The sequence below is a fragment of the Puia sp. P3 genome (assembly GCF_050632245.1).
Lineage (GTDB): Bacteria > Bacteroidota > Bacteroidia > Chitinophagales > Chitinophagaceae > Puia.
Genome location: NZ_CP192583.1, coordinates 113,799 through 171,146 on the forward strand (window position 1 = coordinate 113,799; position 57,348 = coordinate 171,146).

The 57,348-nt window shown below is 57.2% G+C and carries 56 protein-coding genes and 5 pseudogenes (2 of these 61 running past the window's edge); 29 read left to right on the forward strand and 32 right to left on the reverse strand.

The window, feature by feature from the left end; genetic code table 11:
• From ACQ86N_RS00675 to ACQ86N_RS00730, 12 genes and pseudogenes are all read left to right on the forward strand, one after another.
• Positions 1-474, forward strand: the 3' portion of a protein-coding gene (locus tag ACQ86N_RS00675; RefSeq protein WP_431213483.1) for an RNA polymerase sigma factor. It extends 198 nt beyond the left edge of the window; the window shows 474 of its 672 coding nt (coding positions 199-672); the start codon falls outside the window, past its left edge; it ends in the stop codon at positions 472-474.
• 2 nt (positions 475-476) lie between these two features.
• Positions 477-815 (forward strand): hypothetical protein, encoded by a 339-nt coding sequence (locus ACQ86N_RS00680; protein WP_431213484.1) that lies wholly within the window; start codon positions 477-479, stop codon positions 813-815.
• Between the two features lie 147 nt (positions 816-962).
• A pseudogene (locus tag ACQ86N_RS00685) lies at positions 963-1,193 on the forward strand (hypothetical protein); the annotation flags it as partial.
• Between the two features lie 73 nt (positions 1,194-1,266).
• Positions 1,267-1,989 carry a lipid A-modifier LpxR family protein gene (locus ACQ86N_RS00690; RefSeq protein WP_431217925.1) on the forward strand — a complete coding sequence of 241 codons (723 nt, stop codon included), beginning with the start codon at positions 1,267-1,269 and terminating at the stop codon, positions 1,987-1,989.
• 155 nt (positions 1,990-2,144) lie between these two features.
• Complete coding sequence (locus ACQ86N_RS00695; RefSeq protein WP_431213485.1) at positions 2,145-3,323, forward strand: TonB-dependent receptor plug domain-containing protein; 1,179 nt, start codon at positions 2,145-2,147, stop codon at positions 3,321-3,323.
• A 555-nt stretch (positions 3,324-3,878) separates the two neighbouring features.
• Positions 3,879-5,180: pseudogene (locus ACQ86N_RS00700) on the forward strand (SusC/RagA family TonB-linked outer membrane protein); the annotation flags it as partial.
• Between the two features lie 24 nt (positions 5,181-5,204).
• The gene (locus tag ACQ86N_RS00705; RefSeq protein ID WP_431213486.1) at positions 5,205-6,584 is read left to right on the forward strand and encodes a RagB/SusD family nutrient uptake outer membrane protein; all 1,380 of its coding nucleotides are present in this window, start codon (positions 5,205-5,207) and stop codon (positions 6,582-6,584) included.
• A complete protein-coding gene (locus ACQ86N_RS00710; RefSeq protein ID WP_431213487.1) occupies positions 6,581-8,263 on the forward strand; it encodes a hypothetical protein in 1,683 nt (560 codons plus the stop codon). Before ACQ86N_RS00705 ends, ACQ86N_RS00710 begins: the two co-directional genes overlap by 4 nt.
• 125 nt (positions 8,264-8,388) lie before the next feature.
• On the forward strand, positions 8,389-9,408 hold the full coding sequence (locus ACQ86N_RS00715) for a formylglycine-generating enzyme family protein (protein WP_431213488.1): 1,020 nt from the start codon (positions 8,389-8,391) through the stop codon (positions 9,406-9,408).
• A gap of 70 nt (positions 9,409-9,478) precedes the next feature.
• The gene (locus ACQ86N_RS00720; protein ID WP_431213489.1) at positions 9,479-12,772 is read left to right on the forward strand and encodes an amylo-alpha-1,6-glucosidase; all 3,294 of its coding nucleotides are present in this window, start codon (positions 9,479-9,481) and stop codon (positions 12,770-12,772) included.
• A 9-nt stretch (positions 12,773-12,781) separates the two neighbouring features.
• Complete coding sequence (locus tag ACQ86N_RS00725) at positions 12,782-14,479, forward strand: glycoside hydrolase family 127 protein (RefSeq protein ID WP_431213490.1); 1,698 nt, start codon at positions 12,782-12,784, stop codon at positions 14,477-14,479.
• Positions 14,434-14,772 carry a hypothetical protein gene (locus ACQ86N_RS00730; protein WP_431213491.1) on the forward strand — a complete coding sequence of 113 codons (339 nt, stop codon included), beginning with the start codon at positions 14,434-14,436 and terminating at the stop codon, positions 14,770-14,772. The genes ACQ86N_RS00725 and ACQ86N_RS00730 overlap by 46 nt, the downstream gene beginning before the upstream one ends.
• A gap of 100 nt (positions 14,773-14,872) precedes the next feature.
• Here ACQ86N_RS00730 and ACQ86N_RS00735 read toward each other — a convergent pair whose 3' ends face one another.
• Positions 14,873-16,849 carry a beta-L-arabinofuranosidase domain-containing protein gene (locus ACQ86N_RS00735; protein WP_431213492.1) on the reverse strand — a complete coding sequence of 659 codons (1,977 nt, stop codon included), beginning with the start codon at positions 16,847-16,849 and terminating at the stop codon, positions 14,873-14,875.
• 157 nt (positions 16,850-17,006) lie between these two features.
• Between ACQ86N_RS00735 and ACQ86N_RS00740 the strand changes: the two genes are divergently transcribed.
• The 6 genes from ACQ86N_RS00740 (at position 17,007) to ACQ86N_RS00765 (ending at position 20,445) form a co-directional block, all read left to right on the forward strand.
• Complete coding sequence (locus ACQ86N_RS00740; RefSeq protein ID WP_431213493.1) at positions 17,007-17,663, forward strand: LacI family DNA-binding transcriptional regulator; 657 nt, start codon at positions 17,007-17,009, stop codon at positions 17,661-17,663.
• A gap of 7 nt (positions 17,664-17,670) precedes the next feature.
• Positions 17,671-18,015 (forward strand): substrate-binding domain-containing protein, encoded by a 345-nt coding sequence (locus ACQ86N_RS00745; RefSeq protein ID WP_431217926.1) that lies wholly within the window; start codon positions 17,671-17,673, stop codon positions 18,013-18,015.
• A gap of 303 nt (positions 18,016-18,318) precedes the next feature.
• A complete protein-coding gene (locus tag ACQ86N_RS00750; protein WP_431213494.1) occupies positions 18,319-18,879 on the forward strand; it encodes a dihydrofolate reductase family protein in 561 nt (186 codons plus the stop codon).
• 3 nt (positions 18,880-18,882) lie between these two features.
• The gene (locus ACQ86N_RS00755; protein WP_431213495.1) at positions 18,883-19,230 is read left to right on the forward strand and encodes a YciI family protein; all 348 of its coding nucleotides are present in this window, start codon (positions 18,883-18,885) and stop codon (positions 19,228-19,230) included.
• Positions 19,217-19,558, forward strand: a complete 342-nt coding sequence (locus tag ACQ86N_RS00760; RefSeq protein ID WP_431213496.1) for a sigma factor — start codon at positions 19,217-19,219, stop codon at positions 19,556-19,558. The genes ACQ86N_RS00755 and ACQ86N_RS00760 overlap by 14 nt, the downstream gene beginning before the upstream one ends.
• Complete coding sequence (locus tag ACQ86N_RS00765; RefSeq protein WP_431213497.1) at positions 19,555-20,445, forward strand: RNA polymerase sigma factor; 891 nt, start codon at positions 19,555-19,557, stop codon at positions 20,443-20,445. Before ACQ86N_RS00760 ends, ACQ86N_RS00765 begins: the two co-directional genes overlap by 4 nt.
• Here ACQ86N_RS00765 and ACQ86N_RS00770 read toward each other — a convergent pair.
• From ACQ86N_RS00770 to ACQ86N_RS00885, 24 genes and pseudogenes are all read right to left on the reverse strand, one after another.
• Positions 20,442-21,923 (reverse strand): FG-GAP repeat domain-containing protein, encoded by a 1,482-nt coding sequence (locus ACQ86N_RS00770; RefSeq protein WP_431213498.1) that lies wholly within the window; start codon positions 21,921-21,923, stop codon positions 20,442-20,444. The two genes, ACQ86N_RS00765 and ACQ86N_RS00770, sit on opposite strands and share 4 nt — an antisense overlap.
• Complete coding sequence (locus tag ACQ86N_RS00775) at positions 21,874-22,575, reverse strand: ASPIC/UnbV domain-containing protein (protein ID WP_431213499.1); 702 nt, start codon at positions 22,573-22,575, stop codon at positions 21,874-21,876. Before ACQ86N_RS00775 ends, ACQ86N_RS00770 begins: the two co-directional genes overlap by 50 nt.
• Positions 22,484-23,653 carry an FG-GAP repeat domain-containing protein gene (locus ACQ86N_RS00780; protein WP_431217927.1) on the reverse strand — a complete coding sequence of 390 codons (1,170 nt, stop codon included), beginning with the start codon at positions 23,651-23,653 and terminating at the stop codon, positions 22,484-22,486. The genes ACQ86N_RS00775 and ACQ86N_RS00780 overlap by 92 nt, the downstream gene beginning before the upstream one ends.
• On the reverse strand, positions 23,542-24,354 hold the full coding sequence (locus tag ACQ86N_RS00785) for a GMC family oxidoreductase (RefSeq protein WP_431213500.1): 813 nt from the start codon (positions 24,352-24,354) through the stop codon (positions 23,542-23,544). Before ACQ86N_RS00785 ends, ACQ86N_RS00780 begins: the two co-directional genes overlap by 112 nt.
• 197 nt (positions 24,355-24,551) lie before the next feature.
• A complete protein-coding gene (locus ACQ86N_RS00790) occupies positions 24,552-25,385 on the reverse strand; it encodes a GMC family oxidoreductase N-terminal domain-containing protein (RefSeq protein WP_431213501.1) in 834 nt (277 codons plus the stop codon).
• 268 nt (positions 25,386-25,653) lie between these two features.
• Entirely contained in the window at positions 25,654-25,839 is a 186-nt protein-coding gene (locus tag ACQ86N_RS00795; protein ID WP_431213502.1) for a hypothetical protein, read from the reverse strand.
• The gene (locus ACQ86N_RS00800; protein ID WP_431213503.1) at positions 25,814-26,803 is read right to left on the reverse strand and encodes an FG-GAP repeat domain-containing protein; all 990 of its coding nucleotides are present in this window, start codon (positions 26,801-26,803) and stop codon (positions 25,814-25,816) included. Before ACQ86N_RS00800 ends, ACQ86N_RS00795 begins: the two co-directional genes overlap by 26 nt.
• Before the next feature lie 98 nt (positions 26,804-26,901).
• Positions 26,902-27,183, reverse strand: coding sequence for an ASPIC/UnbV domain-containing protein (locus ACQ86N_RS00805; protein ID WP_431217928.1), 282 nt, complete (start codon positions 27,181-27,183; stop codon positions 26,902-26,904).
• Between the two features lie 32 nt (positions 27,184-27,215).
• Positions 27,216-27,605: a hypothetical protein gene (locus tag ACQ86N_RS00810; RefSeq protein WP_431213504.1), complete on the reverse strand. Its 390-nt coding sequence runs from the start codon at positions 27,603-27,605 to the stop codon at positions 27,216-27,218.
• Between the two features lie 46 nt (positions 27,606-27,651).
• Positions 27,652-28,845 (reverse strand): FG-GAP repeat domain-containing protein, encoded by a 1,194-nt coding sequence (locus ACQ86N_RS00815; protein WP_431213505.1) that lies wholly within the window; start codon positions 28,843-28,845, stop codon positions 27,652-27,654.
• Positions 28,842-29,399, reverse strand: coding sequence for a hypothetical protein (locus ACQ86N_RS00820; protein ID WP_431213506.1), 558 nt, complete (start codon positions 29,397-29,399; stop codon positions 28,842-28,844). Before ACQ86N_RS00820 ends, ACQ86N_RS00815 begins: the two co-directional genes overlap by 4 nt.
• Before the next feature lie 153 nt (positions 29,400-29,552).
• Entirely contained in the window at positions 29,553-30,452 is a 900-nt protein-coding gene (locus ACQ86N_RS00825) for an FG-GAP repeat domain-containing protein (protein ID WP_431217929.1), read from the reverse strand.
• Positions 30,430-30,648, reverse strand: a complete 219-nt coding sequence (locus ACQ86N_RS00830; protein ID WP_431213507.1) for a hypothetical protein — start codon at positions 30,646-30,648, stop codon at positions 30,430-30,432. Before ACQ86N_RS00830 ends, ACQ86N_RS00825 begins: the two co-directional genes overlap by 23 nt.
• Entirely contained in the window at positions 30,645-31,520 is an 876-nt protein-coding gene (locus ACQ86N_RS00835) for an ASPIC/UnbV domain-containing protein (protein WP_431213508.1), read from the reverse strand. Before ACQ86N_RS00835 ends, ACQ86N_RS00830 begins: the two co-directional genes overlap by 4 nt.
• Positions 31,521-31,558: 38 nt before the next feature.
• On the reverse strand, positions 31,559-32,722 hold the full coding sequence (locus ACQ86N_RS00840; protein ID WP_431213509.1) for an FG-GAP repeat domain-containing protein: 1,164 nt from the start codon (positions 32,720-32,722) through the stop codon (positions 31,559-31,561).
• Positions 32,723-32,827: 105 nt separating this feature from the next.
• Positions 32,828-34,474: a RagB/SusD family nutrient uptake outer membrane protein gene (locus ACQ86N_RS00845; protein ID WP_431213510.1), complete on the reverse strand. Its 1,647-nt coding sequence runs from the start codon at positions 34,472-34,474 to the stop codon at positions 32,828-32,830.
• A 21-nt stretch (positions 34,475-34,495) separates the two neighbouring features.
• Entirely contained in the window at positions 34,496-35,254 is a 759-nt protein-coding gene (locus tag ACQ86N_RS00850) for a hypothetical protein (protein ID WP_431213511.1), read from the reverse strand.
• 29 nt (positions 35,255-35,283) lie between these two features.
• A pseudogene (locus ACQ86N_RS00855) lies at positions 35,284-35,712 on the reverse strand (TonB-dependent receptor domain-containing protein); the annotation flags it as partial.
• Between the two features lie 1,091 nt (positions 35,713-36,803).
• A pseudogene (locus ACQ86N_RS00860) lies at positions 36,804-37,052 on the reverse strand (TonB-dependent receptor plug domain-containing protein); the annotation flags it as partial.
• Positions 37,053-37,212: 160 nt separating this feature from the next.
• A pseudogene (locus ACQ86N_RS00865) lies at positions 37,213-37,485 on the reverse strand (carboxypeptidase-like regulatory domain-containing protein); the annotation flags it as partial.
• Between the two features lie 448 nt (positions 37,486-37,933).
• Complete coding sequence (locus ACQ86N_RS00870) at positions 37,934-38,785, reverse strand: OmpA family protein (RefSeq protein WP_431213512.1); 852 nt, start codon at positions 38,783-38,785, stop codon at positions 37,934-37,936.
• A 104-nt stretch (positions 38,786-38,889) separates the two neighbouring features.
• Entirely contained in the window at positions 38,890-39,060 is a 171-nt protein-coding gene (locus ACQ86N_RS00875) for a hypothetical protein (RefSeq protein WP_431213513.1), read from the reverse strand.
• A gap of 84 nt (positions 39,061-39,144) precedes the next feature.
• Entirely contained in the window at positions 39,145-39,405 is a 261-nt protein-coding gene (locus ACQ86N_RS00880; protein ID WP_431213514.1) for a hypothetical protein, read from the reverse strand.
• Positions 39,375-40,424 (reverse strand): hypothetical protein, encoded by a 1,050-nt coding sequence (locus ACQ86N_RS00885; RefSeq protein WP_431213515.1) that lies wholly within the window; start codon positions 40,422-40,424, stop codon positions 39,375-39,377. The genes ACQ86N_RS00880 and ACQ86N_RS00885 overlap by 31 nt, the downstream gene beginning before the upstream one ends.
• 154 nt (positions 40,425-40,578) lie before the next feature.
• Between ACQ86N_RS00885 and ACQ86N_RS00890 the strand changes: the two genes are divergently transcribed.
• The 3 genes from ACQ86N_RS00890 (at position 40,579) to ACQ86N_RS00900 (ending at position 44,310) form a co-directional block, all read left to right on the forward strand.
• Positions 40,579-41,559: a DUF5117 domain-containing protein gene (locus tag ACQ86N_RS00890; protein ID WP_431213516.1), complete on the forward strand. Its 981-nt coding sequence runs from the start codon at positions 40,579-40,581 to the stop codon at positions 41,557-41,559.
• 108 nt (positions 41,560-41,667) lie between these two features.
• Entirely contained in the window at positions 41,668-43,137 is a 1,470-nt protein-coding gene (locus tag ACQ86N_RS00895; protein ID WP_431213517.1) for a zinc-dependent metalloprotease, read from the forward strand.
• A 21-nt stretch (positions 43,138-43,158) separates the two neighbouring features.
• The gene (locus ACQ86N_RS00900) at positions 43,159-44,310 is read left to right on the forward strand and encodes a lactonase family protein (protein WP_431213518.1); all 1,152 of its coding nucleotides are present in this window, start codon (positions 43,159-43,161) and stop codon (positions 44,308-44,310) included.
• 4 nt (positions 44,311-44,314) lie between these two features.
• Here the strand turns inward: ACQ86N_RS00900 and ACQ86N_RS00905 are convergent, their stop codons facing one another.
• Complete coding sequence (locus ACQ86N_RS00905; RefSeq protein WP_431213519.1) at positions 44,315-44,458, reverse strand: hypothetical protein; 144 nt, start codon at positions 44,456-44,458, stop codon at positions 44,315-44,317.
• Positions 44,445-44,657: a hypothetical protein gene (locus tag ACQ86N_RS00910; protein WP_431213520.1), complete on the reverse strand. Its 213-nt coding sequence runs from the start codon at positions 44,655-44,657 to the stop codon at positions 44,445-44,447. The genes ACQ86N_RS00905 and ACQ86N_RS00910 overlap by 14 nt, the downstream gene beginning before the upstream one ends.
• On the opposite strand from ACQ86N_RS00910, the gene ACQ86N_RS00915 reads away from it, so the two are divergent.
• From ACQ86N_RS00915 to ACQ86N_RS00930, 4 genes are all read left to right on the forward strand, one after another.
• The gene (locus ACQ86N_RS00915) at positions 44,563-45,531 is read left to right on the forward strand and encodes a potassium/proton antiporter (protein ID WP_431217930.1); all 969 of its coding nucleotides are present in this window, start codon (positions 44,563-44,565) and stop codon (positions 45,529-45,531) included. The genes ACQ86N_RS00910 and ACQ86N_RS00915 overlap by 95 nt on opposite strands.
• 74 nt (positions 45,532-45,605) lie before the next feature.
• The gene (locus tag ACQ86N_RS00920) at positions 45,606-47,411 is read left to right on the forward strand and encodes an ATP-binding protein (protein WP_431213521.1); all 1,806 of its coding nucleotides are present in this window, start codon (positions 45,606-45,608) and stop codon (positions 47,409-47,411) included.
• Positions 47,412-47,423: 12 nt separating this feature from the next.
• Positions 47,424-47,858, forward strand: a complete 435-nt coding sequence (locus tag ACQ86N_RS00925) for a response regulator (protein ID WP_431213522.1) — start codon at positions 47,424-47,426, stop codon at positions 47,856-47,858.
• Positions 47,859-47,860: 2 nt separating this feature from the next.
• Positions 47,861-49,321 (forward strand): response regulator, encoded by a 1,461-nt coding sequence (locus ACQ86N_RS00930; RefSeq protein ID WP_431213523.1) that lies wholly within the window; start codon positions 47,861-47,863, stop codon positions 49,319-49,321.
• A gap of 24 nt (positions 49,322-49,345) precedes the next feature.
• Here ACQ86N_RS00930 and ACQ86N_RS00935 read toward each other — a convergent pair whose 3' ends face one another.
• Both ACQ86N_RS00935 and ACQ86N_RS00940 read right to left on the reverse strand, forming a co-directional pair.
• A complete protein-coding gene (locus ACQ86N_RS00935) occupies positions 49,346-49,993 on the reverse strand; it encodes an SGNH/GDSL hydrolase family protein (protein ID WP_431217931.1) in 648 nt (215 codons plus the stop codon).
• Positions 49,947-50,168: a hypothetical protein gene (locus ACQ86N_RS00940; RefSeq protein WP_431213524.1), complete on the reverse strand. Its 222-nt coding sequence runs from the start codon at positions 50,166-50,168 to the stop codon at positions 49,947-49,949. Before ACQ86N_RS00940 ends, ACQ86N_RS00935 begins: the two co-directional genes overlap by 47 nt.
• A gap of 9 nt (positions 50,169-50,177) precedes the next feature.
• Between ACQ86N_RS00940 and ACQ86N_RS00945 the strand changes: the two genes are divergently transcribed.
• From ACQ86N_RS00945 to ACQ86N_RS00960, 4 genes are all read left to right on the forward strand, one after another.
• Complete coding sequence (locus ACQ86N_RS00945; RefSeq protein WP_431213525.1) at positions 50,178-52,037, forward strand: DUF4153 domain-containing protein; 1,860 nt, start codon at positions 50,178-50,180, stop codon at positions 52,035-52,037.
• 326 nt (positions 52,038-52,363) lie between these two features.
• Entirely contained in the window at positions 52,364-54,070 is a 1,707-nt protein-coding gene (gene ppsA / locus ACQ86N_RS00950) for a phosphoenolpyruvate synthase (RefSeq protein WP_431213526.1), read from the forward strand.
• Complete coding sequence (locus ACQ86N_RS00955) at positions 53,967-54,467, forward strand: putative PEP-binding protein (RefSeq protein ID WP_431213527.1); 501 nt, start codon at positions 53,967-53,969, stop codon at positions 54,465-54,467. The genes ppsA and ACQ86N_RS00955 overlap by 104 nt, the downstream gene beginning before the upstream one ends.
• Positions 54,437-54,835: a putative PEP-binding protein gene (locus ACQ86N_RS00960; RefSeq protein WP_431213528.1), complete on the forward strand. Its 399-nt coding sequence runs from the start codon at positions 54,437-54,439 to the stop codon at positions 54,833-54,835. Before ACQ86N_RS00955 ends, ACQ86N_RS00960 begins: the two co-directional genes overlap by 31 nt.
• Here the strand turns inward: ACQ86N_RS00960 and ACQ86N_RS00965 are convergent.
• From ACQ86N_RS00965 to ACQ86N_RS00975, 3 genes are all read right to left on the reverse strand, one after another.
• Entirely contained in the window at positions 54,792-56,129 is a 1,338-nt protein-coding gene (locus tag ACQ86N_RS00965) for a UDP-N-acetylmuramoyl-tripeptide--D-alanyl-D-alanine ligase (RefSeq protein ID WP_431213529.1), read from the reverse strand. The genes ACQ86N_RS00960 and ACQ86N_RS00965 overlap by 44 nt on opposite strands.
• 78 nt (positions 56,130-56,207) lie before the next feature.
• Positions 56,208-57,041 (reverse strand): SUMF1/EgtB/PvdO family nonheme iron enzyme, encoded by an 834-nt coding sequence (locus tag ACQ86N_RS00970; protein ID WP_431213530.1) that lies wholly within the window; start codon positions 57,039-57,041, stop codon positions 56,208-56,210.
• Positions 57,038-57,348: the 3' portion of a formylglycine-generating enzyme family protein gene (locus ACQ86N_RS00975; protein WP_431213531.1), read on the reverse strand. It continues 406 nt past the right edge of the window; the window shows 311 of its 717 coding nt (coding positions 407-717); the start codon falls outside the window, past its right edge; the stop codon is at positions 57,038-57,040. The genes ACQ86N_RS00970 and ACQ86N_RS00975 overlap by 4 nt, the downstream gene beginning before the upstream one ends.

Genomic DNA, 57,348 nt, shown 5'->3' on the forward strand with positions numbered 1-57,348 from the left:
AAGTTCTCGACCTGGTTGTGCAGGATTACGATCAATTGCGCGTTGTCGCGTGTTGGTTCACGCGGCGGGGGTGGCGGCGGTGGTTCACGCGGTTCACGCGGCGGGGGTGGCGGCGGTACACTTGGTTCACGCGACAGCGGCGGTGGTTCACGCAGTTCACTCTTCTCCCTCTTCCGCGGTTCACGCGCAACCTTCGTCGAGCTCGAACTCGCCGAGGAACAACTCGCCGACGTCGACTCCTCCTACCGCGGGCTCAACGACCAGGACCAGGCCCGCTGCATCCGCGAAGCCCTCGACCGGATGGACGTGGAAGACCGGCTCGTCCTGACCCTTTACTACCTCAACGAACAGAGCATAGAAGAGATCTCGGCCGCCACCGTCTGGAGCCGCGACGTCATAAAAATGCGTCTCCACCGCGCCCGCAAAAGAATGTACGCCATCCTTAGTAAAATGCCCGAACTAAAAAATAGTTGAATATGGAAGAAGATATCCGTCATATGCTAATGAAAAGCGGCCTCGGAGTCCCCCCACCTCCAAGCCTCGATATCGTCATCATGCAAAAGATAAAGGCCGAACAGGACCGCCGCATCTACAGAAAGGTCGTGGTTCACACCGTCCTCAAGGTCCTGGCCCTATTCGCCTTGCTGGTCATCACCGGGGTCGTACTCTGGTGGCAGGCCGGCCGCCTTGACTGGGCCGGCGCCGGCGATCGTATCACCTCAGCCGGGCTATGGATCAAAGAAAACGTCTATTTCGTCCTGGGCGGAATGATTGCTGTGATCTTTGCAGGCGTCTTTAGGTTGGGAAGAGCTTAGCCGAACCTTTTCACGGGCGTTTTGTTAAATAATCCATAAGACAGGAATCAAAAGAACCGAAAGGAATCATTTAGAAACGTTAAACAGGAATTAGCCGTGAGACAGGGCTTTGTGTTATTGCTGCTGGCAGTGTTGCTGGCGGCGGGGGTGGAGGCGCTTGGCCAAACCCAGCGGGGGGACCGACCGTCAGGCCAAGCCCAACCCACCAGACTGCTGCGTCTTTACGAAGACGACGACTACATCAACATCAAAGGAAAAGGCACCGACGAAGCCTACACCAACGGTTCGCGCGTCGACCTCTTCTACACACCTCCCAATCCTGCCCATTCATTTCCCGACAGGATACTCCCACGGGCCGGAGACAGCACAATCGACGTGTACGGCTGGGGCATCATGCAGGTCATGTATACTCCAAAGCGAATCAACGACTCCGCCTTCCAGCCCGACGACTATCCCCTGGTCAGGCGGACTGTTCCTCACCCACTCCCTCTATTCCTACAACCCCAGATCCAGATACGATATCCAGACAGAAATAGTCGCGGGAATAATGGGCCCCGCCTCCCTCGCAGGAGCCCTGCAAAAAGGCTTTCACCGCCTCATTCACTATACACTACCCACGGGATGGGGACACCAGTTCAGAAACGACCTCCTTTTAAATATCAACCTCACCCTCGAAAAACAACTCCTCGAACTGCGCCCAGGCGCCGATCCCCTCCTCGAACTCATCGGCGGCGGAGCCATCCACGCCGGTACCATGGAGAACAGACTCTCCTTCTATTCCCTCCTCCGCCTTGGTCTGATGCACCCTTACTTCAACGGCCTCCTGTCACAGTACACCAGCGGCGGATCAAAAGAAAAAAAGGACCATATTCAATTGTATTTCTTCGCCCGGCCCCAGGCGGACCTGGTCTGCTCCAACGCGATACTCGAAGGAGGAATGTTCACGCACCCGCCGCACGCTGCGCCGGCAAAAACCTCGCCCCAGTCATCACTCCCTCCCAAAGTCCTCAGCACCTATCAGCCGCTGAGGACCTTCACCTACAGCATGGACTACGGCGCGGTCCTCGCCCTCCGCACATGGAGCCTCTCCTTCACCCAGAGCTGGTCCTCGGCGCTTATGCGCGGCCTTTACAACCACGAAGTGGGAAATCTCACGCTCTATTTTGCGCTTTAGTCGTGCTCCGCACGCCATATCCTTCAATCGTCTTTCGCTGGCAACGTTTCCGGTAACGTTATCAGTGCCAATCACTCAATTTCATGCCGTTTTAGACTTGCCGGTTGTGAAGGCCCTCTACCTTCGGGGTCACAATTCACCAAAATCTGACAAGTATGAGAAGACTACCGATTGTACTATCCCAAGTTCTGCTGATGCTGCTGCTCGCAGTCCCGGCCACGCTAATGGCCCAGCAGACAGCCCTGAAGGGCAGGATAGTGAATGCCAGGACGGGAGAACCCGTCAGCGAAGCGTCGATCATGATCAAAGGAACGCATACGGGCGTGTCCACCGACGCAAACGGAAATTTTACCATTGACGGCGGCAGCGGCCGCTTCACCATCACCATCTCGCACATCGGGTTCGCCAACCGGGAGATGGTCGTCAATCCAGGCCAGACCCAGCTGACCATATCCATGGAGCAGTCATCGGCACAGGGAGACGAAGTAGTGGTGACGGGATATACAAGCAAAGCGAAAAAAGAGCTGACCGGGTCCATAGTAAAGGTCAGCGCCGACGAATTCAAAAATATGCCGATGGCCAGCCCCGACCAATTACTCCAGGGTAAGGCGGCCGGCGTCCAGATATCCAGTATGTCCGGAACGCCCGGTGGCGGCGTCACCGTAAAAGTGAGAGGAACATCGTCTTTCTCCCCTAATTCGGCGGCCAGCCAGCCCCTGTATATCATCGACGGCGTATTCGCGAACAATACTCCCCTGGGCTCCGCGGGCTACGGCACTGAACAACAGTATGGCAACCCTCTGGCAGACCTGAATCCCTCCGACATCGCGTCGATAGAGATACTGAAGGACGCCAACGCAACGGCTATCTATGGCAGCCGCGGCGCCAACGGCGTCGTCATCATCACGACAAAAAGAGGTAAGCTCAATACGAAGTCCCGCATCAATTTCAACACATACTATGGCACTTCAAAAGCCCGCCGCCTTCCGCAGGTGACCAACGGACCCGAGACCGCAACCCTCCTCAACGAAGTGTGGGTGAACAACGGCAACAGCGCAGCAACCAAGCCCTACGCCAACCCGTCCGCCGTGCCCACCTACGACAAACTGCCCTATATATTCAACAACAGCGCGCCCACCTGGAACGCCGACCTCAACCTGTCCGGCGGAGACGCGAAAACGTCCTTCTACATCGGCGGGTCCCTCTTCAGCCAGGACGGCATCGTAAGACCGCTCAGCTTTCGACCGGCGCTCGGTACGGCTCAACCTCGACCACCAGGTGAACGACAAACTCAAGATCAGTACAAGCAGCACCGTAGTCAGCACCAAACGTAAGATCGTAGCCAACGACAATTCAGTAGGCGTCCTGCTATCCGGCATCGGGCTTGCCAACCTGTATCCGATATATAACACCGACGGGACCTACAACTATAATACGCCCCTTCCCAACGCGGTAGTGCTTATCAAAGAAAGCGACGAGACCTCCTCCGGAACCCGGATCATCAGCAATCTTTTTGCGGAATACCAGATCATCCCCCGGCTGTACTTCAAGACGAGCTGGAGCATCGACTACAACGACGCCATGAACAGGGCATTCAACAGCACAACCCTCAATGGCCCCGGCCAGGTAGCCAGCGGATACAACAGCAATAACAGACAGGTGACCTGGATCAACGAACAGACGCTCAGATACGGAATGGATCTCGGAGATAAACACCGGTTCAATTTTCTCGCCGGCAACACGGTGCAAAAGACCAGCTTCAGCGGCTTCGGTGTAGGCGCCTCCAACTATCCCAACGATGACCTCAGGTATCTCAGCGCGGCCTCCAGGCCGACTGGTGGAGCGGCGGAGCATCGGAAAGTTCGCTCGCCTCGTTCTTCGGAAGGGCCGACTACACCTTCGACAATAAATATATCGTCGACGTCAGCCTCCGGGGAGACGCATCCTCGAAATTTGGATCCAACCATCGCTGGGGCACCTTCCCTTCCGCGGGTGTCGCCTGGAGGGTGATCAACGAATCGTTCATGTCATCGCAGCATGTCTTCTCCGACCTCAAGCTCAAGGCCAGTTACGGCGTCACAGGCAGCCAGGAGACGATCTCCGAATACGCATCCCAGGGTCTGTGGACCGGCAATGACAATTATCTCGGACAGCCCGGCACGCGGCCTTCCCAGCTGGCCAATCCCGACCTCAAATGGGAGCAGACGACACAACTGAACGCCGGTCTGGAATTCGGGCTTTTCAAGGGCGCAGTCGACGGGGAGTTCAACTACTACGACAAGCTGACCAAAGGCGTACTGATCAACAAGCCGGTACCCATGAGCACCGGTTTCTCGACGATCGCCTACAACGGAGGCGATATCTCCAACCGCGGCGTCGAACTGTCGCTGAATGCGCACCTGCTCAGGCAAAAAGACCTCAGCTGGGACCTCGGTTTCAATGTCTCGCACAACCGCAACCTGATCAGGAAACTCGACGTCCCCTATCTGGAACCGTTCTCGAGGAAGTTCATAGTCTTCCAGCAGGGATATGCGGTCAATAGTTTTTGGCTTTGGAAGCAACAGCAGGTCGATCCTCAGACAGGCGACGCCGTGTGCCAGGACGTGGACAAGAACGGCGTCATCGACGACCGCGACCGCCTGATCCTCGGCAACAGCAACCCCAAATGGGTCGGGGGACTCAACTCCACGCTTCGCTATAAAGGACTCGATTTCGCCTTTTCCTTCACCTTCGAGACCGGACAGAGCGTCGTCAACTGGTCGACCTTCTTCATGGTCCATGGCGGGAACCGATCGAATGCCGCCACCGGTCAGGCGACCTATGGCTTCTATAAGAAGCAGCTCGAAAGATGGCAAAACCCCGGCGACGTCACTTCCATCCCCCGCGTCGGCGGTCCCAAAAGACAACAGAACTACGGCCTTTATACCAGCCGCGCACTCGAGGACGGCAGCTATGGACGCCTCAGGAACGTCACACTCGGCTATACACTGCCGCAGACCGTCACTTCCCGGCTGCATATCGGTGCGACCCGCGTCTATGCGATGGGGACCAATCTGCTGACGATCACCCGCTACAGCGGCCTCGACCCCGAGATCAACGCGGGCGGAGGCAAGGGTACGGTCAACGGGGTGGAAATGTTCACCGTACCGCAACCCGTATCCTGGCAGGCCGGCATCAGCGTCACATTTTAACAGCAACAACGAAAATCGAAACTTATGTCAAAAAAGATCATATTCACACTGGTTGCGTTGGCCGCCATCGCCTTCCCATCCTGCAAGAAATTTTTGGACCTGTCGCCAAAGAACGATATCGGCGAGTCGGAAGCGCTTAACAACAAAGACAGGATAGAAAGGGCCCTCACCGGAGCCTATAGCCGGCTGCAGGACCAGTCCTATTACGGCTTCGAGTGGATGAACGCCGTCTGGCTCTCGGATGACAACACTACGGCCGTCGGCGCAGGTACGACGGACCTCCAGTTCGACAACCACGAAGTCCTGGCGTCCTCCAACACGATGGAGATCGCATGGGCGGCGATGTATCAGGCCGTCAACGCAGCCAACAACGTCATCGACGCCGTCGCCACGGTGAAGGACCCCGAATTCACGGATGCGGAGAAACAGGACGTTTCCGGCCAGGCCTACTTCATCCGTGCACTCGTCTATTTTGATATGGCCAGGACATGGGGCGGAGTTCCGCTGGTGCTTACCCCGACAAGGGGCTACGACAGCTCGTCCAACGTCGCCAAAAGCCCCGTCGCCGACGTGTATGCGCAGGTACTCAAAGACCTCAACGAGGCCGAGAACAGGCTGCCCGCGACGCTCAACAGGAATATCGCCACGAAAAAAGCCGCCCAGGCGCTGAAGGCCAGGCTGTATCTTTACCTGAAAGACTGGACCAACGCCTCGCAGTTCGCGGGTACTCTCATCGCGGATGCGTCGGAGTATTCGCTCGTCGATCCCTACGAGAACCTGATCACGGTGAAGAACAATACGGAGAATATCTTCGAACTGAATTTTACGCCTACCGACGGCAATCCGCTGGCGGGGATATTCTACCCCAACGGACTCGGCGGCTCCTACCGCATCGGCCCGACGCAGGCGATCGTGGCGCTGCTGACCGACCCCGCAAAAGCGGGAGGACGCGGCACCCTCGCCGGCAATTACAATGGAACACCCTATGCCAACAGATACAGGAGGGTGTCCGGTGACCAGCAGGACGACGACGTATCCATCCTCCGTCTTAGCGAGATGTATCTCATCAGGGCCGAAGCAAAAGCCCACCTTAACGACGTGACGGGCGGCCTGCAGGACCTCAATGCTATCCGCAACCGGGCACACGTGCTGCCGGCGGTCGCGGCGGACAGCGCCGCGCTGCTGCAGTCGATCGAAGACGAAAGAAGGCTCGAATTCGCCTTCGAACCCTTCCGCTGGTTCGACCTCGTACGTACGGGCAGGGCCGCCGCGGTACTCGGCGTCACCGACCCGAAAAATATGTTTTCCCCATCCCCACTTCGGAGATCGTCGCCAACAGGCTGCTGGTCCAGAATGACGGATACTGATCACCACGCGTACTCATCGTCTATCTTGTCGAAATGAAACTATATAAACCGTTCGTTTATTTTCTGTCGATCCTGTTCCCGGCGCTGACCGCCCGGGGACAGGATCATTTTCCGGCGCCTGGCCCGCAGCTGCTGTTCTCTTCAGACTCCACTCAGGTGAACGGTCTGCGGACAGGCGCATACTCCTTTACGTTCCGGCATCCATTGCCGCTGGTCAGCTTTGTACTTAACGGCCAACGCTGCTCGACGGCGGAGAAGAGCGCCCCGTGGTCCCATAGCCTCGCCGTTCACGCCGGCAACGGAACGCTATCTTTTACCAATATCTCTTCCGACACGCTGGAGCTCACCAATCCCGTCCCATTCGGCGAAGACAGCGATCATGTATACATCACCGGACTCGGCGACCATCCCCTGTCGAGAACTCACCTCTTCCTGCCCGGCCGCACGCCCGTCAACGTGATCGTGCCCGACAATGCATGGGATATGGGCTATTGCTCCTTCGGAGTCTCCGTCCCTTCCCAGCCGGATTCGCAAGAGCTGAGCGCCCTGCTCCGCCGCGACCGGAAAGGCGTGGTCAACGGCAAAGCAAGCCGCTTCGGGACGACACTCTATCCTGGCGGCGTGGTCCGGTACAAATGGTATTCCTCTCTCACTGCGGGAGGATGGAGAGAGGCACTGACGGAGAACTTCCAGCACAGGATGCTCTACGATACCACGCGGTTCGACGATTCGCTGTTCCAAAGACAGGACCTCCGCTGGATGAGAAATACCTATGTCGTGCAGATCATGATGACCTGGGACAAGGACTATTACGACTACAATGACCGGTCGTTCCATATCGACCGTCTGCTCGCCGATGCAAAACGGCACTATGGCGGCGACGACGTGCTGGCCATCTGGCCGACATGGCCTTCCCTCGGCCTCGACCAGCGCAACCAGTTCGACCTTTTCCGGGACCTCCCCGGCGGCCTCCGTCAGGTGCGCGCACTCTCCGAATATTGCCACCGGCAGGGCACGAAATTCTTCATCTGCTACAACCCATGGGACGAAGGCACCCACCACGAAGACCATTTCGAAGGACTATCCCGGCTGATCGGCGCCACCGCCGCGGACGGCGTCGTACTCGATACCAAAGGCAGCTCCAGTAAAGAATTGCAGGCGGCCGCCGACCGCGTCCGCAAGGGGGTCGTCATGTATAGCGAAGGCATGGCCGTACCGAAGGACATGAGCGGTATCGTCGCGGGCCGCGTACACAACGCGCTCTACTATCCGCCGATGCTCAACCTGAACAAGCTGATCAAACCGGAATTTACCATCTATCGCGTGACCGAGTTGTACAAGGAAAAGGTCAGACGCGAATTCGCGCTCGCTTTCTTCAACGGCTACGGCACAGAGCTCAATATCATGCCCCCCGGTAAACCCGACTGGGTGGAAGAACAATACAGCTACCTCGGACGCACGACAAGGATACTCCGTGAGAACACGACCAATTTCGTGTCCCGCGGATATACGCCGCTCATCGCCACCACGGCCGACAGCATCTGGGTCAACCGCTGGCAGACACCCGGCAAAACGATCTATACGGTCTACAGCCTCCGCCCGTCGGGATACAAAGGTCTGCTGTTCCGCGAACAGCCGTCCGAAGGTTTTCACTTTGTGGACCTCTGGCGCCACGAACCGGTCGTCCCGCAGCAACAAGGGGGCAGTGGTGGCTGACCGCCACTACAGACGCCTTCAACGCGACCGATCTGGGCACCAATAATGAGGGAGAGGTCGACTGCATCGCCAGGCTGCCCCGCCTCCTCGACGTTTCGCTGGATGGCGACCGCCTTCATATCGGGATGGCACAGCCGCCCTCCACCCGCCGCACGCTGCGGGTATGGGCCGGCGCTCCCGACTATCAGAAAAAGCCGCTGGAATTGCCGGCCGTTTCCCAGGACGTATGGCTCCACAAGCAACTGGGCGGCTATGAAGGCAGGCTTGTGATACAGCTACTGGACAGCGGTCAGCTCGCGGACGAATCGATCGTCGAACTCAAACCCGGCGAACCCCGGCGCATTTCGCAGACGGCCCGCAACCCCAGCCCCGCTGCCGCCGCGCCTTCTCCAGGCATGGTGCTCATCCCCGCCGGGCCCTTCCGGTTCAAAGAGACGCACGGCGACGAATTCATTCCCTATCCCAGGCAGGACGTGGACAGCAGCTTCTCCATGCCCTCTTTCCTCATGGACCGCTTCCCCGTGACCAACGCCGAATTCGGACGGTTCCTCGACGCCACGCACTACCGGCCTTCGGATACGGCCAATTTCCTCCGGCACTGGAAAAAAGGAAGGCTACCGGCGGGCCAGGAGAATTTTCCCGTCGTCAACGTCAGCTATGAGGACGCGCAGGCGTATGCGAAATGGGCGGGCAAACGTCTTCCGACCGAGATCGAATGGCAGTATGCGGCCCAGACCTCCGCGCTCAATCCATGGCCCCGGCGTCAGACCACGCCGGTCTCATGGAAAGAGGAAGTGGTGACCGAATCGCTCACCGTAAAAGAGATCCGGGGCATCGACGCGGCACGCTGTAACCTCGGCAACGACACGCTGTACGCCGTCGGCAAATACCCCGCGGGCGCCAACCCCTACGGACTTCAGGACCTCGTCGGCTGCGTATGGCAGTTGACCGGCGACCTCTATATGACGGGAAATTACCGGTACATAATCATGAAAGGCGGCAGCTATTTCCGGCCATCGGGCAGCTGGTGGTACGTGCAGGGCGGACCGCGTGAACTGACCTACCGGCAATTCCTGCTGCGCGTAAGCCAGGGATTCGAACGCAACGCAACCGTCGGGTTCCGTTGTGTCAGGGACATCAAATAAAACGTACCACGCATGAAAGACATCGGATCCCGTTGCCTACTGCTGGCAGCCTTTTTTTCTCTCCGTCCGGATGTACGCAGGTTCGTCTCCGCTGATCGGTGTATTCGGCGATCATATAAACGCCGCCGAACTGGCCGCCCTTCGTGGGGTCCTTACCGAAAGGGGCTGGCAGTCCGAGGTCCTGCACTGGAACAGCCTGCCTTCCCCGGCCGCGCTGCGCCGATATAGCGCGCTCTGGTACCACCGGACGGACACCGCCGCCGCGGACGCTGCGGAGACCGGCGCGACCCGGCAGATAACCGCCTATGTCCGGGACGGCGGCCATCTCCTGCTGACAATGGAGGCAGTGCCCCTGCTCAACGCCTGGCATATGGAGTCCGGCCGGTACAGTCTGCGCGAAGACACGATACGGGACGAAGGCTTTGGCCGGCCCCTCGGTTTCCACGGATACCGGTCACACCCCGTATTCGACTCGCTGCAGGGAGGCGGAGTCTATTGCAGCAAACAACCCGTCGACCATATTGCCCGCAAATGGGGACTGTTCGGCGCGGACACACCACGCGAAGGCCGCGTCATAGGCATCCAGTGGACCTATATCACTTTCGGCGAACACAGCCGGCTGCTGCTGGAATACCATCCCGGAAAAGGCACGGTCATCGCAGCCGGCGCATATATGTATTATTCGGCGCCCAACTACAATCGTGTCCATCTCGCCAGGCTCACGCAGAATATATTCATGTACATGGACGGCCGCCTTACGGGCCCCCGCAAGTACTGGTCCACGGCTCCCCGGACGGTCGCACCCGCCGGATTTGCCGCGCCGGCCCAGCCGCTGACGGCGGCGAAAAAATGGACCCTGCCCAAACCCTCCCTGCAGCTGCCGGCGAAGACAGGCAGCAGGGCTTTCTATGACCTGACGGGAAGGCGCATCGCCTGGATGGGCAGACTGGACGGCGGGGCGGAAGAAATATGGACGCACCCGCTGATGGCCCTCCGCGACCTCGCCGTCGGCGTCCGGCTCAAGGACCGCGATTCGGTGTCGTGGCTGAAGAACCTGCAGCCCGAAGTACTCGTGACGCCTGAATACCTCATAAGGACCTACCACATAGGGACCTCGTCGATCCGCGAAATATATACCGTGTCTTTCGACCGGCCCTGCGGCGTGGCCCATATCGAACCGGAAGGCGCCGGCATAACGGGGCTGGTTGTCCGCTATGGCTGCAACCTGCGCCTGATGTGGCCGTATTCGGCGGAGGCCGCCGGGAGCATCCGGTACGGCTTCTGCCCGGCTGCCAACGCGCACATCATCAGCGGTGGCAACGACGCCGCCAGCACGGTGGTAGCCTATAGCGCCAGACCGCTGCGCCAGGAAATGAGGACGGTCAATGACTCCGGCCAGGTAGACGTCAGCGCTGAGTTCGCCCTGTCCGGGACTCCCGCCATCGATATCCGCATTCTCGGAGGAGAGACGGGATGGAAAGAGAACCTCCGGCTCTACCGCAGCCTCTGCGGCGAAATGAGCCGTCTGTTCGATGAGTCGGGGCGATATTACAGAAAGCTGCTCGAAGACCACCTGACATTCACGACACCCGACACGGCATTCAACGAAGGCTACAGGTGGGCGCTTGCCCGTACCGACCAGTTCCTCCAGACGACACCGGGTGTCGGGACGGCGCTGATGGCCGGATTCGGCACGACGTCGCGCGGATGGGACGGAGGACAGAAACCCAGCGGCAGGCCGGGATACGCGTGGTACTTCGGCCGGGACGGCGAATGGAGCGCAATGGCCGTCGACGCATACGGAGACCCCGGAATGGTCCGCAAGATGCTGGAGACCCTCATCCGCTATCAGGACGTCAGCGGCAAGATATACCACGAACTCAGCTCCAGCGGGGCCGTGCACTATGACGCCTCGGACGCCACCCCGCTGTTCGTAGTCCTGGCCGCGCACTATCTCCGGTACAGCGGAGACACCCTCTTCATCCGGCGTAACTGGCCGGCGATCCGCAAGGCGATGGATTTCTGTTACAGCACGGACACCGACGGCGACGGACTGATCGAAAATACCAACGTCGGGCACGGCTGGATCGAAGGGGGCGTTCTGTATGGCACCCATACCGAATTCTACCTCGCCGCCTCCTGGGCAGCGGCGCTCGAAGGCGCCGCCCGGATGGCGCAGTGCACCGGATACGCCGGCGATGCCCGCCGATACGCAGGCGACGCCCGCCGCGTCAGGGAGACGATCGACCGCGAATTCTGGAATCCCAACGAACAGTTCTTCTACAACGGGAAAATGAAAGACGGCTCCTACATGCAGGACCCGACCGTCCTGGCGGCTGTTGCCGTATACCTGCGGACGGTACAGGACAGCGCAAAAGCAGCCGCCGTCAGCGACCGCATGGCCGGCAGCGCCTTCTCGACCGACTGGGGTATCCGGATGATTGAATCGACCAACCCCCACTACAGGGCCGGCAGCTATCACGCCGGCATGGTCTGGCCGCTATATGCGGGATGGGCTTCGCTCGCGGATTTCCGCACGGGAAGATACGCTAACGGATATACCCACCTGATGAACAACCTTCTTCACTACCGCAACTGGAGTCCGGGAAGCATCGAAGAGACTTTCAACGGGGATAAATATGTTCCCAACGGCGTATGCAGCCACCAGTGCTGGAGCGAGGCGATGGTGCCCCTGCCGGCCATCGAAGGGATGCTGGGGCTGGACGTCGACGTACCGCCTAACCGCTACCGGCTGGCGCCCTGGTTCCCCCGGGACTGGAAATTCGCGCGCGTCACGCAGATCCCGCTGAACCGCAGCCATGCAGCCCTCGATATGCAAAGAACGCCCGGCAGGACCGTCTATACGATCACGTGCCCCGCCGCCCGAACGATCCTTTTCGAACCGGCCTTCCCCCTGGGCACCCAAATGTCGGCCGTCCGCCTTGATGGCGCGCCGATACCGGCCGAAACCCTTCAGGGCGCGGAAGGCATCACGCTGAAATGCCGGCTCAGGCTCTCCGCCGGGCGGCACCGCCTCGAGGTCCGCCATTCCGGGGGCATCGGAGCGCTGCCCATCGTCGCCCTCCCGCAACCAGGAGACTCTTCCACCGGGCTCCGCATCCTCACGCAACGGCTGGACGGCGATCAATATACCGTTACGCTGGAAGGGCGCGGCGGCTCCAGCGGTCTCCTGAAGATATACACCGCCCAGGCAGCCGGCCATATCGAAAACGCCGCACCCGTCTCCGGAAACGCCGCACCCGTCTCCGGAAAGGATGGAGTGCTTACCTTGCAGGTGAATATCCCCGCAGACCGGAACAGGCCCTATTCAAGACTGGAGGTCCGCCTCCGCATCACACGATAACTATACTTTATGATACTTGCACAACGATCCATACTACTGCCGGCTGCGCTGTCTCTCGCCCTGCTGGCAGGCTATCCCGCCGGCGCGCAGCCCGTGGCAACGGAAAGGTCCGCCCCGGGGCAGCGAATACGACCGGTCAGCTTTGCCGACGTGGTCATCACCGATGCTTTCTGGACACCCCGTATCGACAGCGTAGCCACGGCCACCCTGCGCGCCTGTATCGACTACACGGAGAACAGGACAGGCCGCATCCGCAATTTCGAAAAGGCCGCCCGCAGAAAGGGCGAAAAGCACGAAGGCATCTACTACGACGATTCCGACGTGTATAAGGCGATCGAGGCCATCGCCTACTGCCTGCGCAGCCATCCCGACGCCGCCCTCCGCCGGAAGGGCGACGAATGGATCGCCAAAATAGCCGCCGCCCAGTTGCCGGACGGCTATCTTAATACCTATTATACCCTCACGGGGCTGCAGAACAGGTGGACCGATATGGAAAAACACGAGGACTATTGCGCCGGCCATCTCATCGAAGCCGCCATAGCCTGGCATGACGGCACGGGCGACCGCAAGCTGCTCGACGTTGCGATTCGCTTCGCCGACCATATCGATTCGGTATTCCGCGGCCGCAACCGCCACTGGGTCCCGGGCCATGAAGAGATCGAGCTGGCCCTGATGAAGCTATACCGCCATACCGGCAACGAAAGATACCTCCTCCTCGCCCAGTGGTTCCTCGACCAGCGCGGCCACGGTTACGGCAAAGGCGTTATATGGGACCAGTGGAAAGACCCCGACTACTGTCAGGACAAACTACCCGTAGAGGACCAGGACCACATCACGGGACATGCCGTCAGGGCCATGTATCTGTACTCGGGTATGTCCGACGTAGCGGCCGTTACGGACAACGCAAAATATCTGTCGGCGATGGACAAGGTCTGGAACGACGTCGTCGGAAGGAATATGTATATCACCGGCGGCATCGGAGCGGAAGCCCGCAACGAAGGATTCGGCGCACCCTACGACCTGCCTAACGAAACGGCCTATTGCGAAACCTGCGCCTCCGTAGGCATGGTGCTCTGGAACTCGCGGATGAACCTGCTGACCGGCGACGCCAAATATGCCGACGTCCTCGAACGCAGCCTTTACAACGGCGCACTGGACGGCCTTTCCCTATCCGGCGACCATTTCTTCTACGGCAACCCGCTGGCTTCGAAAGGAGGAAAAGGAAGAAGAGAATGGTTTGGCACGGCCTGCTGTCCTTCCAATATAGCAAGGCTCGTATCGTCCCTCGGCAACTATATCTACGGAACCACCGGCAAGGGGATCCTGGTGAATCTTTATATCGGAAGCCGCACGACATTCCAGGTCAACCGGAAAAACGTTGCCGTCGGCATGCAAACCGGCTATCCGTGGAACGGACAGGTCAGCCTCCACATAGATCCTGCCACGGCGCAAAGCTTCGAGCTGTCCCTCCGGCTGCCCGGCTGGCTGAACACGCCGGCGCCCGGCGGTCTTTACTGCTATACCGATTCGGCGGGATCCGCGCCGCAACTGCTGGTCAACGGCAAACCGGCGGCGTATACCCTGCGCAACGGCTACGCCGTCATCAGCCGGACCTGGAAAAAGGCGACGTGGTCACGCTCGACCTCCCCATGTCCGTCCGAATGGTCGCCGCGCGCCCGGAAGTACGGCAGGACAGCGACCGCGTAGCTCTGCAATATGGACCCATACTCTATTGCGTTGAATCCGCGGACAACGGCGGCGTCTGGGATTTCGTTCTGCCCCGCAACGCCCGCTTCACGACCGACTTCGACGCCAGCCTTCTGGGAGGCGTGAACAAGATCGGATTCGACGCGGTCGGGGCACAGGTGTCGGCGGACGGCCAGTCGCTGTCTTCGGTCGAAAGAAGGATGACGGCGATACCCTATTGCACCTGGGGCAACCGGGGAGCCGACGCCATGCAGGTATGGCTGCCGCGTTCGTTCCGCCAGCTGCTGCCCTGAGAACACAGGTCCCGCTAAACTCCCGCACTCCCACTGAACAGTTCCCCTCAAAGCATAAAAAAAGCCGGCTTCATGCCGGCTTTTTCGCGGGTGGTCATCGCTATAACACCACCGGAAATTCGCTGATCCGGAGTGTCGTGCATCCATAGGGTATGAGTGTGATGTTCACAGGCAGGCTCTCCTTCAAATACTCGATAGTGCTGTATGGCAAAGGACCGGCGCTGCCGTTGTAGAGCTTCCATTCGGGTATCTGTTTGCCCTTCGCCCTGATCTCGACGGGGGCATTTTGCGGATTCCAGGGGTAGGCTTCACTATTTGGTTTTTCAATGACCCTGAATGTTGTCTCAGGATGCTTTATGCATTCCTGCCAAAGACCGAAATTCCAGGGAGATCCTGGGTAGACCTCCTGATAGTCGCCATAGCGGTCCGTGTTGGCTACGTCTTTCCAGTTCTCCTCGACCTTCAGCGCATAGACGAGAGGCCCCCGCTCGACTCCCACAGAGTTGTTGAACCACCGGCTAGTCGTAACCGACATCGGCAGTTGCAACTCGACGACGTCTCCTTTTTTCCATTTGCGGACGACCCTTTCTATCTGCCCGCCTTTTGGCTGCATGTATATTTTTCCGTTGACCCTTATGGTGGCTCCCGCGCACCAGCCCGGCACACGAAGATGCAAGGGGAAGCTGGCTTCGGCCTCGCTGTTGTAAATGAACCGCACCTGTTCGTTGAAAGGGTAGGACGTCTCCTCCGTAAACTCGACCTCGGTGCCGTCGGCTATCCGGGCCTTCACCGAAGAAGGACCATAGACCAGGGCCGCAAGACCGCCATCCGCGCTGGCATGCCAGAGATTCTGCACGAACTTGGGCCATCCCTGGTGCATATTCGTCGTGCAGCAGGGGAAGCCCGTCAGCACGCCAAAACAAAGGTCTGTGCCGTCGTATGCCGTGACAAAATTCCTGTTCTGCCGGCTGACCTCTACCTGGTTGGCCTGCTGGTAATACTGCCGGCCGTTGTAGTCATCTGTGATCTGCGCCGGAAGGGCATTGTAGGCGATGCGTTCCAGATGGTCCATCATCCCAACGTCGCCGGTGATCGTCATCATGCTCTCCAGCGAGAACATCAGCTCGACCGCGGAGCAAAGCTCAGATCCCTGCACGGGGTCATTTCCGCGCGTAAGCTCGTCCGCTCCATACATCCCCTGCACCTGCCCCTGATACAGCCGGATGTCCTTCAATGCCTTGCTGACAGCCTCCAGATACTGACGCTCCGGACGCTGCTGATAATATATCACGGGCGACTTGATGCCCTGGGCCAGATTGACCCCATGAAATTTATAGGTAGCGGCAAGATCGTTCGAATGAAGGAAATTGTCGGTCCAGTCGAAAGTTTGCCTGTGGATGATCTCAGCCAGATCGAGCAGATAAGCTTCGCCCGTGACATTGTACAGCCAATAGACTATCTGCAGATTGTCCGCCCCGCGCTGCGATCCCCACCAGGAATAAAACCCCAGCGGCGTCCTGGGCAGCATCTGCAGCTGATACCGGGTGTAACGCAGCAACAACTCGATGACCCTCTTGTCGCCGGTTGCCGTATAGTACTGCTGCAGCACCTTCATCATCACCATTTTCGGCCACCAGTCACGAGCCCTGTCCCTTTGCAGACCGGCCTCGGGCGCGGGTTCGCTGACCGGCGGGATCGGACCGAAATAGCCGTCCTTCATCTGGTTGGCGATCGACCATTCGACCCACGGCCGGACCTTGGCCTTCAATTCGTCGTCGTCGAGGATATAGGCGAGGGGAACAAGGCCATCCAGCCAATACGGCCCGCGCTCCCACACATCGCCGTCGCCGCCCAGCCAGCCGTTGCGGCTGCCGAGAACGGACGGATACAGCTGGTCCAGCCGGCCGGCCATTCCATTCTTCATATCGACCAGCTGCTGTCTCAGCCAGCCGGCCGGCCTGATCGCGCCGAATGGAAGATCCAGAAATGGTTTCTGTTGCAGCGGCGCTCTGTTCTGCAAATAAGGAGGGTTTCCCTTAGACTCGTCGTGGTTGGCTTGCGCCTGATAGGTTAGCATAGAAATGGTTAAAAACAGAAAAATGTTCCGTGTCTTCATGACCTTAAATATTAACAGCACCAAATATGGTCCATCTATTCATATTTTTGTAGCGCAGGCCCCGGATTTGTAATAGAACGTTTCCGGTAACGTTGCCGGAAACAAAAAATAGCTCTCTATGGAAAAACACCCCGTTACAATAAAAGACATCGCCAGACAACTCAATATTTCTGTTTCTACCGTATCCAGAGCTCTCCGGAATGTGTCGGACATCAATCCGGAAACGAAAAAGGCCGTCCTTGAACTCGCCACACGGCTCAATTACGAGCCGAACATCATGGCTCAAAGCCTTGTCAAACGGAGTACGAGGATCATCGGCGTCATCGTGCCGGCTATACACTCCCACTATTTCTCACAGGCCCTCAGTGGCATGACCGACGTCGCCAACGAGAATAATTACTATCTCATGTTCTGTCAGAGCAATGAGACCTATGTTCAGGAACTGGCCAGTATGAAAAAGCTGCTGGCCTGTAATGTCGACGGCCTGTTGGTCTCGATCTCCAAGGAAACCAAAGACCCCTCCGAATTTTGCAAAGTGAAGGAAAAAGGCGTGCCCATCGTCATGTTCGACCGCATCCTGCCCGATTTCTCCTGCAACAGGGTCATCGTCGATGAATACGAAGGAGCCTATAAGGCAGTCGAGCACCTTATAAAAGGGGCTGCAGACGGATCGTCCATATTGCCGGCCCGGAAGGCCTCTCCATCTCCGAGAACCGGCTGCACGGATACCTCGACGCGCTCGGCAAACACCGGCTGCCGGTCGACGAAAGGCTGATCCTGCGCTGCAAGGCGTTCGAGGAAGACGCCCTCCCCTGATCAAAAAGATCGCGAAACTCCGGCCACTGCCGGACGGGATATTTGCCATCAACGACCGGACAGCCGTCCTGGCAATAAAATACTTCCGCGCACACGGCATCGCCATCCCCGCGGACCTCCGCATCGCCGGGTTCAATGACGACCCCATCAGCGAAGTCGTCGAACCGTCCCTGACAACGGTCATGCAGCCAGGATATGAGGTCGGGAAACTCGCGATGGGCATTCTGATAGACGAGATCTGTAAAAAGTCAACGATCGAACAGACTTTCCGCCTGAAGACCCGGCTTATGATCCGGAATTCGACCAGGTAGGTTGCCCGTCATTTATTCACCGGCTCCTTCCCCAGCAGGTCCGGCTCGTCCCGTGACCTTCGCTTTGCTCCGTCATCCCATAATCACGAACCTTTATATCCTCCCGATTCCTCAAAAACGTCGCCTCATGGATCAGAGCTGGCGCAATTGGAGAATAGTGCGGTTGAATATCCGGAGATGGTCGGTTACATAAGGGTATAAAATTAGTAATTTGTAAGCGCCGGCGCCGCGGGGTGTCCAATTTCGATAAACCCGGTTGTTATAAGGGTGTAAAAACAATCTATAACAACTAAATTATTGACAATGAGAACGCTAAATGTTTTTAACTTTATCACGCTGAACGGCTTCTTTCAGGCGCCCGGCGGCGATATCAGCTGGCATCGCCATGACGGAGAGGTCAGCAAATTTTCGGACGAGAACTCCCAGCGCGGCAGCACGCTGCTGTTCGGACGCGTCACATATCAGATGATGGCTGCCTTCTGGCCGACCGAAATGGGCAAACAACGCGCACCCGTGACCGCCGACGGGATGAACAAATCCGAGAAGATCGTCTTTTCAAAGACACTGAAAAAAGCCGACTGGCAGAACACCACGCTCATCAAGGACGACCTCGTCACCACAGTGCGCCGGCTCAAAACCCAGGAAGGCAGCCCGATGACGATCCTTGGCAGCGGTAGCATCGTCTCCCAGCTGACCGAAGCCGGACTCATCGACACCTACAGCTTCCTGATCGACCCGGTAGCACTCGGCGACGGCACACCCGTCTTCAAAGGAATAACGAACAAACTGGACCTCGAACTGACCTCTTCGCACGTATTCAAAAGCGGGATCATCCATGTCACGTACACACCGTTAAAAAGCTAATATATGGAAGAATATATCGTACTCATGCGGCTGGACCTGATCACAAAGGAAAAGCAGCCCACACCCGACCAGCTGAAAGGCTATATGGAACAGTATCAGCAATGGGTCGACACCATCGTTGCTCAGGACAAATTTGTCGGCGGTACCGGTCTCGATCCCAAAGGCAAGGTGATCAGGCCTGGCGGCGTCATCACGGACGGACCATTCGCGGAGATAAAGGAGAGCCTCGCGGGCTTCATGGTCATCAGAGCGGCCAGCCTCGACGAAGCGGTACAACTGGCGAAAGGCAATCCGATACTCAATGGCGAAGGCAACAGCGTAGAGGTGCGAAAGATCAATGGACATCGCTGAGATCATACCACAACTATTCAGGACGGAATACAGGAAGATCGTCGCCGTCCTCTGCAAACATTTTGGCTTTGACCAGATAGAGATTGCCGAGGATATCGCCAGCGACACCTTCCTGACGGCGGCAGAGACCTGGGGACAGAAAGGTCTCCCGCCGAATCCGGCCGCCTGGCTGTATACGGTCGCGGGCAACCGCGCGAAGAACTGGCTCAAGCGCGGCCAGCTGTTCAACACCAAACTAGCCCCGCGACGCGCCGCCGCCCCGAGGCAACAGACGATCCCGAACCCGAGTTCTCTCCGCAGAATATCAACGACAGCCAGCTGCGGATGATGTTTGCGATCAGCCATCCCGCCATCCCACCCGAGGCGCAGATCGGCCTGTCGCTGCGCGTGCTCTGCGGCTTTGGCATCGACGAGATCGCCGAGGCCTTTCTGACCAACAAGGAAGTCATCAACAAACGCCTGTTCCGCGCGAAGGAGAAGATCAGAGTGGCCGGTGTCAGCCTCGACCTGCCCGGACCCGCGGACATCGAAACAAGGCTGTCGTCCGTACTGACGACGATATACCTGCTGTTCAACGAAGGGTATTATTCCGCCAGCGACAACCGTTCACTAAGAAAAGACCTTTGCTTCGAAGCCATCCGCCTCGGCCAGATGCTCATTGAAAACGAACCAACCAACGGCCCCGAAGCCAATGCGTTACTGGCACTGATGTGTTTTCACGCCTCGCGCCTTGACGCACGCCTCGACGCCAACGGCGAGCTGGTCCTCTACGAAGAACAGGACACCAGACTCTGGAACTCGGACCTCGTCAGCAAGGGCGGCTATTTCCTCAACTGTGCCGCCAGCGGCGCCCGTCTCTCGAAATATCACCTCGAGGCGGGCATCGCCTATTGGAATACACAGAAAGAAGACACGGAACAAAAATGGCAGAACATCCTGCAGCTGTACAACCTCCTCCTCCAGGTGGACTATTCGCCGATGGCGGCGCTCAACCGCATTTATGCGCTGTCGAAAATAAAAGGCAAACCCGAAGCCATCCGCGAAGCCGAACGACTCGACCTGCGGAAAAACCGATTCTATTATACATTATTGGGAGACCTGTATTCCGAAGTAGACAATGAGAAAGCCCGGCAGCACCTGACCGAAGCCCTGGCCCTCGCGCGTACACCCGCCGAGCGGACGGCATTGCAGAAAAAGATCGACGAACTCCCTTAATTCCGCCGGTAAAATACGGGCGACCCGTCGACCCGCGAGAAAAGGAACAACGGCCCGTGCTTTGTACGCACGATCTTACTATCCCGGATCTCTCCTTCGAGTAACAATCCCGATCGGGACATCGAAATCGCGGACAGTGGAGGGACCCCGGAACCACCGGCTCCGCGCCGCGAGGCTAGCACCGCCCCATAGCTCGCGTCATACCTCCCCTCGTACGGCATCACCCCGTCAAAATTCCCCGCGGCGATAATATCTTTACGGCCATCCCCATCCACATCCTGCACCAGCCAGCAAAACACCGGAGACCACTGTGCCTCTTTCGGAAGCCGCGACAGCGAGTAGCCGCCCCGCCCAGTATTCATCAACACCGAAGAAGACAGGTCCTCCGCCTGGAGAGTGAGCGAACGGCCCAGAGCGTCGCCCAGGATCTGCTCTACCGTCTGCCCGGCAAACGTCGAATAGTTATTGTATCGTTTACGGATGACCGATGGCATATGCCGCTCCAGCTCGTCCTTACCCAGAAAAGGATAGTACTTTCCGTCCTCGGCAACTGCCAGCAACTGGTCGGACTGGCCGTTGTTGTCAAAATCGCCGCAGTATAGTCTTATCGGCGAGGCGGCACTCGCCTTCAGCTTCGAGTTCCTCCCCCAGTTGCCCGCGAGCAGGTCTTCGCGGCCGTCGCCGTCAAGGTCCACGGCCTGCAGGCAGGTCCACAGGCCGGTACTATGGCCCAAACCCAGTTCGGTCGTAACATTCTTTAAATGCCCGTGCTGGTTGCGGAACACCGTGATCGGCATCCACTCGCCCGCCACGACAAGATCGGGCCAGCCGTCCTTGTCCATATCCGTGAATACCGCGGAGCTGACCATGCCGATACGGGAAAGCTCCGGTGCGGCGGCATCCGCCGCCCGACTGAAATGCCCCTTGCCGTCGTTGATCAATAAATAAGACTCGGGTGCGGCGCCGTAGTTGCCCGATACGGCACAGCCGCCGATGAACAGATCGGGGTGGCCGTCGCCATTGACGTCGCCCGCGACAACCACCGACTTGTTCTCCGGCAAAAAAGGAAAATCCGCTGCGCGCGAAAAATGGCCCTTCCCGTCGTTGAGATAGAGCCGGTCCTGAAGGGCAGGGGATCCATCCATATATTTATTGCCGCCGCTGACCACCAGCAGGTCGGGGTGACCGTCGCCGTTTGCGTCGAAGAAGATGGCGTCTGCGTCTTCGCAGATCGCGTCCGCGCGGAAGAGTTCCTCGTTGCTGGGCTCGAACTTCCCCGAGGCCAGCTGCCGGAAAAGACTCCCGGGCTGCCGGTCATTGCCGCAGATAAAAATATCGTCGAGCCCGTCCCCGTCAATATCGCCAATCGCCACCTTCGGCCCCCGCGTAGACAATTGATGAGGGATCAGCGGCTGGGCGTCGAAATCGTTAAATGCAGAGGGAACCCGCCGCCAGGGGAAAGCCACCGAATCGGTCACGTCCCTGAGTAGCGGTTCCTGTGAACCGCGTGAACCATGTGAACCATGTGAACCGTCCGACACCCGTGAACCGTCCGACCCCCGTGAACCGTCCGATCTCCGTGAACCGTCCGATCTCCGTGAACCGTCCGAAGGCAGCAACGCCGCCCCAACTCCCGCATTCGCATGCTCCACCACCACCCGCCGGTCGGCCCCGAACATTCGTCAGCAACTGCGTCAACCCATCCGGCCAGATCACCTGCACCGTATCCACCACCGTATCCGCCCCCAGTCCAAAATGTACATACTGCAAACTACTGCTCTCAAACCCGTGCGTCGGCGTCAGATAGTTGAACTGCATCACCCCCTTGTCAAATACCACCACCTTCGCCCCAAGCCCCAGCGGGTTCGCTGCCGAACCAACCAGCTGAATATCGAGATAGTGCCCCACGGATCCCCCATTCTTATACAGCAGCGCGGGGCCATTCACCGTATTGACCACAATATCCAGCGCCCCGTCATTATTCAGGTCAACGGAGAGCGCGCCATTGGAAAAAGCCGGCTGGACAATCCCCCAGTCCTTACTCCTGTCGGTAAAGACGAGACTGTCCGATCCCCTGGAAGATATAGTTACCCGCCTTCCCGTCCGGGCTCCTCGCCACCACCCCCACATCAACCCGCCCGCCCGAAGAAAAGAACTTTATAAAGTCCAGATCATTCGGCCGGTGCTGGATGCCATTGGAAATAAAAATATCCTTGTGGCCGTCATTGTCGAAGTCCGCGACCAGCGGAGACCAGCTCCAGTCCGTGGCCGCTACGCCCGCATAGAGCGCGATATCGCTGAACCGCATGCCTCCACCGGTATTCAGCTGGAGGCAGTTGCGCGAATACTGATAGTTGTAGCCGTATTTGTGTTTCAACTGGAAGATGCTCAGCGGATCGTCCCCCGAGGATGTCTTCTGCAGCCGCTGCTGCGGTGGCAGCATGTCGAGGGTGATCAGGTCGAGCCAGCCGTCATTGTTGATATCCGCGATATCGCTGCCCATCGAGAACCGGCTCTGGTGCGCGAAGGCCTGCTGGTCTATCTCGGAAAAGCGCCCGTTGCCCAGATTGAGGTAGTAGTAGTCGTTCTCGTGAAAATCATTGCTGACATAGATATCGTCCCAGCCGTCGTTGTTCAGGTCGCCCACCATCACATTCAGCCCATAGCCGATGATGCTTTGGTAGATACCCGCCGAACCCGTAACCTCGACGTAGCGCCGAACGCCCGGAGCAATACTGTCATTGCGCAGCAGATGGTCTCCGCTGACGGGGCTGGTCACGCGCCGAAGGGAGGTGTCGCCATAGCTTTCGTTCGAATGGACAGAATGGTTGACGATAAAAAGATCGGGGTCTCCGTCGTGGTCATAGTCGAAGAAGACGGCCTGGGTGTTGAACCCCTCTATGTCCAGTCCATACTCATGGGCCCGCTCGGAAAAACTACCATCGCGGTTATTCACAAACAGCTCGTTCCTCCCACGAAACCCCTTATACCCGCCCACTTCGGAAAGATAGATATCGGGCCAGCCGTCGTTATTCACGTCCGCTATCGTGACACCCGTCTTCCAGTTACCCCTACCCGCGACGCCGGCAGCGGCGGTCACGTCATCAAATTTAAAATTGCCCTTATTGAGATACAATCTGCACCCGCCCTGATTGGAGACAAAGAAAAGATCAGGCAGTCCGTCCCTATTGAAATCCGCGGCCGCCACCCCTCCGCCATTATAATAATACAAATAGTCGAGTATGCTGAGGCTATCGGTGTCCACCACCCGATTGGTAAAGGCGATACCCGTTCGTTCGGCCGGTAACAGTTGGAATAAGGGCGCGGCCTTCCCCCGCGCGCAGCTTCTCTCCCGCATGCGGCCAGCAGCGGAAGCAAAACAATATAGAGGAGGAATTTCTTCAATCCGTCAAATATCACCTTTTTTAGCTGACCGACGGCATAATCCGCGGCTCTTGCCGTCAGCGCCATATAGGTCAGCGACGGGTTTTGACAGGCCGCTGACGTCATGCAGGCCCCGTCCGTGACAAAAACGTTCGGCGCATCCCACACCTGATTGTGTCCGTTCAGCACCGAGGTCTTCGGATCCCGGCCCATCCTCGCCGTACCCATTTCGTGTATGCCCTGACCGATAGCATATTTGTCGCTGTCCCAGGTCGTGATATTTTTGACCCCGGCGGCCTCGAACATGGCCACCAGCTCTTTTACGATATCCTTACGCATCTTCAGTTCGTTCTCCTTCAGCTCGGCATCCATCGAGAGGACGGGGAGACCCCATTTGTCCTTTACATTCTTGTCCAGGCTGATCTTGTTCTCGTGATAGGGCAGGATCTCGCCAAATCCGGTTGCGCCGATCTGCCAGTCCCCCGGCTCGGTCAGCGCCTCCTTGAGACCGGCGCCGATGCTCATCTCCGCGACGTCGCGGCTCCAACCCTCTCGCTGGCGCTGCCCTGATAGCCAAAGCCCCGCAGGAAGTCGCGCTTGTCCCCGCCGATGTTGGCAAAACGCGGGATATAAAACCATTGGCCCTCCGGCCATAGTAGTATTTGTCCAGATAGCCGTCCACCATGCCCTGCGCGCCCAGCATATAGTGGTGGTCCATGACGTTATGCCCGAGCTCGCCGCTGCTGCTGCCCAGCCCGCCGGGCCATACATCCGTGGCGGAATTCATCAGCACCCAGTGCGCTGTTGAGGGCCGAGGCGTTCAGGAAGACGATCTTCGAATTAAAGGTATAGGTCTTGTTGTTCTCCGCGTCGAGGATCTCGACACCCGTCGCACGGCGCTTGTCCTTGTCGTAAAGGATCCGCGTCACGATGGACCAGGGCCTCACCGTCAGCCTGCCCGTAGCCATCGCAGCCGGCAGGGTAGAGGACTGGGTACTGAAATAGCCGCCGAAGGGACAGCCTTCCCAGCAGCGGTTGCGGAACTGACACTGCGTACGGCCGGGGATAACCGCAGTCAGATTGGCCACACGACCGATGAACATATGGCGCTGCCCCTCCCACTTCGCCCTGATTCTCGCGGCCACGTCCTTCTCCACGCAGTTGAGGTCCATCGGCGGCAGAAAATGCCCGTCCGGCAAATGCGCCAGCCCTTCTTTCGAACCGCTGATGCCCGCAAACTTCTCCACATAGGTATACCAGGACTCGAGGTCCTTATACCGGATGGGCCAGTCGACCGCAATACCGTCCTTTAGATTGGCTTCGAAATCGAGATCGCTCCATCGATAGCTCTGTCTCCCCCAGAGGATCGACCGGCCACCGACCTGATAACTCCTCCACCATGTAAAGGGTTTTTCCTCGACGTAGGGACAGTCCTTCTCATTGGCCCAATAGTCCATGATGGGTTCGTGCGCCGCCGTGCCGTACATCGCCCAGTACCGCGATATGACCGGTCTGTCCTTTTTCTGCTGCTCGGTGGCCCGGTCCCGGTGCGGCATCTCCCAGGATTCTTGTCCGCGCTCTTATAGTCTTTGATATGCTCGAAGGCGGCCCCGCTCGAGCATCAGTACGCTGAGCCCTTTTCTCCGTAAGCTCTTTCGCTGCCCAGCCGCCGCTGATGCCGGAGCCGATAACTAGTGGCGTCATAAGTATTGTTCATATCGCTAGTGTTTTAGGTTGATGAATAGTTGGGTCGTGTCGTTGTTCCTGGCTACTATAAATATAGGTTGATGTTTTGTTTTGACGGTCTGAATATCCCGGATGGCGCTACTGGACAAAAAAGCCCGACTCGCGGCCGGCAGCGGCGTAAAATCCCCTTTCCCATTTCCCCTTTAAAAACAACCCGTAACCCGCGTCATAGATGCCGGCTTCGGGTTTGGACTCGTAGAAATTCCCGCCGATCAAAAGGTCGGTAAGTCCATCGTGGTCAAAAATCTCCGGCGCTGAGACCATACACGGGCGAGAACTGCGCCTCGGTCGGCAATGGCTTCTTTACAAATCCACCCTTCCCGTCGCTGAGAAATACACAGCTCTCCAATTCATAGGCGTCGAGTTTCACCGTCTTGTCGAGCTGCTCTTTCGTAAAGATATCCTGGACGGTCTGTCCCTTATAGTCTTCGTAGTGGAGGTATTTTTTCTTCAGGTAGGGGAGCGCCGCGACCAGGTCATGTCTTAACGCCATCGGATACTGCTTGTCGCCGTTATAACAGCAGACGATCTGCTCGACGGTCCCGTTCTGGTCAAAATCACCCGCATAACAAGTCACGGGTTTGGTCGCGCTCGCCTTAAACCTCGAGTTCAACCCATGATTGCCGGCAATGATATCCGGATAGCCGTCGCCGTTGACGTCGGCGATCAGCAGCCTGTTCCACCAGCCATTGGTTCCGGCCAAACCAACGGTGGAAGTCGTCTCGCGGAGCCGGCCTCCCTCGTTATGGAAAATCCTCACCGGCATATATTCCCCGACAACGATCAGATCAGGCTTCCCGTCCTTGTCATAGTCACACCATTTCGCATCCGTGACCATACCCGCCTTCTCCAACTCCGGACATAGTTTAGACGTCACATCCGCAAACTTCCCGTGCCCGTCATTCTCCAAAATATACCCCTTGCACGGATACCCATAACTAAAGGGCTTCAACCGAACCCCCACAAACAGGTCCAGGTCCCCGTCCCCGTCAATATCGGCAGCCGTAACACAACTCGTACTTTCAAAAATTGCGGCCGAAGGCAGCAGCTGCGGCGACTTTACGAACCCTCCGTGCCCGTCATTAAGATAAAGCCGGCTGATCAGCGCCGTGGAATTCGGCGAGAACTCGTTGCCCCCATCTGCAGACAAAGAGGTCCTTATCCCCATCCCCGTCGGCATCGAAGAACAGCGCGTCCACGTCCTCGCATTCCTTGTCTTGCGGGGCAAAGGCCCTCCTCACAAATTTTCCACCACCCCCTGGATATACAACCCTTTCTCCTGTCCCTTCGCCCCACAGATATAAACATCGTCCAACCCATCCCCGTTCACGTCTCCCCACCGCCACCCGCGGTCCGGCGGTCGAGAGCATGGAGAAGATAAGCCGGGTCGCGGTTGAAGTCGTTGAATTCGTTCTCCTGATGAATGAAGTTGAGACCAGATGTGGTGGTAAATAGCGGTTTCTCTGAGATTGCGGGTGTGGGCTGGGTGGTTGTGGCGTCTTTTTCGTTGAGTGTAATGATACTGTCCGGGCGAAGCCCGGATAACACAGTCCGCCGTCCGGACGGCCAGTCCACCACCAGCGAGTCGACCCGGGCCGCCGTCCCCAGTCCAAAATTCTAGTCTGGAATCGACCGTCGATTCAAAACCCCGGATCGGTTGCTCCTCCTGATACGCGAGCCGCGAACCATAATAGACCGTCGCCTTCGCCCCAACGGCGTAGCGATTCAGCCCCATCCCATGCAAAACAACCTTCAGCCAGTGATTGCCCGGCACCCCGGTATTTCGGTACACAAAAGCCGGCATATTGATATTGTTGACCACGAGGTCCAGTGTTGCCGTCGTTGTCGAGATCGACATAGGCGCTGCCATTCGAGAAGCCCGGCTGGTCGAGTCCCCACTCCCGCGCCATATTCGTAAATTTCAAATCCCCGTTGTTGTGAAACGCATAGTTCGGCATAGGGTGGGAGGGGATCAGATCGATCAGCTTGCGGAAGTCCCGGTCCTTGCCGCTGAGGATGCTCGACATCACCTCCTGGTTCGAGATATACTGTATATAGTCTTCGTTGGTCAGGTCCTTATAGATGCCGTTGGCGACGAAAATATCCTTGTATCCGTCGTTGTCGAGGTCGGTGATTAGTGCGCCCCAACTCCAGTCCGTGGCCTCGCACCCCCGAGAGTCTTCCGATCTCGCTAAAGCTGCCGTTGCAGTTGTTCAGTTGTAAAGTATTCCTTGTGAACTCGATTCCAGTAGCCATAGTGGAGGTCCAGCTGTACTTCTCCCAGTTCTCGAAAGTCGTGTTGATCTTGATCCTCGACTCCTCTTCCGGCAGCATCTCCGTCACGAAGATATCCGGATACCCGTCGTTGTTGATATCGGCCATATCCGCGCCCATCGAGGCATTGCTGATGCTGTGCATCTGGCTTTCCAGCTCTTCGCGGAAAGTCCCGTTGCCGTTGTTGATATAGAGATAATCCCGCTCGAAGAAATCGTTGGACACATAGATATCCGGCCACCCGTCCTTGTTGACGTCGCCGATCGTAACGCCAAGCCCAAATCCGATGACGCTCCCATAGATACCCGCCTCCTTGCTGACGTCCGTAAAATGCCCGCCGTCATTGCGGTACAGCCGGTCTCCGCCCAGCGAGTCGCGTATATTCCGCTCGTTGTGCTGGAGGTTGAAGGTACTGATCGGCTTCGAGGCATTCCGCAGCAGGAAGAGGTCGAGGTCCCCGTCGTGGTCATAGTCGAAGAACGCGGCGTGGGTCGAGTAGCCGCCGTCCTGGACGCCCCATTTCTTTGCCCGGTCCGTAAACGTCCCGTTGCCGTTGTTGATGTACAGTTGGTTCGGACGGGTATCGCCTTTGGCGATGCCGCTGCTGCACACGTAGATGTCCAGGAGACCGTCGCCGTTGACGTCGGCCATGCACACACCTGTCGACCATTTTCCCGCCTTGCGGATGCCGGCCTTTTCGGTGATGTCCTCGAAGTGGAAATTTCCTTTGTTGAGATATAGCTTGTTGTCGACCTGGTTACCGGTGAAGAAGATATCGGGTAGTCCGTCGTTGTTGATATCGCCGACGGCCACTCCGCCTCCGGTGTAATAGTTGCGGTAGGTAAAGATGTTAAAGGCTTCGTCATATTCGAGCTTGTTGTTGAAGTCGATTCCGGTCTGACCCGGGCCAAGCAGCTGAAACAGGGTATGCTTGTCGGCAGGCTGCACTTCACAACCTGCGATCGCCAGACAAAAAAGATAAAGCCAGTTCCTCATGGTGTTGCTACATTTTCTACGAGCAGATTGGTATAGTCTACGTTCACGTGGGCGTCGTCCTTCCGCCCGACGACGATCCTGCGGTTGCCGTCGACCTTGACAAATATGGTCCCGCGTTTAGGGTCGGTGAGTTTGATAAAATCATTGCCGGGGTACCATTTGGTATAGAGGCCGACCACGTCCTTTATCAGGCTGTCGGCAAAAAGACTCCGGTTCCGGGGCGCCCAGGCGTCGTATTCGAACTGGGCCCACATCTTATAGATGGTATCGTTCTTAAAAACAGGATAGAAGTTCATCGACGCCGCCTGTTTCAGCCGTCCCGGCCCATTCAGCTTGTAAAGAACGGCCGTGCTGTTGGCTCCGTCTTCGAATACGCCCTTGTTGTGCATTCCCCAGCAATAGTCATAGAATTGTTTTCGGGTCATCCCAAAATGAATATCCAGCAGAAGATGGTTGTCCTGTTTGCCACTTGGCCAGCTCTTTTTTGACGAGCCGCGAATAGCTGCCCGACCCGTCGCTACATGCGGAGAGGATAAGACAGAGGCAGGCCACACTATTTAAATAATTGAATCGAATCATTGTTTTTGGCTACTATAAATATAGGTTGATGTTTGGTCTTTATCACCTGAATATCCCGGACGGCGCCTTTTACAAAGAAACCGGATTGTTGGGCCGGCTGCGGCGTAAAATCCCCTTCCCATTCCCCTTTAATAAAAGCCCATAGCTGGCGTCATAGATGCCGGCTTCGGGTTTGGACTGGTCAAATTCCCGCCGATCAAAAGATCGGTCAGACCATCGTGGTCAAAATCCCCAGCCGTCAGCCCATAGACGGTCGAGAACTGCGCCTCGGTCGGCAATGGCTTCTTCACAAATCCACCCTTCCCGTCGCTGAGAAATACACAGCTCTCCAATTCATAGGCGTCGAGTTTCACCGTCTTGTCGAGCTGCTCTTTCGTAAAGATATCCTGGACGGTCTGTCCCTTATAGTCTTCGTAGTGGAGGTATTTTTTCTTCAGGTAGGGGAGCGCCGCGACCAGGTCATGTCTTAACGCCATCGGATACTGCTTGTCGCCGTTATAACAGCAGACGATTTGTTCGACGGTCCCGTTCTGGTCAAAATCACCCGCATAACAGGTCACGGGTTTGGTCGCGCTCGCCTTAAACCTCGAGTTCAACCCATGATTGCCGGCAATGATATCCGGATAGCCGTCGCCGTTGACGTCGGCGATCAGCAGCCTGTTCCACCAGCCGTTGGTTCCGGCCAAACCCACGGAGGAAGTCGTCTCGCGGAGCCGGCCTCCCTCATTATGGAAAATCCTCACCGGCATATATTCCCCGACAACGATCAGATCAGGCTTCCCGTCCTTGTCATAGTCACACCATTTCGCATCCGTGACCATACCCGCCTTCTCCAACTCCGGACATAGTTTAGACGTCACATCCGCAAACTTCCCGTGCCCGTCATTCTCCAAAATATACCCCTTGCACGGATACCCATAACTAAAGGGCTTCAACCGAACCCCCACAAACAGGTCCAGGTCCCCGTCCCCGTCAATATCGGCAGCCGTAACACAACTCGTACTTTCAAAAATTGCGGCCGAAGGCAGCTTGCTGCGGCGACTTCACGAACCGTCCGTGCCCGTCATTAAGATAAAGCCGGCTGATCAGCGCCGTGGAATTCGGCGAGAACTCGTTGCCCCCGCTGCAGACAAAGAGGTCCTTGTCCCCGTCCCCGTCGGCATCGAAGAACAGCGCGTCCACGTCCTCGCATTCCTTGTCTTGCGGGGCAAAGGGCCTCTTCACAAATTTTCCATCACCCCCTGGATATACAACCCCTTCTCCTGCCCCTTCGCCCCACAGATATAAACATCGTCCAACCCATCCCCGTTCACGTCCCCCACCGCCACCCGCGGTCCGGCGGTCGAGAGCATGGAGAAGATAAGCCGGTCGCGGTTGAAGTCGTTGAATTCGTTCTCCTGATGAATGAAGTTGAGACCCGATGTGGTGGTAAATAGCGGTTTCTCTGAGATTGCGGGTGTGAGTTGGGTGGTTGTGGCGTCTTTTTCGTTGAGTGTAATGATACTGTCCGGGCGAAGCCCCGATAACACAGTCCGCCGTCCGGACGGCCAGTCCACCACCAGCGAGTCGATCCGGGCCGCCGTGCCCAGTCCAAAATTCAACCGGCTATCCACAGCCGACTCAAAACCCCGCGTCGGCATCTCCTCCTGATAGGCAAGCTTCGATCCATAATAGACCGTCGCCTTCGCCCCGACTGCAAACCGGTTCAGCCCCATCCCATGCAAAACAACCTTCAGCCAGTGATTGCCGGGAACGCCCATATTCCTATAAACAAAAGCCGGCATATTCACATTATTGACCACGAGGTCCAGATTGCCGTCATTGTCCAGATCGGCGTAGGCGCTGCCGTTGGAGAAGCCCGGCTGGTCCAGTCCCCATTCCCGCGCCCTATTCGTAAATTTCAAGTCTCCGTTGTTGTGAAACGCATAGTTCGGCAGCGGCGTCGACGGGATCATATTGACCAGCTTGCTGATGACACCCTTCCCCTGGCCGGTCACACCCTTCCCCTCGCTGATCATTCGCCTCACCTCCGTGGGATTGGCCATATACTGGATATAGTCCTGATCCGTCAGGTCTTTGTATATACCATTCGCCACAAAAATATCCTTGTATCCGTCGTTGTCGAGGTCGGCGATCAGCGCGCCCCAGCTCCAGTCCGTGGCGTTGACCCCCGCCAGACGACTGATCTCGCTGAAATGCGCGTCTCCCCCTGCAGGCGCCGCCCCCGGTTCAACTGCAAAACATTTCTCACAAATTGCTTGTAGTAGCCCCCCGCGATATCCGCCTGATACTTCTCCCAGGTCTCGAACGATGTCTTCGTCTTTACCCGATCCTCCGCCTCTGGCAGCATATCCGTCACATAGATATCCGGCAACCCGTCATTGTTGATATCGGCAATATCCGCCCCCATCGAGTTCATGCTGATCTCGTTGATACAGCCCTCGAGGTCTTCACGAAAACTACCATCCCGCTGATTGATATACAGATAGTCCTTCTCAAAAAAGTCATTCGAAACATAAATATCCGGCCACCCATCCTTATTGACGTCGGCAATCGTCACGCCCAGCCCAAATCCGATCTTGCTGCTGTAGATGCCCGCCTCCCTCGTAACATCCGTAAAATGCCCGCCGTCGTTGCGGTACAGCTTGTTCCCGCCCAGCGTATCGGCGATATTCCGCTGGTCGCGTACCAGGTCGTAGTTGCCCACGCTCCGGAAAGAATTGTTCAGCAGATAGCAGTCGAGGTCCCCGTCCCGGTCGTAGTCGAAGAAGACGGCGTGGGTCGACAATCCCGTATTGGCAAGGCCGTATGCTTCGGCACTATCCGTGAACGTAAGATTGCCGTTATTGATAAACAGCTGGTTCGCCCGGTGCTTCCCCTTCAGGTCGCCCGACTTGCAGACATAAATATCCATCAGCCCGTCGCCGTTGACGTCCGCAAACACCACACCCGTCGACCAGACCCCATCGCTGGCGACGCCCGCCTTTTCGGTAATGTCTTCAAATCTGAAGCCGCCCTTATTCAAATAAAGCCGGTTCGATCCCTGATTGCTGCAGAAGAAAAGGTCCGGCAATCCGTCGTTGTTGATATCGCCGACGCCAACCCCTCCGCCATTGTAGAAATTGCGGAAGGTGTACATATTGAGCTCCTCGGAAAATTGCAGGTTGTTGGAAAACCCGATGCCCGTCGAGTCCGCGGGCAGAAGGGAAAATAAAGTAGCCGGCCGTCGCGCGCGGTTACCGGTACACGCAACAGCCAGCAATAGAGTACATGCGATAGAAACAGACAGACGCAACATAGGCTATTTCGTCAGCAGCAAGCCGACGTCCTTCGGCATATATCGCAGGGCCAGGGATATATGCTAAACTGTTTGACCTTGACGGCCCCCTGGCCCTGCGATATATTAATAACCAGGATTTTGCTTTAGATTCTTATTGGCATTCAATTGTGCATCGGGCAGCGGCAGGATATTGACGTGGTTGATCCCGTGCGGCCCCAGATTGTCGGCCGGGTCGGCAGGGTGGAAACGCCATGCGTTGTTGAACACGCCAAAACGTATCTGGTCCTGTCTTCTCCAGCCTTCAAAGAACATCTCCCTTCCGCGCTCTGCGAGGAAGCTGGCGGCTGTCATGGATGCGAACGGATCGACGCCGCCGTGTACCGTCCTTATCTGGTTGACGATCGCCAGCGTGATCGGATCATTCCAGTTGGCGGCCTTCCGGGCATTCGCCTCCGCCTTGGTCAGCAGGATATCGGCATACCGGAATATCGCAAAGTCGTTGTCCTGGTTTTGCGTCATGCCTGAATAGAAGGCCCATTTGGCGATACGCGCGCCCGACTGGCGCCATGCCGTCGGCTGCAGCTCGTTGATATACGGCGTAAAAACGATCGGCGCACCATTGGGGTCGCCCGCATAGTTCGGCCCGCTCTTCTCATAACCGCCGTCCTGCAGCTGTTTGCCGTCGGCGCCATACTGCGGCCCGACCAGGAAGTTCGAAAGCCTTTTGTCCAGCGTACCGGTAACGCTGTCGCCCGCGGGGTCGGTACCTACGACCATTCCCTGCGGACCCGGATTTTGGCTGGGATCGATATACGAATTATAGAACTCCTGGATGCTCGCGAAACCGTTCCACGGCTGGGCGTTCATGTTATAAGTATTCTGATTGAGGCCGTTGAGGGTCATCATACAGAAATTGTTGCCCTGTTCGTGCACATGGTCGTAGGGGATGGTGAAGATGGTTTCCGGCACGCCCTTGTTCTCCTTGGAGAAATTGTCGGCGTAGTTGGGCGTCAGCGTGTACAGACCGGAATTGATCAGGGTGTCGCAGGCGGCCATGCACTTGTCCCACTGCGCGGTCCCGGTGTAGATCTGGGCGTTCAGATACAGCTTGGCCAGCGCGGCCCAGCAGGTGTAGGCGTTGACGCGGCCGTACGTGGACTCCGCGGCCGGCCCGGTATGCGGCAGGATCGAAGCGACGGCGCGCAGCTCGGATTCCACCAGTGCATACACCTGATCGCGGGTGCTGTTGGCGGGAGGCGTGGTCTGGGAGAAATCGATGCTGATCGGCACGTTGCCGTACCAGTCCAGCAGCCACAGATAGTAGATGGCCCTCAGTCCCCTTAATTCCGCGACGTACTGCGGGATCTTGGGGTTCTGATATTTGGAGAGCGTTGCGATCAGCCGGTTGCAGGTATTGACACCGGAATAACAGAAATTCCAGCCGTTGATCGGGTCGGTGTCTGTCGACTGCACCGTATGCGTGGCCAGACGGACCCAGCGCCCGCCGTCACCCCAGTCCGGACCGCGCGTCGGAACGACGCACTCGTCGGTCATCGCCTCGTTGATGGGAATGAAGTGGTTGTTGCTGGCGATGCCCGAAAGATTGGAATAGGCGGCGCCTACGGCAGAGGACAATTCGGCGTCCGTCTGGTAGAACCCGTCGCTGTTCACCGTATCATAGAGGTATTTGGTCTCGTCCAGCTTCGTACACGATCCGATAAAGACCAGTGACGCCAGGACGGATGTTCGTATGATAATATTGTATTTCATATGCTGATTGAGTTTGAAGTATTAGAATCCCAGATTGACTCCGAGCGTGAACGACCGGGTCATGACCCAGTTCTCCCTTCTGTCGATGCCCGGGGCCAGGATATTGGCCGGGGCGACGCTCTGGTCGGCATAACGCACTTCGGGATCGGCGCCGGTATAGCCCGTGATCACAAAGAGATTGTAGCCGGTCAGGAAGACCCGGAGACTCCTGAACCCACCCGTAGGATCGCCGTCCTTCTTCAGCGGCAGATTGTAGGCGATGGTCGCATTGTCCAGTTTGACAAAGCTGGCCTTCTCCACGAACAGACTGCTGAACAGCTGGGCGTCTTTTACGTTGGGATTGTAATACTTCGTTTTGACAACATTGTATACCGACGACACCGTGGGGTTCTCATAGAACGCGCGGTAGGTGTTGATGAGCTGGTGACCGAATGCCCCGCGGAAGAAGACGTTCAGGTCGAAATTGCCGTACTTGAAACTGTTCGTCCAGCCCATTTCATATTTGGGGAGACCGTTGCCGATGATGGTCCTGTAGTTGTTGTTGTCGGCGACCGGATTGCCCTTCCCGTCGTCGAAAAGATACTTCCCGTTCTGGTCTACCCCTTTATATACGGCCTGGTAAAAAGCCCGATGGGCTGCCCTTCCATGGCCCGGGTGATCTGCGTGGCTTCCTGTCCGGGGCTGCCCAGATTCGAGGCGCCTACATAGGAGCCCGCCAGCGTCGGGTCGAGGTGTTTGAGTACTACGTGCGCGCGGGAATAGTTGAGGCTCGTCGTCCACGTGAATTTCCGCTTCCGGATGACGTCGTAGTTGACCAGCAGTTCAAAGCCATTGCTCTGCAGCGTGCCGATATTCTCCCAGGTGGTGGAGACGAGATTGGGCGGCACGGGCACCGTAACGTTGAAGATGAGGTTCGAAGTCGTACGCCGGAAATAGTCCGCCGCACCCGTGAGCCGGTTGTCGAAGAGGGCGAAGTCCAGACCGATATCCGTCTCGGCCTTTTTTCCCATTTCAGGTTGGGGTTCGGGTTCTGGTTGGGCGCATAGGTATTGCCGTACTGGTCGTTGCCGGCATAGTAAGAGCCGGCTACCGTCAGCGTCGGCAGCGATAGATAGGAATAGGGTGGGAGGCTCCCGGTGACGCCGTAGCTGGCGCGCAGCTTGAGCGTATTGATGTTCGCTATATCCACCATATGGGCAAAGTCCAGACCGCCGCTGACGGCAGGGAAATAACCCCATTTGTTGTTGGGACCGAACTGCGTCGAGCCTTCCCTTCGGATGCTGGCCGCCAGAAAGGCGAAGTTTTTATAGTTGGCGTTGACCCTGCCAAAGAACGCGACCAGCTTGCTCGCGTTTTTGAAACTCTTGACTGTCGCCAGACCATACGGGATGTCGAGTGCGGCGGAGATATTCCCGCTGGCGGCGTCGGTGACAAAATTTCCTGCGCCGATATAGTTGCCGTTGTTGGAAAAATCCTGGTACGAGTAACCCGCGATCGCGCCCATGTCCAGGTCGTTGAACTTGTGCTGATAGCTCAGCGTATTCTCATACAGCTGGCTGAAGGCGGTAGCCTGCTGCAGGATCTTGTAGCCGTGCCTGCCAAAGCCGTTGTCGAGGGCGGGGTCAAAGCCGCGGTTGGCATAGGCATTTATCGGGGAGTACTTGTCGGAGTCGGAGTTGATCGACTGCTGGGCATAGCGTACGAGGAATTTAAGGCCTTTCAGGATCTCGTACTCGGCGCTGCCGGCAATGTTCTGCCTCCTCATCGTCACCGTGTTGGTGTTTTGCGTCAGCAGGGCGACGGGGTTGGAATAGTCGGTGGCCGAGAACTCGAACCAGCCGCCGCCCGCGATATCGTTGATGCTTCCCACCGGCACGTGGACGGGGGCCGTGGGGTTATAGATGGTGGCGTATTCAAAGGCGTTGGCGAAGCCGACGGTCGATACGCGCCGCGTGGAATTCATGGTAACGTTGAAGACCAGCCGGTCGTTGAGAGCCTTGTGCTGCAGGTTGATGCGGCCGTTCAGCTGGTTGAAGCCCGTAGTGATGGCGATGCCCTGCCCGTTGCGGTAGTTGAGCGAGACATTATAGGAGGTATGGCCGTTGCCGCCGGACAGCGAGAGATTGTGCGCGTGCGTGATGGCCGTTCGGGTGATCTCCTTGTTCCAGTCGGTATTCGCGCCGTAGTCGGTGCCCGCGCCGGTGGACTTCAGCAGGTCGCGGAATTCGCCCGGGGTCATATGCCTGGTAAAGCGCGCGCCTTTTTCGGCGGTGACCGATCCGCTGTAGGAGACCTGCGGCCCCGACCGGCTGCCCGACTTGGTGGTAATGATGATGACACCCGCCGAACCGCGCGTACCGTAGATGGCGGCGGAGCTGCCGTCTTTCAGTACGTCCATGCTGGCGATATCGTTGGGGTCGACCGAGTTGATGTCGGCGCCGATCTGCCCGTCGATGACGATCAGGGGTGATGTGTTGGCGCCAAGGGTCGACAGACCGCGGAGACGGATGGTGAAGCCCGCGTTGGGGTCGCCGCCGGGTTTGGCGATGGAAAGACCGGCGACCTTGCCTTGCAGCACGCTGCGAGACGTCGCTGATATTGCCCTTGTTGAACTGCTCGGCGTCCACGCGCGTGATGGCGCTGGTGATCTCTCTTTTCTTTTGGGTGCCGTAGCCTACGACAACGACCTCGTTCATGGCGGAGTTCAACTGCGTGAGGCGGACGTCGATGGTGGTGCGGTCGCCGACGGTCGTTTCCTGTCCCTGATAGCCGACATAGGTGAAGACGAGTATGGAGTTTTTGCCGGGTACGAGGATGGTGAAGGAACCATCCGCGGCGGTTGCGACGGAGGTCCTGGTGCCTTTAACGGAGACGGTGACGGCGCCGAGTTGAACGCCGGTGTTGTCCGCGACCTTGCCGGTCACGCGGATGGGCTCCTGAGCCAGGAGGACGTTGGCATATAGCAATGCCAGGCCCATTAAAATCATTCTTGATTTTAGCAGCGGGTGCATAAGCTTGTTTTTGGTTATAAGTCACAAATACGCGGGTCAATATGACCGTGTCAAGCAAGTATTTTCGTGTTGGTCCGGGGAATGGTTACGAGCTGGAACGGAAAAAGGGAAAAGTTGGAGCAGGAGGAAGCGCGAGGAGGATGGATGGTCCCATGTGCAATCGTTTTGAATGTTATTCTACAAAAGCAAGTTTACAAATGTCAAACGAACATTTATATCTTTTCGTAAAAAAAACCTGTTCTGGGCCACAGAACAGTGTGTATTAAAGACTCATTAAAAGTATAAATTTTTTAAATCAAAACAATCGATTGCAATGTCCCGAAATCGCCGATTTCGGCCCACGGGCCTGATAAAATATTAAGTATTAATTAACTGTGTCGAAATGTAAAAGAGGATAATTTTTTAAATATTTATTATGACTATGAGTAAATGTATGAAATACATTTATTTATGTTTTAGCGTTTAGCAGGATCGCCGGCCCTACCCCGGTGGCCGGTGGAATATGAGTACCTCCACCCTCATATTGGCGTGCATCTCCTCCGCGGGTCGCCGGATGGGCAAACCTCGATCTTTTGTTACCCATACCTTTATAGCTGAGATGAGACGGGTCAAACCCTTCTTCGATGAGTATATCGTAAATAAGTTTCGCGCGCTTGACGGACAGCTTGAACAGTGGGTCACCCGGTTCGGTCACGGGCACTGTGAAGTTGACGTATCCGTCGACCTCGATATAGTCGGTCTTGTATTCACGCAGCAGCAGTAGATACCGGGGAAGATACATGCGCGATGATTCGGTGAGGATGGCCTGGTCTTCGTAAAAGTTGATATCACGTAGTGTGATGATGGAGTCGGGCTGCCCCGCGGCCGTGTCACCCGCGCCTTTGACAGCACCCGTGTCGCGGGCTGCCGCTGCATCCCTCACAACCGACGGATAACTCCTCACTACAACCACTCTGCGGTTTACACTATCCCCGCCATCCACCTGCCCTCCTTCTCCCAGGCCCGCGACCACCAGTCCCGGCAGCGTCCCGACCCGAGCCGCTACCTGCTGTGCCCTGCGAAGTGACAACCCCTGATTATATTCCACTGTCCCTACCGTATCCGTATAACCGTAAATATAGACCGTGTCGGTCGACGCATTCACGCGCCGGACAAAGGAATCCAGCCTTGAGACTTCCTCCGCCCTCAAGTCGTGCCGGCTAAACCCAAAATATACCGTCAGACTATCGCGGGACCGCCCCTGCGCTGAAACGCTGAGCGACGTCCCGATAAACACGGCAAGACAAACCAAAACTCTCATACCCGAATATACCACAAGTCGAGGACCACCATGCAAAAACAACCCCGGCTTCCTGCCGGGGTTGGGAATATTTGTTACGATCAGTGTCGGGGATGCGCGCAGGGCTACGACCAGTGGCCGGGAATCCAGTGGCTGTGATAATAACCAGCCTCATAGTGCCCCGGCACCCAGTGCGAACCATAAGGACGGGCCGATACGTAGCAGGAGCTGAAACCGGCAGCGATGACCAGACCCAGCAGGAAAAGTTTAAATTTGGATGAATTGAGCGTTTTCATGATCTTAAGTTTTATATAAGACCAGTCACTGAATCCGCTGTTTAATCCGCGTCAGACCTAATTAACATCCGGATAACGGTTCCCCTATGGGATAGCCTGGCTGAACGATACCGTCGACGGTTCAACAGCTTTTGCATCATAGTGAGTCGCCGGAGGCGCAATTCCTTTTGCCACAGGCCGGTCATGATCGAGCGACCAGTACAGCGTGATGCCGCTGACCTTCATCGCAACGGGGTCCTGTCCCGCCAGCAATTTGCTTTTCAGCGCGGTCACGAAGCCCGACGGGTTCAACGCAACGGAATCACCCGGCGTGCTCAGGTCGAGAATGAATTGGGGGCGTTCCACTGCGTCGTATAGTAGCCGGGGCGCTGCTTGCTGAATTGCACCGAGAAATTATTGCTCTTCGCCGACGTGACTGTATAATAGTCCACAGACGGGATGAATGGCGTTGCCGAGACGGTGTCGCACCAGTGGTTGACGTAGTGGACGATGGCGTTGTGAACGGTGTCGCTGAGGACCATATCGTAGTAGTATTTCTGAAAGGCTTTTCCGCCTGGGTATATCAGATCCGCATTGTACAGGGAGGGGTTATTGCTCGGCATGGTCACCTTTAAAAGCGTGCCAATATCTGTCGTATCCGGGTAGCCGTATGCAAAAAATATGTCGATGGTGTTGTTGGCCGGCAAACTGAACTTCACCGCCCTTGCGGTGTCCATATGGGAGAGGTCCACTACATCGTTGGGTCCGTTGTTCCGGTGGAAATTATACAGTCGCGCCTTCGGAAATAAGAAATAGGTGAAGGAGCTGGAGTAGTTGTAGTTGACGGTGATCGAGCTGTCCGCCGAACCGGGGTAGTACGTTTGCAGACCAGTATATTGCTGCACACTGTAATAAACATCGTAGGGGCTCAGAGGGACATGGGTGTATTTGATCGTAGTCGGCTGCATCGGCGGTGTGGGCGGACGGTTAGACTTGCCTGGCACCGAGTCGCTGCCGGGCAGAGCAGTCCATAATAAAGGGTCGACGCCCTTCACGGCCTCGATGACGTACATTCGGATAGAAGAATCATAGGCGATCACGGATATGTCCAGTGCGGCCACCCTCGTTACCAGGTCGGCATTTAGCGGCGTATTAATTGTGGTAATGGTATCCAGTACAACCTTCCCAGCCGGCTCGCTGACGACGAGCTCATACTTCTTCAGTCCAAATGTTTGTATCTGATAGGCTGAGGCGAGATAGTTCGTACTGAAATGCCTGACGCTGTCGACAGGTGTCGGGGGCGCAGGCGAAGGATCATTGTTCTTGTGACAGGAAAATAAAGCGATACTAATAATCAGGCAGCTTACGGAAAGGGTCAGTCTCATAATAGTGTTCTGGGCGTATTAGGGTTGAAGCCGCGAATATAGCACATTCCCAATCCACTCGACACACCAATATAAGACCGTGCAGTAAACAGGGATAACCGTGCAGTTTTGACGAATTTTCGTGTAACTTGATCACTCAAATACTATACTGTTTATGAGGGCACCCCTGCTGGCCGTACTGGTCATTTCCCTATATGGTATCCCCGCATTCGCACAGCATTCCAACGATGGCGCGCACCCGCCGGCAGCAACCATCGCCTCGGTCACACAAAACTGTAAGAAATTCGAGGGGTTTTATACTTTTTATTACGAAGACAGGACGGGCAAGCTTTTTCTTGAGATCGACCGCTTCGACAGGGAATTCCTTTATTTTACCAGCCTGCCACAGGGCATCGGCAACGGTGGCGCCGAACGCGGGCAGGCCTCCGCCGTCATCGTAAAATGGATTCGGGCCGGGGCGAAGGTCTTCCTGCTGCAGCCCAACTACGAGGCCCGCTCCGTCAACGGTAGCGCGGCGGAACAGCGGGACGTGACCGACGCCTGGTCGCAGTCCGTACTCTTCGGCTTCTCGCCTGTAGCCGTCGAGGGCGGGAAGACGCTCATCGACCTCACGCCTTTCGTTGTGCGCGACGCGCTGCATATCGGCGAGACCATCGGCTCGGGCCGCGCCAATCCCGGCGCGTCCTTCGCGGCCAGTGCCGCGGGCAGAAGCGCGACCTCCACCGGAGCGGGCTATCACTTCGACGAAAGCCGCAGCGCCGTCCTCATCGACAACAGCAGGAACTTTCCAAAAAACACCGAATTCGAGGCGATGATCAGCTTTATCGGCGGGGGCGCCGGCAGTGGAGGAGGATTCCGAAGGGGTGGGGCAGTGGCGCCCGACCCGACATGCGTCACGGTCAGAATGCACCAGTCCTTTGCCGGGCTTCCCGACAGCGGCTATCAGCCACGGCGATTCGACCCCCGGTCGGGCTTCAACAGTTTTAGCTATCTCGACTTCTCCGCGCCGATGAGCGAGCCGCTCGTCCGGCGCTTTATCGAACGCCATCGTCTGAAGAAAAAAGACCCTTCCGCTGCCGTCAGCGAACCCGTCCAACCCATCGTATACTATATCGACAACGGCGCACCCCCTTAATCCGGAAGGCGCTCATCGAAGGCGGCAGCGTGGTGGGACCAGGCGTTCGAAGCAGCAGGCTATAAGAATGCGTTCCAGGTAAAAGAGCTGCCCGAAGGCGCGGACCCCATGGATATCCGCTACAACGTCGTCAACTGGGTCAACCGCAGCGGCAGCCCGCAGCGCGCCTTCTCCTACGGAAGTTCGTATATCGATCCCCGTACGGGCGAGATCATAAAAGGCGTCGTAACCCCGGGCTCCGACCGGCACCGGGAAGACTATCTGATCGCCGAAGGCCTGCTTCAGCCCTATTCCGACGGCAAACCCATATCCACCCGGATGCAGGAGATGGCGCTTGCCCGCATCCGCCAGCTATCGGCTCATGAGATCGGTCACACGCTGGGACTGACGCATAATTTTACCGCCAGCGTTAAGGACCGCGCATCGGTGATGGACTATCCCTTCCCAAGGGTTGACATGCGACCCGACGGCAGCATCGATCTCAGCGAGGTATACGCCAAAGACATCGGCGGCTGGGACAAACGCGCCATCATCTGGGGCTACTCCGATTTTGCAAACGGTATAGACGAAAACGCAGCGCTTGACGCCATCATGAAGGAAACACTCGCACAGGGCTATACCTATATTCCCGACGTCGGTGGCATGGCCCATCCGCGCGCGAACCAGTGGGACGACGGCGCCGATCCGGTCGCCCAGCTCGACAAGCTGATGAGCATCCGCCGCCGCCTGCTGGACCGCTTCTCGGAAAACGCCATACAGCAGGGCCAGCCCATGGCCACCATCGGGGAAGTCCTCGTTCCGATATACCTGCTGCACCGCTACCAGGTGGAGGCCGTCGCCAAATCCCTCGGCGGACTGTATTTTACACACGCGGTCAAGAACGACGGGCAGCAACCCACGGCGATGGTCGATCCTGCGGAACAGTGGCGCGCTTTCGACGCGCTGATGAATACGATCACCCCGAAGGCCCTCAACCTGCCGGAAACGCTGATCCGAAAAATCCCGCCGCGCCCGACCGGCTACCCTTCCGGCATCGAGATTTTCAACGGCCACACCGGCCCCTCCTTTGACCCCATCGCCGCCGCCGAAGCCGCGGCCGCCAATACGCTGTCCTACCTGCTCAACGGCGAGCGCGCGGCCCGCCTGATAGAATACCAGGCGCGCGACAGCCGTCAGCCGGGCTTGCTGGCCGTCATCGACAAACTGCTCGACAAGACTCTGGAAGGCGCCCCCGCCTACGGCTACGAGGGCGAGTTACAACTGCTAGTCGACAACCTCGTCCTGAAATACCTGCTGGCCCTGGCCGCCGACCCAAAAAATGCGGAGAATGTCCGCGGAGAAGCCCTCGTCGAGATCAAGGGACTTAGAAGCTGGATGGCCGGCCGCGTTGGCGCCGGCGCGAGCAAAAAGAACGCCGCGCTGTTCTTCGGACTTTCGCAGATAGATGAGTTTGAAAAATCGCCGGATAAATTTGTGCCGCAGCCGGCGCTGGAGATGCCCCCAGGCGCACCTATCGGAATGCCCGGAATCTTCGATGCCCCCTGCGGCAACGACAACGGTGCGCAAAAGGATTTTTAAAGCCCTATCTTTATAGCACCTATGCGCATATACCTCACTTTACTCGCGATATACTTCACAACATCGACCCAGGCCCAGTCTTCCTGGCTTTTAATCGGCACCTACACCAACAAAGGAACGAACAACGCCACGCCTCCGGCCGACAGCACCGGCAGCAAGGGCATCTATGTATACAAATTCGACGCCTCCACGGGGCACGCCACCTTCCTCAGCCATACCGAAGGCGTCACCAACCCCTCCTACCTCGAGGTCGCCACGGACAAACAATACGTATATGCCGCCACCGACACCCGCACCCAGGCAGAAGGCAGCATCAGCGCGTTCCGCCTCGACAAAACAATGGGCCGGCTCGAATTCATCAACAAACAGCCGTCAGGAGGAGCAAACCCCGTCTATGTCGCGGTCCATCGCAGCGGACGCTGGGTCGCCCTCGCCAACTACACCGGCGGAAGCCTCTCGGTCTTTCCCGTCGGCGGCGGCGGAGCCCTGCTGCCCTATGCCCAGAACTTTCAGCACACCGGCCACAGCATCAACGCCACCCGCCAGGAAAAATCACACGTCCACTCGGTGGTATTCTCCCCCGACAACCGCAGTCTCTACGCACAGGACCTCGGCGAGGACTCGATCCATATCTTTCAGTTCAATTCCGCGACGCCCCAGCCACTACGATCAACCGAAAAGATCCCCGCCACTCCCGGCGCCGGGCCAAGGCATCTCGCCTTCCACCCCAACGGCAGATGGGCCTTCCTGGTAGAAGAGCTCGGCGGCAGCGTGGACGCCTACCGATATTTCCCCGGCACCGGCCACCTCCAGCCGATACAGCGCATAGCCGCGCACCCCGATACGGCCAATGGCCCCTTCCGCAGCGCCGACATACACGTGTCGGCAGACGGTCGCTTCCTTTACGTGACTAACAGAGAAGGGGAGAGTAATATCGCGATCTTCAGCATCGACGCAGACAATGGAACGCTGCGAACCATCGGGTATACCCGGACGTTGGGCATAGAACCGAGGAATTTCACCCTCGACCCGACCGGCGGCTATCTGCTGGTCGCGAACCAGGACAGCAACGAAATAATTATTTTCAGGGTCGACAAACAAACAGGCCTCCTGCAACCCACCGGCGAACGAATAGAAATACCTTCGCCATCCTGCCTGAAGATGGTCGAATAAACTATTAGATGGTGGAATAAGCAATGCCCGTACACACCGAGAATATATTATTGATTGGCTCCATCCTCCTCCTGTTGAGCATCCTCGGCGGCAAGACCACCAGCCGCTGGGGCGTACCCACCCTTATCTTCTTTTTACTGGTAGGCATCCTCGCCGGCTCCGAAGGCATCGGCGGCATCCCCTTCGACGACCCGCCCGTGGCACAGCCTGATCGGCGTCGTCGCGCTGAATTTTATCCTGTTCTCCGGCGGGCTGGGCACGAATTTCAGGACGATCGCGCCCATACTCAAAAAAGGACTGGCCCTCTCGACCCTCGGCGTGGTCCTGACGGCGCTGTCCGTCGGCATATTCGTACATTTCCTGCTGGGCTTTTCCATGCCCGTCGGCCTGCTGCTGGGGGCTATCATCTCCTCCACCGACGCGGCGGCCGTATTTTCCATCCTGCGGGGCCGTGGCGTCCACCTCCGCGGCGATCTCGCCCATGTCCTCGAGCTCGAAAGCGGTAGTAACGACCCAATGGCCTATTTCCTCACTATCTCCCTCACCGCAATTGCCAGGGAAGGTTCCTTTCACGCCGGCGAGCTGCTCCTCCTCTGCGTTAAGGGCTTTGTCATCGGCGCTCTCATGGGCTACGCCACCGGAAAGGGCAGTATCTGGCTGATCAACAGGATCCACCTGCCCAACAAGGGACTGTATTTCGTGCTCCTGCTCGCCCTGGCCCTTTTCAGCTATTCGGCGACGGAGACGATCGGCGGCAACGGATTTCTATCCATCTATATCTGCGCGGTACTCCTCGGATCGTCCGATTTTGTTCATAAACGCATCCTCATCCAGTTCTATGACGGTATCGCATGGCTGATGCAGATCATACTTTTCCTTACCCTGGGGCTCCTGGTCTTCCCCTCACGGGTACTGGCCGTCGCCGGACCTGGACTTCTGATCTCCGCTTTCCTTATCTTTGTAGCAAGACCCATCGGAGTGTTCGGCACCCTGCTCTTTTTTAAGACCGACCGGAGAAGTAAGCTTTTCCTGTCCTCGGGTCGGCCTGCGGGGGCAGTACCTATCGTTTTTGCCACCTACCCCCTGATCGCCGGCCTGCCTGAGTCTAACCTTATATTCAACCTCGTCTTTTTTATCGCGGTGTCCTCCGTACTGGTACAGGGGACGACCCTCCCGGCAGTCGCCAGATGGCTGAACCTGACTGTCCCGGATAGTAAGTAGGAAATTTTTACGTATATTACCGGAAGTATTCAAAAGCAATCATTTACCTCATCCGCCCTTAGGGGACGCTTACTATGGGAACCATAGAGAAAAAACTAACGAGTGGCATCGCATTCGCGATTGGCTTCGTGCTTATGATCGTCGTATTGTCCATCTGGCAATATCGCCGGATACAGGACAACGGGATCCTCATCAGGCACACCAATCTGGTATTGTTCAAGACACAGGAGGTCCTGAACGCGGCCGTGCAGTACGAAATGAATATCAAGAACTATCTGCTGACGGGCGACAGCATCTTCCTCAGAAGGGCCGACGACTCCATGACCAGCCTCCGCCCGCAGATAGCAGAATTGAAACAACTGACCAGCGACAACTCCAGCCAGCAACCCCGGCTCGACTCGCTGCTTTTTTATATCAACAACAACCGGCAGGAGCTCGACAAGGCCATGCAGGCCAGCAGGGTCGGGAATTTCGGAATACCACATGATCTGATAACGACCTCGGCGACCAGCGGCTACTCCTCCCATATCCACCGGATGATCGACAGCGTCGTCACCGAAGAACAGCGCCTGCTGGGCATCCGGCGCAATACCAACCAGAACAGGGCATCGCAACTACAGTTCGTGCTATGGGCCATGGTCGTCGCGGTCACCTTTCTCGGCTATGTCTCTTTCCGGAAGATCAGGATCGATCTCGCCCATGAGAAAGCCGCCCGCGAACAGCTGAAGCGCTTCAATCTCGAACTGGAAGAACAGGTACTAAGAAAGACCGCCGACCTGACCGCCTCCGAAGACAAGTACAAGACCCTTTTCTACAAAAGTCCGCTGCCAAAATGGATCTATGACGAGAACACCCTGAGTTTCCTCGAGGTCAACGACAAGGCTATTGAGATGTACGGATTTACGAGACCGGAGTTCCTTTCGATGACGCTGAAGGATATCAGACCGGTCGAGGACATCCCCGAGCTGATGGAAGAGATCGAAGACGTGCGAAAGCGCCCGGAAGTATACCGCGGCGCCCAGTGGCGGCACGTCAGGAAGAACGGCGAGGTCGTCGACGTGCTGGTCAACGGCCACACGATCGAATTCGAGGGCAGAAAGGCGAGATTGGTTGCCATCATCGATATAACGGAAAGGAGGCAGCACGAGAAGCAACTGCGGTCGCTGAACCTCGACCTGGCCAAACGCGCCAGCGAGCTCGCCGCGTCCAATGCAGAACTCGAGCGGTTTGCGTACATTGCCTCGCACGACCTGCAGGAGCCGCTGCGAATGGTCAGCAGTTTCCTGCAATTATTGCAAAAAAGATACGGAGGGCAGCTGGACAACAAGGCCGATCAGTATATTCACTACGCCGTCGACGGGGCCGAAAGGATGAAGGCCCTCATCATGGACCTGCTGGAATATTCCCGGGTGGGGACCGCAAAGGAAGGCTTCGGAAAAGTGGACGTCAATACCGTACTCACGGAAGTGAGCGATATCTTCCACGAAAGGATCAGCACCGCCCACGCGAGCGTCGACATCGGACCGATGCCCTGCGTCTGGGGCGACAAGGTACAGGTGACCCAGCTGTTCCAGAACATGCTGAGCAACGCCCTGAAGTACCACAGCGAGCAGCCGCCGGCGATCGTTATCCGCGCGAAGGAAGAGCCGAATTTCTGGCAGTTCTCCATCGAAGACAATGGTATCGGAATCGAGTCCCAGTTCTTCGACAAGATATTTATCATCTTTCAGCGGCTGCACAACAAGAGCGAATATTCGGGGACGGGCATCGGACTGGCTATCTGCAAGAAGATCGTGGAAAGGCACGGGGGAAAGATATGGGTGGAGTCGGTGCCGAAAAAAGGAAGCACATTCTATTTCACTATATCTAAAAAGGTTTAACCTTATCGGATTATGCAACAGATACACATCCTGCTCGTAGACGACAACGAAGGCGACATCCTGCTGACACGCGAGGCGCTCGACGACGCGCGCATCATCAATAAGATCTCCATCGCCAACGACGGCGTGGAGGCGATCAGCTTTCTCAAAAAGGACCCTCCCTTCCGGGACACCGAAATGCCCGACCTCATTCTGCTGGACATCAACCTGCCCAAAATGGACGGGACCGAGGTCCTCAGCATCATCAAGAACGACCCCGAGTTAAAACGCATACCTGTCATCATGCTGACCACTTCTTCATCGGAGAAGGACATCCTCGCCTCCTATGACAATCATGCCAATTGTTATATCACCAAACCCGTCGACCTCGATCGGTTTATGGATGTCGTTCGCACCATTGAAAATTTTTGGATCAGTATTGTCAAACTGCCCAAAATCGCGTCTTAACAATGTCAGAAGAAACTACACCACTAACGATTCTTGTCGTGGAAGACAACCCCGGCGACCTCTTCCTCCTCGAAGAATTCCTGCGGGGCACCGATCTCGATATCAGGGACGTGAAACACGCGTCCAGCCTGGGAGAAGGCAGAGAGATCCTGGAAAACGATCCCGCGGACCTGGTCTTTCTTGACCTGTCCCTGCCCGATAGTTTTGGGCTGGATTCCTATAGGGGCATCCAGGCGTCGACGCAGCGCATTCCCGTGATCCTCCTCACCGGCCTCACGGATACCAAGCTGGCCATGCAGGCCCTCGTGCTCGGCGCGCAGGACTATCTGGTAAAAGGCGAGTTCGACGAGCGCATCCTGTCCCGCGCCATCCGGTACAGCCTCGAACGTATGCGTAACCTGCTGCACCTGCGGGAGAGCGAAGAGCGCTATCGCGAACTCTTCAACAACAACCCCATGCCCATGTGGGTCTTCGACGCCTACACCTTTCATTTCCTCGAGGCCAACAGCGCGGCGGTGCAGCACTACGGCTATACGCACGAAGAGTTCCTCGCCAAAACCCTCGCCGATATCCGCCTCGAGGGCGATGTCGACGAGCTGCGGCAGGAGGTAGCCGAGATCTGGCACCACCAGGACGGCATGAAAAAGGGCATTCTCCGGCACCTCAAAAAGGACGGCGAGACCATCTTCGTCGACACCGCCTGGCATAGCATAAAATACAAGCACAGACCCGCGATCCTCGTACTCGCCAACGACGTCACGGAACGCATCCAGTTGGAGAACGAACTCAACGAACAGCGGATGAACCGCCAGCGCCAGATAACCGAGGCCGTCATCGTCGCACAGGAAAAGGAAAGGACCGAGATCGGCAAGGAGCTCCACGACAACGTCAACCAGATCCTCGGCGCCGCCAACCTCTATATCAATACCGCCATGACGGACGAGGAAATGCGCCAGGAGCTGCTGGACAAAAGCACCCAGCTGGTCAGCAAGTCGATCAACGAGATCCGCAAAATATCCAAATCCCTCATCACCCCCGGCCTCCGCGAGATCGGCCTCATCGAGTCGATCGAGGATATCATCGACGATATGCGCGTCATCAAGGACGGCCCCCTCATCGAACTCGACCTGCAGAACATCACCGAGGAGCAGATCGAAGACCGCCGCAAACTCGCCATCTTCCGCATGGTCCAGGAGCAGCTGAACAATATCATCAAACACGCCCGCGCGACAAGGGTCCTTATTCGCCTGTCCATCGAGGGCAGCGACATCGTTCTCACCGTCAGCGACAACGGCGTGGGTTTCGACCCCAGCCGCCACCGCAAGGGCGTGGGGATCACGAATATCATCAGCCGCGCCGAGTTGTTTACGGGAACCGTCGAGATCCAGTCTTCGCCTGGAGAGGGGTGTACGCTAAGTGTGAGTTTGCCGATGCATGCGGCCGTCAGTATGCCGTCGACCTGAGCGCCGCCGGGCGCAACCCGCCGCCTAAAGTTTCTTCAGGATCTTCACCAGCCGCTTCGCGATCAGCGCGTCCCCTTTATCGGAGGGGTGTAATCCATCGTATGTCATATCGATGGCCTCCGGGGGATACGGATACTCGCCTGCCGGGTCGAAGGGAATGTCCTTATATTCCGGCCAGCCAAAGTCGCGGTACTGACCCGTCTGCGGGTCCTTCAGTCTTTTGAAATGCACCAAATTCGGCACCGAAAGCCGCTTGTCGTGGTAGAGGTCCACGACGCGGAGATGCTCTTTGGCGGCAATGGTGAGCACGGCATCGGCCACCTGTTCGAGGGTCTGCCCGTCTTTTTCTTTATATGAGCCATAAGCATTATTCGTCGCCCTCCCCACCTGCACAAAATCCGCCCTCGGCATCGGGGTGATCAGGATGATCGCCGCATCCTTATTGAGACTCCGCAGCTTGTTGACGATGATCCGGAACGACCCGTAGACCGTACTGTCGCCGGTGTTATTTTCGTAGTCCGCCCAGCCGCCGATGCGGTTGCCGTGCCACCAGTCATTCGTACCCAAAAATACGCTGTACACGTCCGCGGGCGGAATGCCCAGCTTTTCGATCGATCTGGCAATATTAGAGGACGTCCAGCCGTTGTGTCCCCTGGTTGGTATAGTGGATATAAGGCAGCTGCTCGGTGACCCGTGTGAGGTAGCCCTTCGTGACCCGGTGGCCCGTCTCGTCGGGATGTTCGTTCAGATAGGTGATCGAATCCCCTACGGCGACCCAGCTGACGGTACGGTGGTCAAACGCGGCGAGCAGCAAAGGCAGGACAAGGAGACAGGCGAGTTTTTTCATAACGACAATTTGAGCAAGAAATATATGAAATTCCCCTCTATTCAATCCGTATTTAAGGGCGTGGCCCGGACTTTTTTACGGTTTCCGCCGGCTATCCTGCTGGCGATAACCGCGACGGCATTTTGCATAGAGGCAGTACATCGCCCGTCGGGGACGGGGTATGTTGATCTTCAGCTATGGAATATCGTGTTTGCGGCCTATCTGGGGATGCTGCTGTCGGTAGCCATGACCGTGCTGGCCGAAAAAAGGCAACTCCGGCGCGTCGTCGCGGCGGCCCTTCAGGGGGTGCTGCTGCTGGCTGCCGCGTACTATTTTTCCCTTCCGGTACACTATATGTCCCAGGTGATGCTGCGCTTCGCCCTGCTTGCGCTGGGGCTGCACTGGCTGATCGCCTGTATCGGATTCATCGGGGGAGAACAGGATAATGGGTTTTGGGTGTACAACAAACAGCTGTTCCTGCGTATTCTCACCGGGTCGTTGTATAACGGGGTGTTGTATCTCGGGCTGGTGATCGCGCTGTCGGCGATCGAGCATCTTTTCCATGTCAATATCGAGGAAAAGATCTATATCGATCTCTGGATCGTCATCGCGGGAGTGTCCAATACCGTCTTCTTTCTGGCGGGGTTCCCCGACCGGTACGATAGCCCGAAGTCAATCGTCGACTACCCGAAAGGGTTAAATATCTTTACACAGTTCGTCCTGCTTCCGATACTGTCGATCTACCTGCTGATCCTCTACGCGTATGGTATACGGATCGCTGTTACCGCCGTCTGGCCCAGTGGCTGGGTCTCCTGGATGGTGCTCTGTTTTTCCGTCGCGGGTATTCTTGCGATACTCCTGGTCTGGCCGCTGCGAAATGAGGAGGGCAATAAATGGATCTCGGGCTACTCGAGGTTCTTTTATTTTGCGCTGTTCCCGCTGATCGTGCTTCTGGGATTTGCCATCTGGAAAAGGGTCGCCGCTTATGGCATCACCGAGCAGCGCTATTTCGTCCTGCTGCTGGCCGCCTGGCTGCTGCTCACCGCGCTGTACTTCCTCGTCTCGAAGAAAAAGACGATCCGTCTGATACCGCTGTCGCTGTGTGCGGCGGCATTTTTGTCGGCATTCGGTCCCTGGGGCGCGGAGAGCGTGTCATTGCGCAGTCAGCGTTCGCGGCTGAAGGCGATGCTGGACAAGTACGAGCTGCTGGCGGACGGGAAGATCAGCGGAAAGTCGGTGCATGTTGCGCTGAGCGACCGGCAGGAGATCAGCGATATTACCGGGTATCTTATCAGCAAGCACGGCTACCGGTCCTTGCAGCCTCTGTTCAGCAAAGATCTGGACTCGGTGGTGCAGAAGGCGCAGAGCTCGCCCTACAGCGGCAGGGATGACTATTATATCAGGCGGGTGTTGTTGAAGGAAATGGAGGTCCCGTTCGCGAACAGCTATGAGACCGAAGAGGACCTTTTCGAAAATTTCTATGCCGATATCGAGCGTGAGGCGAACGACGCTATCTACACAAAGGGCTATGAGTTCCTCATTCCCAATATCTATTTTAACCTCAGTCTCCACCAGCCGTCTGTGGACAGCAGCCGTTATCAGCTGGGCAAACACCAGCTGCTGGTCGTGATGGATACGGCGGCCAACCGGATGCACCTCTTCCCCGACAAGGACTCTTCGATGCTGGTCGATCTCTCCGCGATAGCAGACGGCATCCCGGCCCACAACGAGCAGCAGACCGTGCATATGCCGGGGGAAAAGATGCTCGCCGAGAGTGCCAATACGCAATGGGGATATTGCCTTGTAATAACCCGATGCGACGGGGAGGTGCATGGCAACAGGAAGAAGTTGAAAAGCCTTTCGGGTTATTTGCTGATGAAAAAGAAATGACTTATCGTATTTGCTACACAGTATGAACATGCGCTAAACCGATTTAACGCGGGTCGGGTCAATGCCCACAGCCGACAGCTCTCCCACGAAATGTCGGCGGCCCGACATCCGCGCTGGTGGCCGGTTTCATCGTGTCAATCGGACATACCCATGCAATGGATTGCATAAAAAATAGTTGCGCTAAAACTTTTGCGCGAAAGATTTTCTTCTAATTTTGTTGTCATAATTTATCACTGACACAGACTTGTCCTTCCTATTGCGTAGCCTTCGCGTGAGAATATCCTCTTAAGAACACGGGAATCCTTTCGTCACCATTTTTTAGTCATATGAACTCACACACTTATGTTTTGCCCTTGCGTGGGGTCGGCCTCGGCGACATCGCCATTGCCGGAGGAAAGAATGCATCCCTTGGTGAGATGATCACCAACTTGCACGGAATGGGGATCCGCATTCCCGATGGGTTTGTCATCACGGTGCACGCGTACCGTGAGTTTATTGAGTCCGGTCAGCTCGAATCGGAGATTCGCAGGCTCGTCAAAGAGATCGACTTCGACAGTGTGGAGTCCTTGCGCCGCGCGGGCTTGCGCATCCGGCAGCTCATCCGGAACTGCAAATTTCCGCCCACGCTGAGCGCCGCTATCATCGAGGCCTATCACGGGCTCTCGGGACAGTACGACCAGACCGACACCGACGTAGCTGTCCGGTCGTCAGCGACGGCAGAAGACCTGCCCGACGCCTCCTTCGCGGGCCAGCAGGAGACCTATCTCAACGTGAGAGGCCCCGCCGCGCTGATGGACAGCGTGCGCAACTGTTTTGCGTCGCTGTTTACCGACAGGGCGATCAGCTACCGCGAGAATTTCAAGTTCGACCATTTTGAAGTGGGCCTCTCCGTCTGTATACAGAAGATGGTCCGCTCCGACCTTGGCGTGTCGGGTGTCGCGTTCTCCCTCGATACAGAATCCGGGTTTAAAGACGTGGTCGTCATCAACGGCAGCTACGGGCTGGGGGAGATGGTCGTTCAGGGCGCGGTGTCTCCCGACGAGTTCATCGTGTTCAAACCCGGGCTGAAGGCCGGCTATTCGTCCATCGTGGAAAAGCGGCTGGGTGTGAAGGACAAGCTGATGGTGTATGGAGACGACCCTGACGAGCGGGTGAAGATCATCCCTGCGGACCGGGGCATGCAGCACCGGTTCTGTCTGGAGGAAGATAATATCCTGAAGCTGGCTTCCTGGGTATGCCTGATCGAGGAATACTATTCGAAGAAGAAGGGCCACTGGTGCCCGATGGACGTGGAATGGGCCATCGACGGGCTCAGCGGCGAGCTGTTTATCGTTCAGGCCCGCCCCGAGACGATACACTCCCGCAAACAGGCCGGCAAGCTGACCGAGTACGTGCTCAGCGACAAGATACGACCCGCGGAACCGCTGCTGAAGGGCATCGCCGTCGGCGACAAGATCGCCAGCGGCCGCGTCCGGATCATGCATTCGCTGGATAAAAGGCTCGGGCACGAGTTCATCGCGGGTGAGGTGCTGGTTACCGATATGACCGACCCCGACTGGGAGCCGATCATGAAAAAGGCCGCCGCCATCATCACCAACAAGGGCGGACGTACCTGTCACGCGGCTATCGTAGCCCGTGAGATGGGGGTGCCTGCGATCGTAGGGTGTGGCAACGCGACCGAGCTGCTGTCGGAAGGGCAGCTGATCACGGCTTCCTGCGCCCAGGGCGACGAAGGCCTCATCTATGAGGGCGAGCTGGACTTCCACGTGATCGAGACCAACCTCACCGACCTGCCCAAAGTAAACACGCCGCTGATGCTCAACGTCGGAACGCCGGCCATGGCCTTCAACTATTCCCTGGCTGCCGCACAGCGGGGTAGGGCTCGCGCGCGAGGAGTTCATCATCAACAACTATATCGGCGTACACCCGATGGCGCTGATAAAGCACCGCGAGCTGAAGGACCGCGAGCTGACCGAGTTGATCAGGGCAAAGACGGCGGGCTACGAGAACGAGGAGGACTTCTTCATCCGTAAGCTCTCTTATGGTGTTGGTCGAATCGCCGCGGCGTTCTATCCGGAAAAGGTGATCGTGCGGTTCTCGGATTTTAAGAGCAATGAATACTATAATTTGCCGGGTGGCAAGTACTACGAGCCGACCGAAGAGAATCCGATGATCGGCTGGAGGGGCGCGTCGCGCTATTATTCGCCGGAGTATAAGGAGGCGTTCGGTCTCGAGTGCAGGGCCATCCGCAGGGTGCGCGAGGAGATGGGTCTGGACAATGTGGTCGTCATGGTGCCCTTCTGCCGGACGGTGGAAGAGCTGAAGAAGGTGCAGGGCGTGATGCGGGAGTACGGCCTCGTGAGAGGGGAGGGGAAACGTTCCCCCTGGAGATCTTCCTCATGGCGGAGATTCCCTCCAATATTATTTTAGCGCGGGATTTTGCCCGGCATATCGACGGCTTCTCCATCGGGTCGAACGACCTGACCCAGCTAACGCTGGGGCTTGACCGCGATTCTTCGCTGGTGGCGCATATCTACGACGAGCGCAACGAGGCCGTAAAATCGCTGCTGCGGATGCTGATACGGACGGCGAAGGAGTGTAAGGTAAAGGTGGGCATCTGCGGGCAGGGGCCTTCGGACTTCCCCGACTTCGCGCAGTTCCTCGGTCGAAGAGGGTATCGACAGTATCTCGGTGACGCCGGACTCGGTGATCAAGACGGTGAAGGCTATCTACCAGATAGAGAAGAAGACGGCCCTACCCCAGGACTAATTCCATTTTACTGCTGCGGGATCCCTTGATCAGCAGGTATACATTCCGGAAGCCGGCGCTGGACAACCAGTGACCGGCTTCTTTGCTGTCGCCGAAGCGCCGGTAGGGGTGGTCGATCTTTTGAAAGTCGCCGCCTACGAGGGCGACGTCCCGCCAGGGATGCTGGGCGATCAGGTCTACGATGCCGCGGTGTTCGTTGAGACTTTCGGGGCCGAGCTCGGCCATCGCGCCGAGGACGAGTATCTTCTGGTCGAAACCGCCCGGAACCTTTGCAAAGTTCTCTATCGCGGCCCGCATGCTCGAGGGGTTGGCGTTGTAGGCGTCGAGAATGATATGGTTACCGTCGCGTTCGATCAGCTGCGAGCGGCTGTTGGACGGCGTATATTGTTCGATGGCCTTGTAGATCCTGGAGTCCTGTACGCCGAAATGTTTGCCGATGGTGACGGCGACCAGTACATTGGGGAGGTTGTAGTCGCCTACCGGCTGGGTGTGGATGGTGCCGGCAGGAGCGCCGTGGGTGATGGAGACGTTGAGGAAGGTGTCGGCGTCTGTCTCCTTTTTCACTACTCCTGTAAAATCTGCGTCCTGCGTCCCATAAGTGATGATATGAGCAATACCGCGGCTCATCTGCCGCAGGTCCGCGGAATCATTCAGTACGAAAACGGTTCCTCCGTTATCCCGCAGCCAGTCATACAGCTCGCCCTTCCCCTTCTTCACGCCTTCCGGTCCTCCGAATCCTTCGAGGTGGGCCTTCCCGATATTGGTGATGATGCCGTGGGTCGGCAGGGTATAGCGGCAGTAGCCTTCGATCTCTTTCTGGTGGTTGGCGCCCATTTCGATGACGGCGAATTCCGCGTCGGGACGTACGGACAGGATGGTGAGGGGGATGCCGATATGGTTGTTGAGATTGCCTTTGGTCGTATAGGTCAGGAAGGTAGAAGAAAGGACGGCATGTACCAGTTCTTTCGTGGTGGTCTTGCCGTTGCTGCCGGTAATGGCGATGAAGGGTATATTGAACTGCCGGCGGTGGTGGAGGGCCAGGTCCTGCAGGGTTTTGAGCACGTCGGGAACGAGGATGAGCCGGTCCGTGAGGGAGGCGATGGCGTCGAAGGTGGACCCGTTGCCCTGGGCACCGTAGTCTGTCGGGGCCTCGTCGATGACGGCGTAGGCCGCACCTGCCTCGAGCGCCTGTATCGCGAAGGCGTTGCCGTTGAAGCTGGGTCCTTTCAGGGCAAAGAAAAGGTCCCCCTCCCTGAGCTGACGGGTGTCCGTGACGACGGATGGATGGCGGAGATAGATGTCGTAGAGGTTCTCAATTCTCATAAGACAACAAAGGTGCAACAATTTGGAATAAAAAAGCCCGGAGGGTTACTCCGGGCTTCGTTTTTACGTCAAATCTATTTACTGTTTACGTGTATTCTGGCGTCGTTGTTTGTAGTTGATACCGGTCTGGCGGCCGTTACCTGCGGGGCTGCCTACGCGGTCCATAGCACAACGGAAACCAACCGTGCTGTTGCTCTGGTCTTCTTCGAGGAAGCGGCGGGTGCCGGGGCTCAGCCAGTAGGCGCGGTCGTTCCAGCTACCGCCCTTGATCACGCGGGATTTGTTGGAGACGAGCGTCGTCTTGCCGTAGCCATAGCTGATGCCCGAGATGGTAGAGTCACCGTCGAGGTAGTTGATCACGTCGCCCTTCTGGTAGTTGCGGCGTTTAACGCTCTCGGAGTCGGTCACGTCGCGGAGCTTGATGCGGCCGAGGCTGTCTCTTTCGGCCTTGCCTTCCTTGCCGTAGTCGACGGTCTGGAATTTGTTACCGCGGTAGGGGGCTACGTCGTCGGCGTCCTGACCGGTCATCGGTCTGTAGACGTCGGCTACCCACTCGCTCACGTTGCCGGACATATTATAAAGGCCAAAGCCGTTGGGGAAGAAAGAGTTGACGGGGGCGGTGTAGACGGCGTTGTCGTTGAGACCACCGGCGACGCCCATGTTGTCACCAGCACCGCGTTTGAAGTTCGCCATGAAGGTACCCTGCCAGCTGCCGTGACGCGTGTCGCGGAGGCCGTTGACGTTGTTGCTCCAGGAGTAGACCTGTTTATTGGCGATCAGTTCCTCACCGCGCGACTTGTCGTTCTTGCCGGGCAGCGGGTTCTGGTTGATATAGCCAAGAGCGGCGTATTCCCACTCGGCTTCCGTCGGGAGGCGATAGTTCGGAAGGAGGATACCGTCCTCGAAGGTCACCTGGGTACGGGGGTACCGTTGGGGTTCTTGAGGGGGTTGCTCTTTGACCTTGCCTTTTTATCGGGGGTAGCCTGGAATTCACCCATCAGGTAAGCCTTCGTGTTGAAGTTTTCCTGGCCCAGGCCGGTGAGGTTCTTTACTGAGTTGGGGTTGATATACCCGCGGTCGATGAGGGCTTTTTCGTTGACTCTGTCTGAACGCCACAGACAGAAGTCGTGGGCCTGTTTCCAGGTCACGCCTACGACGGGATAGAAATTGTAGGAGGGGTGGCGGAAATAGTATTCCACCATCGGCTCGTTATAGGCGA

Excerpts from the sequence above, each read along its gene's own strand:
- ACQ86N_RS00680 (WP_431213484.1), top strand. The coding sequence starts at position 477 with ATGGAAGAAGATATCCGTCATATGCTAATGAAAAGCGGCCTCGGAGTC.
- ACQ86N_RS00695 (WP_431213485.1), top strand. The coding sequence starts at position 2,145 with ATGAGAAGACTACCGATTGTACTATCCCAAGTTCTGCTGATGCTGCTG.
- ACQ86N_RS00705 (WP_431213486.1), top strand. The coding sequence starts at position 5,205 with ATGTCAAAAAAGATCATATTCACACTGGTTGCGTTGGCCGCCATCGCC.
- ACQ86N_RS00710 (WP_431213487.1), top strand. The coding sequence starts at position 6,581 with ATGAAACTATATAAACCGTTCGTTTATTTTCTGTCGATCCTGTTCCCG.
- ACQ86N_RS00715 (WP_431213488.1), top strand. The coding sequence starts at position 8,389 with ATGGCACAGCCGCCCTCCACCCGCCGCACGCTGCGGGTATGGGCCGGC.
- ACQ86N_RS00720 (WP_431213489.1), top strand. The coding sequence starts at position 9,479 with ATGTACGCAGGTTCGTCTCCGCTGATCGGTGTATTCGGCGATCATATA.
- ACQ86N_RS00725 (WP_431213490.1), top strand. The coding sequence starts at position 12,782 with ATGATACTTGCACAACGATCCATACTACTGCCGGCTGCGCTGTCTCTC.
- ACQ86N_RS00730 (WP_431213491.1), top strand. The coding sequence starts at position 14,434 with ATGGTCGCCGCGCGCCCGGAAGTACGGCAGGACAGCGACCGCGTAGCT.
- ACQ86N_RS00735 (WP_431213492.1), bottom strand. The coding sequence starts at position 16,849 with ATGCTAACCTATCAGGCGCAAGCCAACCACGACGAGTCTAAGGGAAAC.
- ACQ86N_RS00740 (WP_431213493.1), top strand. The coding sequence starts at position 17,007 with ATGGAAAAACACCCCGTTACAATAAAAGACATCGCCAGACAACTCAAT.
- ACQ86N_RS00750 (WP_431213494.1), top strand. The coding sequence starts at position 18,319 with ATGAGAACGCTAAATGTTTTTAACTTTATCACGCTGAACGGCTTCTTT.
- ACQ86N_RS00755 (WP_431213495.1), top strand. The coding sequence starts at position 18,883 with ATGGAAGAATATATCGTACTCATGCGGCTGGACCTGATCACAAAGGAA.
- ACQ86N_RS00760 (WP_431213496.1), top strand. The coding sequence starts at position 19,217 with ATGGACATCGCTGAGATCATACCACAACTATTCAGGACGGAATACAGG.
- ACQ86N_RS00765 (WP_431213497.1), top strand. The coding sequence starts at position 19,555 with ATGATGTTTGCGATCAGCCATCCCGCCATCCCACCCGAGGCGCAGATC.
- ACQ86N_RS00775 (WP_431213499.1), bottom strand. The coding sequence starts at position 22,575 with ATGTGGGGGTGGTGGCGAGGAGCCCGGACGGGAAGGCGGGTAACTATA.
- ACQ86N_RS00785 (WP_431213500.1), bottom strand. The coding sequence starts at position 24,354 with ATGAGCATCGGCGCCGGTCTCAAGGAGGCGCTGACCGAGCCGGGGGAC.
- ACQ86N_RS00790 (WP_431213501.1), bottom strand. The coding sequence starts at position 25,385 with ATGCCGCACCGGGACCGGGCCACCGAGCAGCAGAAAAAGGACAGACCG.
- ACQ86N_RS00795 (WP_431213502.1), bottom strand. The coding sequence starts at position 25,839 with ATGGTCTCAGCGCCGGAGATTTTTGACCACGATGGACTTACCGACCTT.
- ACQ86N_RS00815 (WP_431213505.1), bottom strand. The coding sequence starts at position 28,845 with ATGAGGAACTGGCTTTATCTTTTTTGTCTGGCGATCGCAGGTTGTGAA.
- ACQ86N_RS00840 (WP_431213509.1), bottom strand. The coding sequence starts at position 32,722 with ATGTTGCGTCTGTCTGTTTCTATCGCATGTACTCTATTGCTGGCTGTT.
- ACQ86N_RS00845 (WP_431213510.1), bottom strand. The coding sequence starts at position 34,474 with ATGAAATACAATATTATCATACGAACATCCGTCCTGGCGTCACTGGTC.
- ACQ86N_RS00870 (WP_431213512.1), bottom strand. The coding sequence starts at position 38,785 with ATGAGAGTTTTGGTTTGTCTTGCCGTGTTTATCGGGACGTCGCTCAGC.
- ACQ86N_RS00875 (WP_431213513.1), bottom strand. The coding sequence starts at position 39,060 with ATGAAAACGCTCAATTCATCCAAATTTAAACTTTTCCTGCTGGGTCTG.
- ACQ86N_RS00885 (WP_431213515.1), bottom strand. The coding sequence starts at position 40,424 with ATGAGACTGACCCTTTCCGTAAGCTGCCTGATTATTAGTATCGCTTTA.
- ACQ86N_RS00890 (WP_431213516.1), top strand. The coding sequence starts at position 40,579 with ATGAGGGCACCCCTGCTGGCCGTACTGGTCATTTCCCTATATGGTATC.
- ACQ86N_RS00895 (WP_431213517.1), top strand. The coding sequence starts at position 41,668 with ATGGATATCCGCTACAACGTCGTCAACTGGGTCAACCGCAGCGGCAGC.
- ACQ86N_RS00900 (WP_431213518.1), top strand. The coding sequence starts at position 43,159 with ATGCGCATATACCTCACTTTACTCGCGATATACTTCACAACATCGACC.
- ACQ86N_RS00905 (WP_431213519.1), bottom strand. The coding sequence starts at position 44,458 with ATGCCTACCAGTAAAAAGAAGATAAGGGTGGGTACGCCCCAGCGGCTG.
- ACQ86N_RS00910 (WP_431213520.1), bottom strand. The coding sequence starts at position 44,657 with ATGCCGACGGACAGCGCCGTCAGGACCACGCCGAGGGTCGAGAGGGCC.
- ACQ86N_RS00920 (WP_431213521.1), top strand. The coding sequence starts at position 45,606 with ATGGGAACCATAGAGAAAAAACTAACGAGTGGCATCGCATTCGCGATT.
- ACQ86N_RS00925 (WP_431213522.1), top strand. The coding sequence starts at position 47,424 with ATGCAACAGATACACATCCTGCTCGTAGACGACAACGAAGGCGACATC.
- ACQ86N_RS00930 (WP_431213523.1), top strand. The coding sequence starts at position 47,861 with ATGTCAGAAGAAACTACACCACTAACGATTCTTGTCGTGGAAGACAAC.
- ACQ86N_RS00940 (WP_431213524.1), bottom strand. The coding sequence starts at position 50,168 with ATGAAAAAACTCGCCTGTCTCCTTGTCCTGCCTTTGCTGCTCGCCGCG.
- ppsA (WP_431213526.1), top strand. The coding sequence starts at position 52,364 with ATGAACTCACACACTTATGTTTTGCCCTTGCGTGGGGTCGGCCTCGGC.
- ACQ86N_RS00955 (WP_431213527.1), top strand. The coding sequence starts at position 53,967 with ATGGCGCTGATAAAGCACCGCGAGCTGAAGGACCGCGAGCTGACCGAG.
- ACQ86N_RS00960 (WP_431213528.1), top strand. The coding sequence starts at position 54,437 with ATGGCGGAGATTCCCTCCAATATTATTTTAGCGCGGGATTTTGCCCGG.
- ACQ86N_RS00965 (WP_431213529.1), bottom strand. The coding sequence starts at position 56,129 with ATGAGAATTGAGAACCTCTACGACATCTATCTCCGCCATCCATCCGTC.